This is a genomic window from Shewanella sp. SM21, from assembly GCF_025654335.1.
GTDB lineage: Bacteria > Pseudomonadota > Gammaproteobacteria > Enterobacterales > Shewanellaceae > Shewanella > Shewanella oncorhynchi.
Window position 1 is genome coordinate 57672 of sequence record NZ_JAKKRL010000007.1, and the last position, 57671, is coordinate 115342.

General features: G+C 45.0%; 50 protein-coding genes (1 of these 50 only partly in view). 24 read left to right on the forward strand and 26 right to left on the reverse strand.

What is annotated here, in order from left to right; all coding sequences use genetic code 11:
- The 5 genes from deoD to hinT form a co-directional block, all read right to left on the reverse strand.
- Window positions 1-696, reverse strand: partial view of a purine-nucleoside phosphorylase gene (gene deoD / locus L5L94_RS10705; protein WP_012196924.1) — the 5' portion only. 9 nt of this gene lie to the left of the window's left edge; 696 of the gene's 705 nt are visible here — the first part of the coding sequence; it begins with the start codon at window positions 694-696; its stop codon lies beyond the left edge, outside the window.
- Window positions 697-996: 300 nt separating this feature from the next.
- Window positions 997-1392 carry a YcfL family protein gene (locus tag L5L94_RS10710; RefSeq protein ID WP_263138248.1) on the reverse strand — a complete coding sequence of 132 codons (396 nt, stop codon included), beginning with the start codon at window positions 1390-1392 and terminating at the stop codon, window positions 997-999.
- 169 nt (window positions 1393-1561) lie between these two features.
- The gene (locus tag L5L94_RS10715; protein ID WP_168823948.1) at window positions 1562-2059 is read right to left on the reverse strand and encodes a PaaI family thioesterase; all 498 of its coding nucleotides are present in this window, start codon (window positions 2057-2059) and stop codon (window positions 1562-1564) included.
- Window positions 2046-2573, reverse strand: a complete 528-nt coding sequence (locus L5L94_RS10720; RefSeq protein ID WP_263163108.1) for a PaaI family thioesterase — start codon at window positions 2571-2573, stop codon at window positions 2046-2048. The genes L5L94_RS10715 and L5L94_RS10720 overlap by 14 nt, the downstream gene beginning before the upstream one ends.
- A complete protein-coding gene (gene hinT / locus L5L94_RS10725; RefSeq protein WP_263163110.1) occupies window positions 2570-2926 on the reverse strand; it encodes a purine nucleoside phosphoramidase in 357 nt (118 codons plus the stop codon). Before hinT ends, L5L94_RS10720 begins: the two co-directional genes overlap by 4 nt.
- Window positions 2927-3070: 144 nt before the next feature.
- Here hinT and L5L94_RS10730 point away from each other — a divergent pair, with 144 nt between their 5' ends.
- The gene (locus L5L94_RS10730) at window positions 3071-4837 is read left to right on the forward strand and encodes a M61 family metallopeptidase (protein ID WP_263163111.1); all 1767 of its coding nucleotides are present in this window, start codon (window positions 3071-3073) and stop codon (window positions 4835-4837) included.
- A 117-nt stretch (window positions 4838-4954) separates the two neighbouring features.
- Here the strand turns inward: L5L94_RS10730 and L5L94_RS10735 are convergent, their stop codons facing one another.
- Entirely contained in the window at window positions 4955-5590 is a 636-nt protein-coding gene (locus tag L5L94_RS10735; RefSeq protein ID WP_028760305.1) for a LuxR C-terminal-related transcriptional regulator, read from the reverse strand.
- 297 nt (window positions 5591-5887) lie between these two features.
- On the opposite strand from L5L94_RS10735, the gene L5L94_RS10740 reads away from it, so the two are divergent.
- Complete coding sequence (locus tag L5L94_RS10740) at window positions 5888-6634, forward strand: cytochrome b/b6 domain-containing protein (RefSeq protein ID WP_263163113.1); 747 nt, start codon at window positions 5888-5890, stop codon at window positions 6632-6634.
- A gap of 98 nt (window positions 6635-6732) precedes the next feature.
- Here L5L94_RS10740 and cctA read toward each other — a convergent pair whose 3' ends face one another.
- The 3 genes from cctA to L5L94_RS10755 all read right to left on the reverse strand — a co-directional run bounded on the left by cctA (window position 6733) and on the right by L5L94_RS10755 (window position 9135).
- Window positions 6733-7083: a tetraheme c-type cytochrome CctA gene (gene cctA, locus L5L94_RS10745; protein ID WP_105252823.1), complete on the reverse strand. Its 351-nt coding sequence runs from the start codon at window positions 7081-7083 to the stop codon at window positions 6733-6735.
- Between the two features lie 510 nt (window positions 7084-7593).
- Entirely contained in the window at window positions 7594-8676 is a 1083-nt protein-coding gene (locus L5L94_RS10750; RefSeq protein ID WP_131523891.1) for an AI-2E family transporter, read from the reverse strand.
- A 225-nt stretch (window positions 8677-8901) separates the two neighbouring features.
- Complete coding sequence (locus tag L5L94_RS10755; RefSeq protein ID WP_028760309.1) at window positions 8902-9135, reverse strand: sulfurtransferase TusA family protein; 234 nt, start codon at window positions 9133-9135, stop codon at window positions 8902-8904.
- A gap of 111 nt (window positions 9136-9246) precedes the next feature.
- Between L5L94_RS10755 and L5L94_RS10760 the strand changes: the two genes are divergently transcribed.
- The 4 genes from L5L94_RS10760 to L5L94_RS10775 all read left to right on the forward strand — a co-directional run bounded on the left by L5L94_RS10760 (window position 9247) and on the right by L5L94_RS10775 (window position 13886).
- Window positions 9247-10716 carry a M48 family metalloprotease gene (locus tag L5L94_RS10760; RefSeq protein WP_263163114.1) on the forward strand — a complete coding sequence of 490 codons (1470 nt, stop codon included), beginning with the start codon at window positions 9247-9249 and terminating at the stop codon, window positions 10714-10716.
- Window positions 10717-10844: 128 nt separating this feature from the next.
- A complete protein-coding gene (gene arsC / locus L5L94_RS10765) occupies window positions 10845-11195 on the forward strand; it encodes an arsenate reductase (glutaredoxin) (RefSeq protein ID WP_219250543.1) in 351 nt (116 codons plus the stop codon).
- Window positions 11196-11247: 52 nt separating this feature from the next.
- Window positions 11248-11622 (forward strand): DUF2069 domain-containing protein, encoded by a 375-nt coding sequence (locus L5L94_RS10770; protein ID WP_028760312.1) that lies wholly within the window; start codon window positions 11248-11250, stop codon window positions 11620-11622.
- 302 nt (window positions 11623-11924) lie between these two features.
- The gene (locus L5L94_RS10775) at window positions 11925-13886 is read left to right on the forward strand and encodes a hypothetical protein (protein ID WP_263163116.1); all 1962 of its coding nucleotides are present in this window, start codon (window positions 11925-11927) and stop codon (window positions 13884-13886) included.
- A gap of 118 nt (window positions 13887-14004) precedes the next feature.
- Here L5L94_RS10775 and hda read toward each other — a convergent pair whose 3' ends face one another.
- Together hda and L5L94_RS10785 are read right to left on the reverse strand one after the other, a co-directional pair.
- The gene (gene hda, locus L5L94_RS10780; RefSeq protein WP_168823935.1) at window positions 14005-14715 is read right to left on the reverse strand and encodes a DnaA inactivator Hda; all 711 of its coding nucleotides are present in this window, start codon (window positions 14713-14715) and stop codon (window positions 14005-14007) included.
- 62 nt (window positions 14716-14777) lie between these two features.
- Window positions 14778-15869, reverse strand: a complete 1092-nt coding sequence (locus L5L94_RS10785) for a DUF2066 domain-containing protein (protein ID WP_219250545.1) — start codon at window positions 15867-15869, stop codon at window positions 14778-14780.
- A 215-nt stretch (window positions 15870-16084) separates the two neighbouring features.
- Here L5L94_RS10785 and L5L94_RS10790 point away from each other — a divergent pair, with 215 nt between their 5' ends.
- Complete coding sequence (locus L5L94_RS10790; RefSeq protein WP_028760316.1) at window positions 16085-17335, forward strand: uracil-xanthine permease family protein; 1251 nt, start codon at window positions 16085-16087, stop codon at window positions 17333-17335.
- Between the two features lie 161 nt (window positions 17336-17496).
- Here the strand turns inward: L5L94_RS10790 and grxD are convergent, their stop codons facing one another.
- Entirely contained in the window at window positions 17497-17829 is a 333-nt protein-coding gene (gene grxD / locus L5L94_RS10795) for a Grx4 family monothiol glutaredoxin (RefSeq protein ID WP_011846572.1), read from the reverse strand.
- Between the two features lie 225 nt (window positions 17830-18054).
- Here grxD and sodB point away from each other — a divergent pair, with 225 nt between their 5' ends.
- From sodB to L5L94_RS10815, 4 genes are all read left to right on the forward strand, one after another.
- Window positions 18055-18639, forward strand: a complete 585-nt coding sequence (sodB, locus tag L5L94_RS10800) for a superoxide dismutase [Fe] (RefSeq protein WP_028760317.1) — start codon at window positions 18055-18057, stop codon at window positions 18637-18639.
- 286 nt (window positions 18640-18925) lie between these two features.
- On the forward strand, window positions 18926-20860 hold the full coding sequence (locus L5L94_RS10805) for a PrkA family serine protein kinase (protein WP_131523897.1): 1935 nt from the start codon (window positions 18926-18928) through the stop codon (window positions 20858-20860).
- Window positions 20861-20926: 66 nt separating this feature from the next.
- Entirely contained in the window at window positions 20927-22195 is a 1269-nt protein-coding gene (locus L5L94_RS10810) for a YeaH/YhbH family protein (RefSeq protein WP_263163118.1), read from the forward strand.
- Window positions 22196-22204: 9 nt separating this feature from the next.
- Window positions 22205-23731, forward strand: coding sequence for a SpoVR family protein (locus tag L5L94_RS10815; RefSeq protein WP_113938762.1), 1527 nt, complete (start codon window positions 22205-22207; stop codon window positions 23729-23731).
- Between the two features lie 84 nt (window positions 23732-23815).
- Here L5L94_RS10815 and fadR read toward each other — a convergent pair whose 3' ends face one another.
- The gene (gene fadR / locus L5L94_RS10820) at window positions 23816-24532 is read right to left on the reverse strand and encodes a fatty acid metabolism transcriptional regulator FadR (protein WP_028760321.1); all 717 of its coding nucleotides are present in this window, start codon (window positions 24530-24532) and stop codon (window positions 23816-23818) included.
- A gap of 301 nt (window positions 24533-24833) precedes the next feature.
- Here fadR and nhaB point away from each other — a divergent pair, with 301 nt between their 5' ends.
- The 3 genes from nhaB (at window position 24834) to L5L94_RS10835 (ending at window position 29831) form a co-directional block, all read left to right on the forward strand.
- Complete coding sequence (gene nhaB, locus L5L94_RS10825) at window positions 24834-26435, forward strand: sodium/proton antiporter NhaB (RefSeq protein ID WP_028760322.1); 1602 nt, start codon at window positions 24834-24836, stop codon at window positions 26433-26435.
- A gap of 89 nt (window positions 26436-26524) precedes the next feature.
- Window positions 26525-27052 (forward strand): disulfide bond formation protein DsbB, encoded by a 528-nt coding sequence (gene dsbB / locus L5L94_RS10830; protein WP_263163120.1) that lies wholly within the window; start codon window positions 26525-26527, stop codon window positions 27050-27052.
- A 160-nt stretch (window positions 27053-27212) separates the two neighbouring features.
- The gene (locus L5L94_RS10835; RefSeq protein WP_263163121.1) at window positions 27213-29831 is read left to right on the forward strand and encodes a PAS domain-containing protein; all 2619 of its coding nucleotides are present in this window, start codon (window positions 27213-27215) and stop codon (window positions 29829-29831) included.
- Between the two features lie 23 nt (window positions 29832-29854).
- Here the strand turns inward: L5L94_RS10835 and L5L94_RS10840 are convergent, their stop codons facing one another.
- The 8 genes from L5L94_RS10840 to L5L94_RS10875 all read right to left on the reverse strand — a co-directional run bounded on the left by L5L94_RS10840 (window position 29855) and on the right by L5L94_RS10875 (window position 36747).
- A complete protein-coding gene (locus L5L94_RS10840) occupies window positions 29855-30217 on the reverse strand; it encodes an STAS/SEC14 domain-containing protein (RefSeq protein ID WP_028760325.1) in 363 nt (120 codons plus the stop codon).
- A 423-nt stretch (window positions 30218-30640) separates the two neighbouring features.
- Window positions 30641-30997, reverse strand: a complete 357-nt coding sequence (locus L5L94_RS10845) for a DUF3802 family protein (protein WP_113938764.1) — start codon at window positions 30995-30997, stop codon at window positions 30641-30643.
- A 176-nt stretch (window positions 30998-31173) separates the two neighbouring features.
- Window positions 31174-31749, reverse strand: coding sequence for a YceI family protein (locus tag L5L94_RS10850; RefSeq protein ID WP_028760327.1), 576 nt, complete (start codon window positions 31747-31749; stop codon window positions 31174-31176).
- Window positions 31750-31904: 155 nt separating this feature from the next.
- Window positions 31905-32357, reverse strand: a complete 453-nt coding sequence (locus L5L94_RS10855) for a YaiI/YqxD family protein (protein ID WP_006081277.1) — start codon at window positions 32355-32357, stop codon at window positions 31905-31907.
- A 68-nt stretch (window positions 32358-32425) separates the two neighbouring features.
- Window positions 32426-33064 (reverse strand): pyridoxamine 5'-phosphate oxidase, encoded by a 639-nt coding sequence (gene pdxH / locus L5L94_RS10860; RefSeq protein WP_131523902.1) that lies wholly within the window; start codon window positions 33062-33064, stop codon window positions 32426-32428.
- Between the two features lie 28 nt (window positions 33065-33092).
- Window positions 33093-34034, reverse strand: a complete 942-nt coding sequence (locus tag L5L94_RS10865) for an S-adenosylmethionine decarboxylase proenzyme (protein WP_263163303.1) — start codon at window positions 34032-34034, stop codon at window positions 33093-33095.
- A 159-nt stretch (window positions 34035-34193) separates the two neighbouring features.
- A complete protein-coding gene (speA, locus tag L5L94_RS10870; protein WP_028760330.1) occupies window positions 34194-36107 on the reverse strand; it encodes a biosynthetic arginine decarboxylase in 1914 nt (637 codons plus the stop codon).
- Between the two features lie 487 nt (window positions 36108-36594).
- A complete protein-coding gene (locus tag L5L94_RS10875; protein WP_011846564.1) occupies window positions 36595-36747 on the reverse strand; it encodes a hypothetical protein in 153 nt (50 codons plus the stop codon).
- A gap of 597 nt (window positions 36748-37344) precedes the next feature.
- Between L5L94_RS10875 and L5L94_RS10880 the strand changes: the two genes are divergently transcribed.
- The 5 genes from L5L94_RS10880 to L5L94_RS10900 all read left to right on the forward strand — a co-directional run bounded on the left by L5L94_RS10880 (window position 37345) and on the right by L5L94_RS10900 (window position 41477).
- On the forward strand, window positions 37345-38187 hold the full coding sequence (locus tag L5L94_RS10880) for a S1 RNA-binding domain-containing protein (RefSeq protein ID WP_263163124.1): 843 nt from the start codon (window positions 37345-37347) through the stop codon (window positions 38185-38187).
- A 133-nt stretch (window positions 38188-38320) separates the two neighbouring features.
- On the forward strand, window positions 38321-38977 hold the full coding sequence (locus L5L94_RS10885) for a YceH family protein (protein WP_263163125.1): 657 nt from the start codon (window positions 38321-38323) through the stop codon (window positions 38975-38977).
- Window positions 38978-39138: 161 nt separating this feature from the next.
- A complete protein-coding gene (locus tag L5L94_RS10890; protein WP_263163127.1) occupies window positions 39139-39969 on the forward strand; it encodes an ABC transporter permease subunit in 831 nt (276 codons plus the stop codon).
- Window positions 39966-40880, forward strand: coding sequence for an ABC transporter ATP-binding protein (locus L5L94_RS10895; RefSeq protein WP_263163128.1), 915 nt, complete (start codon window positions 39966-39968; stop codon window positions 40878-40880). Before L5L94_RS10890 ends, L5L94_RS10895 begins: the two co-directional genes overlap by 4 nt.
- 297 nt (window positions 40881-41177) lie before the next feature.
- Complete coding sequence (locus L5L94_RS10900) at window positions 41178-41477, forward strand: HU family DNA-binding protein (protein ID WP_263163305.1); 300 nt, start codon at window positions 41178-41180, stop codon at window positions 41475-41477.
- A gap of 152 nt (window positions 41478-41629) precedes the next feature.
- Here L5L94_RS10900 and bioD read toward each other — a convergent pair whose 3' ends face one another.
- From bioD to bioB, 4 genes are all read right to left on the reverse strand, one after another.
- On the reverse strand, window positions 41630-42370 hold the full coding sequence (bioD, locus tag L5L94_RS10905; protein ID WP_263163129.1) for a dethiobiotin synthase: 741 nt from the start codon (window positions 42368-42370) through the stop codon (window positions 41630-41632).
- 166 nt (window positions 42371-42536) lie between these two features.
- The gene (locus L5L94_RS10910) at window positions 42537-43496 is read right to left on the reverse strand and encodes a methyltransferase domain-containing protein (protein WP_263163130.1); all 960 of its coding nucleotides are present in this window, start codon (window positions 43494-43496) and stop codon (window positions 42537-42539) included.
- Between the two features lie 64 nt (window positions 43497-43560).
- A complete protein-coding gene (locus L5L94_RS10915; RefSeq protein WP_263163132.1) occupies window positions 43561-44793 on the reverse strand; it encodes an aminotransferase class I/II-fold pyridoxal phosphate-dependent enzyme in 1233 nt (410 codons plus the stop codon).
- A 151-nt stretch (window positions 44794-44944) separates the two neighbouring features.
- Window positions 44945-45997 carry a biotin synthase BioB gene (gene bioB / locus L5L94_RS10920; RefSeq protein ID WP_263163134.1) on the reverse strand — a complete coding sequence of 351 codons (1053 nt, stop codon included), beginning with the start codon at window positions 45995-45997 and terminating at the stop codon, window positions 44945-44947.
- Between the two features lie 122 nt (window positions 45998-46119).
- On the opposite strand from bioB, the gene bioA reads away from it, so the two are divergent.
- The gene (gene bioA / locus L5L94_RS10925; RefSeq protein ID WP_263163135.1) at window positions 46120-47475 is read left to right on the forward strand and encodes an adenosylmethionine--8-amino-7-oxononanoate transaminase; all 1356 of its coding nucleotides are present in this window, start codon (window positions 46120-46122) and stop codon (window positions 47473-47475) included.
- 390 nt (window positions 47476-47865) lie between these two features.
- Window positions 47866-49467, forward strand: a complete 1602-nt coding sequence (locus tag L5L94_RS10930) for a methyl-accepting chemotaxis protein (protein WP_173496542.1) — start codon at window positions 47866-47868, stop codon at window positions 49465-49467.
- Between the two features lie 141 nt (window positions 49468-49608).
- On the opposite strand, the gene L5L94_RS10935 is transcribed toward L5L94_RS10930, so the two are convergent.
- A complete protein-coding gene (locus tag L5L94_RS10935; protein ID WP_263163137.1) occupies window positions 49609-53049 on the reverse strand; it encodes a PAS domain-containing hybrid sensor histidine kinase/response regulator in 3441 nt (1146 codons plus the stop codon).
- A 174-nt stretch (window positions 53050-53223) separates the two neighbouring features.
- On the opposite strand from L5L94_RS10935, the gene acs reads away from it, so the two are divergent.
- The 3 genes from acs (at window position 53224) to L5L94_RS10950 (ending at window position 57474) form a co-directional block, all read left to right on the forward strand.
- Complete coding sequence (gene acs / locus L5L94_RS10940) at window positions 53224-55176, forward strand: acetate--CoA ligase (protein ID WP_263163139.1); 1953 nt, start codon at window positions 53224-53226, stop codon at window positions 55174-55176.
- Between the two features lie 222 nt (window positions 55177-55398).
- Window positions 55399-57153 carry a DEAD/DEAH box helicase gene (locus L5L94_RS10945; RefSeq protein ID WP_263163140.1) on the forward strand — a complete coding sequence of 585 codons (1755 nt, stop codon included), beginning with the start codon at window positions 55399-55401 and terminating at the stop codon, window positions 57151-57153.
- 60 nt (window positions 57154-57213) lie between these two features.
- Window positions 57214-57474, forward strand: coding sequence for a GrxA family glutaredoxin (locus L5L94_RS10950; protein ID WP_028760344.1), 261 nt, complete (start codon window positions 57214-57216; stop codon window positions 57472-57474).
- Window positions 57475-57671: the final 197 nt, after the last annotated feature.

A 57671-nucleotide genomic window follows, 5' to 3' on the forward strand; every position in this document is an offset into this window, starting at 1 on the left:
GGCGGTTTCTAACGCGAGCTCGATCATATTATTAAAAGAGAGTTGGCGTTCTTCGGCCGTAGTTTCTTCACCGGTTAAACAATGATCCGATACCGTTAAAATGGCTAATGATTCGATACCTTGTTGGTGTGACAATCCATAAAGCCCCGCCACTTCCATATCAATACCTAATACCCCAAAACGTTCAAGTGCGGGGATCATATCTTCATCGGGATCGTAATAAAGATCACCACTAAAGATATTGCCAACTTTTACACTAATGCCTTTCTCATTCGCTGTTGTATAGGCTTTATGCAATAAAGAAAAGGTCGCAGAAGTTGCCATTTGGTAGCCACTACTACGCTTAGCGTTAGTAGGTGAATCCGTGCCTGCGGCTTGGGCTAAAATGACATCTCGCATTTGTACATGTTTTTGTGTTGCACCTAAACTGCCAATACGAATAATGCGTTTCACGCCAAAATAATTAATCAGCTCATGGCCATAGAGCACCATAGATGAAATACCCATACCATGACCCATAACGGAAATGCGCTGTCCTTGGTAAAAGCCCGTGTAACCAAGCATATTGCGAACATTCGTGACTTCTACGGCATCGGTAAGATAGGTTTCAGCGATATATTTAGCACGGAGTGGATCACCCGGCATAATAACAGTTTCAGCAAAATCAGTAGGTTGAGCATTAATATGAGCAGTCATCTTTCTATCCTCATGTGGTAATATGCTGATAGTAGTGCTCAATCACTGAATGTATTTAGGACTAAAGTCCGGATTTCACCTTGCCGTAAACCTTTTTGCTTAAAAATGGGTAATTTATCGCAACTTTCAATGTCAAAAAGACGAAAGCTAATAACATTTGAGTGACCTTAAGGTCATTGAAAGTTGATGTAAAACGAATAAAAAGGCTTACTCCTTAAAAGAAGTAAGCCATTTTAGAACGGGTTTAATATCAAAAAATCAATTAAACACGGAATAAACTAAACAGAAGCAAACTCAAGCTTAGTTTGAAAAGGTTTCACGCACGTATACATCAAATTTAACCACTTGGGCATTAGGTGCAACAGCGCCGACTTGCAATTGCTGTTTACCGTGTAATTTCACCGATTTCCAGCTGGTCGCTTCATCTTCGATAGTAAAGCCGCTGGCATCGTACCAAGTGAATTTATATTGCACACGCATATCGGACGAGGATTTACTAACAATCAACGCTGTACCCTGCACTAAATCACCGACTCGGCGTGCATCCACACTCTGTACCGCAATATCTCGAGCAAAGCTGGAATTATCGACGCGGGTTTCACCCAGTGAACTCACTGAAATCCCTGCGGTATGTGAGGCACAAGCACCTAAGGTAAGCGCTGCGGCCAGTAATAACCCTGTATAAACTTGTTTCATATATTTCTCCTAGTCACGCCACAAAATACGCAGCTAGCGCATCATTTCCCATTAAACGACAAACTAATCGAACAGTGCTGAACTCATGCTTAATAACATAGGCTAAATAAAGCATTCTCAATCTAAAATAGTGAATCAGTCATGCTTCATCAATCTAAACTTAATCAGATTAATCAATCAAAAAATGTGCCCGTGCCGTAGCAATAAGCTGCTTACGATTGGTTTGCCAACAATCAATATTCACGTTGGCGACTCGTCGACCCTGACGGGTAATACGACACTCAGCAAAACTATCCTTGTGCAGACCTGCACGTAAATAGTCGATTGAAAAATCAACGACTTTAGGCACCTTTGCCGTTTGCATAAATACCATTAACTGCACTATCGCTGACATTTCCATAAAGCCCGCAATCACGCCGCCATGAATAGCGGGCAACACAGGATTACCGATATTGTCGTCTTTAGCGGGCAATTTAAAAATCAGTTCATCACCAAAACGCTCCACCTTCATGCCAATAAATTTGGCATAGGGAACGTGCTCAAGTAAATGGCCAAAATCATTAAGTTCAGTGGCGCGTTTAACTATCCCTTGCACATCAATAGGCGCTTTAACCTGTGCGTTTTGAGTTGTACTGGCTGCATCTAGTATCGAATTATTTGCGCTCATCACTCTCTCCTATCGCAGGCACGGCTTCACCCATTAACGCTTGCCTAAAGGCATCACCGACCATTTCAGGACTTATCCGCATAAAAGAGCCGACGGCATGGGCGATGGGATCGTCAATACTGTCTTGATAAGCAATTGCACGGGTAAAGGCAATATTAGAAGACAACTTGTAGCATTCCGCAAATCCAAACACTGGCTTATGGGGCTTAGCGGGCTTCATGTAGTCCACCCGTAAATCGAGCGTAGGTGATATTTCTAATAATTTGAATTTATGGAAAATTGCGCTCACGACTGCACTGCCACACGCGGTATCCATTAAAGTAGTGATCACCCCACCATGGATAACACCGGTATCGGGATACCCAATTAATTCAGTGCTGTAGGGCAACTCAATCAACACATGGTGCTCACTCGCCTCCAATACGGTTAAACCGAGACGGCGACACTGAGCTAGTTGATCCACAAACCGCTGCGCCATTTGGGTCAGCGGGAAAAAATCCGAATTGACCTTCATTTGTCTTGGCTCAACATGGGCCCCAGAGGCTCCCCGCCCACAAGGTGGAAATGAATGTGATAGACTTCTTGTCCACCGTGTTGATTGCAGTTCATGATCAGTCGGTAGCCATCTTTAGCGATACCCGCTTCCGCCGCCAATTTAGCCGCAACCGTCATCATACGGCCAAGTACCGGCTCATCAGAGGCTTTCATGTCGTTCGCCGTTGGGATCAAATTATTCGGCACAATCAAAATATGCGTTGGCGCCTTAGGGGAAATGTCTCTAAAGGCAGTCACAAGTTCATCTTGATACAGAATATCCGCGGGAATTTCGCGACGAATAATTTTGCTGAAAATAGTTTCTTCGGCCATGGGGCGTCCTCCTTGGGTTAGTTGGCATAGTATACTAGCAATTCAATACTTTGTGTCTGCAGATATTTTGCTTTTCATTTGCCAGTTGCAGGCATTTTTGGCAGCATGGCCACCATTAAAACACTCAGGTTTTGCAGGATAAATATGATCCATTACCAGATAATCCCCGTCGATCCGAAAGCCCATTTATTCGCTGTCACTATGACATTATCACAACCCAAGCCAGTGCAGGTCTTTAGCCTACCCGCTTGGCTGCCAGGCAGTTACATGGTGCGCGACTTTGCCAAAAATATCATTGAACTCAAGGCACAAGATGCACAAGGCCAAACACTTAAGCTCACCCAACTAGATAAGCAAACTTGGTCGGTTGACAATAATAGCAGCGAAATTATTCTGACTTATCAAGTGTATGCTTGGGATCTGTCGGTGCGCACCGCGCATTTGGACATGACCCACGGCTTCTTTAACGGCAGTAGCGTGTTTTTATCTGCCCATGGTTTTGAAGACACTTTACATACCGTCTCTATAGAGCCACCAACAGAGCCAACATTAAGTGACTGGCACCTTGCTACCAGCATGACTCGCACCAGTGGTGACGATTTTGCCTTCGGCCAATTTTCAGCTAAAAGCTATGACGAGCTCATCGATCATCCGGTGGAAATGGGCTTATTCACCTTAGGGAGTTTTGATGCCTGTGGCGTGCGGCATGATATCGTACTCAATGGTCGCCACCGTGCTTGTATGCCAAGGCTCTGCCAAGATTTAAAGGCCATTTGTGAGTATCAGATTAACTTCTTTGGTACACCTGCACCGTTTAAGCGTTATTTGTTTATGACCACAGTATTAGACAATGGCTTTGGCGGTTTAGAGCACAGAGCTTCTACTGCATTAATGTGTTCACGCAAAGACTTACCACTGTCGCTCGATATGCCAATCAATAACGACTATCGCACTTATTTATCCCTGTGCAGCCACGAGTATTTCCACAGCTGGAACGTTAAGCGCATTAAGCCTGAATGCTTTTTACCCTATAAACTTGATGCAGAAACCTATACGCCACAATTATGGGCCTATGAAGGCATCACCTCCTATTACGATGACTTTCTTACCTATCGTGCAGGTCTGGTAGATGAACAAAGCTATTTAGATATGCTGAGTGAGACCTTCACCCGTGTCTATCGCAGCCAGGGACGCTTTAAACAAAGTGTTAAGGACTCAAGCTTTAATGCTTGGACTAAGTTCTACAAGCAGGATGAAAACGCACAAAATGCCATCATCAGTTATTACACTAAAGGGGCTCTGTTTGCGCTGTACTTAGATTTAACCCTGCGCAGCGAAACCCAGGGCAAATACAATCTCGACCATGTTATGCAGATTTTATGGCAGGAATATGCTCTGCAAGATAAAGGCACCACAGATACTTGCCATCAAGCCATCGTTGAACGACTCCTTGGTCGTGATTGCCAAGATCTGTTTGCCTACTTAGATAGTACGGACGATATTCCGTTAGCGGCTTTACTCGCCGAATTTGGGGTCAACTTGAGTCTTCGATCCAGTCAAGGTGCGCAAGATGTGGGCGGCGGGCAAGCGAAAGGTTATGAGATTGCATTCGGCGCGAAAACCCAAGCAGCACCTGTTGGATTAAAAATCGTGACTGTCACCCAAGGCTGCCCTGCACACCTTGCAGGGTTAAGTGCAGGTGATGTGTTAATTGCCGCGGATAACCTACAAGTCACAGGACAATTTGAGGCGCAGCTACAGCAGTATCCGCTGGGTGAATCGTTGGATTTACATTGGTTTAGACGGGATGAATTGATGACGGGTGAATTGATGATAACTGCCGCGCCTAAGGATACTGTCGCCCTATCCATTCGTGACAAAAGCAAAATAGCGGCTTGGCTTGGACGTTAATAGGCTTTCGGCTTAAGACTACTTTTGAGAAATAATAAAAGGGGCTTTAGCCCCTTTTATCTGAGATAAGACTTAACTTAAACGTATATACGTTTGTATATCAATACTGATATCGACTTAAACCACCACATCGTGCAAATAGGTTTGTGCCCACGCAATCGCTTGACCACGGCTAGACACTCCAATTTTACGGAATACTCGGTACAAATGGGTTTTTATCGTGCTTTCACTGACAAATAACTGATTAGCGATATCTAAATTAGTACTTCCCGTCAACAATGCTTGTAATACTTCACGCTCACGGATAGTTAACGGTTCAGTGTCTTCGAACAATCCAAAATCATCATTTACCCCATTAATGAGCTGAATTGGAATGACCCTATGACCTCGTAAAATATTCGAGAGTCCGAGGCTTATCTCAGTTAAACCTGCATCGAGATAAAACACCCCTGCAGTTGTGGCAGCTTGCATTAAGAAACGTGCATCCACTTGTTTAGGGAACTGCAAATAGACAACTCGCACACTCGGTTGCTCACGGGCAAGTAAACGTTGAAATTGATGGGCTTTTTGAAGATCAACAGTCGCTAAATCGATCACGACCATGGAGGCATTATTATCTTTGATTTTCTCACACATCTCATCAGGGCTGACTTGGGTCAACTTAACGAGAAACTCCTGCGGCCAACGTCCTGCGAGCAATTCCATCAATACTTGCGATCGTGACACTACAATCCAATGTAATATTTTGAACATCCTGCTCACTCCCTGTCTGGTTAACGATTATTCACTTTAAGGATCTAAGATCCTCCAAATACGACTTCAACATCCGTTCAATAGACTTCCAAGTCTACCGTGGTCACGATATTAGCATTAGATAAAACAGATTAAAAAGACTTACGTAAAAAATATTTACCGTACGCAAATCAAAAACTTCTAACACTTTCGTTGACTACACTATCAATCAGAAGTCTTAATTGAAACTGAAAAAAGTTACTGAAATTTTAGGATAAAAGCGTAAGATCATACCAACACAAAAAATAAGGAAATTCCATGTCCAGCAGTAACCCCACCGCTTTTGAAATAAAATCCTATCCTGTGTGGGACAAACCGACGCGATTATTTCATTGGATTAATGTCATTCTTGTGCTCGCACTCATCTTAGTCGGTGGCATCATGATGTATCGCACTGAGCTAGGCATATCTGAGTTAACAGGTAAAATTGGCTTGAAAACTTTACACGTGTGCATAGGATATGCGTTCGCAATAAACCTCATCGTCCGCCTTGTGTGGGGTTTTATCGGTAACAAATATGCGCGTTTCAGCCACATGTTTCCTAATGCTAATAGCAAAAGCGAATTAATAGCTTATAAGACTGAATTAGCCGCGGGGAAAAATCCGCAGTATTTAGGTCATAACCCTAAAGGTAAATTTGCCGTGCTGGCCATCATGTTGCTATTAGTGACCATAATGATCACTGGACTTTTGCGTGCAGGTACAGATATTTATTATCCGCCGCTAGGTAGTGCTGTACAAAGTTATCTTGCTGATACCAATGTCGAACCAACAAGCTTAAAACCCTATGATGCAACGGGTGTGAATGCAGAAAAAGCGGATGCACTTAAACCAATGAAAGGATTGGCAGGTCAAGTACACGTCTATACGGTTTATGTGTTGTTACTGCTGATGTTATTACATGTATTCACGGTGATTTATACTGAAGTAAAACGTCAACCAGGGATTATTTCAGCCATGTTCTCCGGCAAGAAGATCATCCAAGGTCAGCCAAAAGACGAGTAATCGGTTAGTAAACGGAAAAAAATAACGCCAGCTATTCGCTGGCGTTATTTATTTAGACATGAAGGTATATACCAACTTTTCTAAACGTATTTTTGAGATTATTTTTTCAGAACAGTTGCTGGGGTACGACCATCATCATGGCAGCTTTCACAGGTAGGTTTTTGACCGACATTCATATCATGTACCGCATGACAATCTGCACAGACTAAATTACCGTCATGTGGCTTATGCACAGCGTCCATTTCAGCATAGGTACCATGACAACTTTGGCACTGTGCAAATTCAAAGGCACCATCCGCAGAAGGTGTACCATCTTTATGACAGCTTTCGCATCCACCCGACTCAGCATGGAAATCAGACAATTTTTGATCTGCAGCAAATGCGGTTGGCGACAGCGCTAACGCTGCAAGACTTGCCCCGAAAAGCGCACTTAATAGTTTTTTGCTCACAATAGTATCCTCCAATGGCGATTGTCAGTGGAAATTCTTGTCAGGGTGACTTCCATCTCTCAACCAAAATAAATAGCACGACTCGATATAACTTAGCTAAGGATGAACGAATAAGCAAACCCAAACTAAGCGACACAACTTTATCAACATACTCAAGGGTAAAATGTGCGCTGCATCATGTAACCACATGCTTATATAAGAGTTTTACATCTACCTAACCTAGAGGCTACATAATGTAAATCCCTAAACTGGCAAGCGACAGAATAAATCCCCCTTAATCTAAAACTAAAAGCTCGATTCATGATGATACTTAAGACAAAGTGATAATAAAAAGGAATGACAATAAGTGAATGGGTACAGAGTACTAGACGAGGATGCTTTAAATTGTAAAGGCACAATATTCAACCAAAACGCCTCTGGCACTTAATTCAAATGCCAAGAGGAATTAGCGATAACGGTTAACTCGCCCACTATAACCAATGATACAAATGGCGGTTAGACAGGTAGGCATCAACTCGCATCAAGTTTATTGTCAGCCTCAAGCTCTGTTTTAGGCCAAGCGTTAATCACGGCTTTGACCAACGATGCCAATGGAATGGCAAAGAATACTCCCCATACACCCCATAAACCGCCAAAGACTAAAACGGCCGCTATGATGATCACCGGATGCAAATCCACCGCATCGGAGAATAAAATAGGCACGAGTAAATTACCGTCGAGCGCCTGAATAATACCGTAACCCAACATTAAATAGCCAAATTCAGAACTAAAGCCCCACTGAAAAAATGCCACTAGGGTGATAGGTAATGTAACTAAGGTTGCACCGACATAAGGGATCAATACCGATAACCCCGTTAACACACCAAGCAACGCCGAATATCGCAGTCCCATCAAGGCAAACAAAATATAAGTTGCGACGCCAACAACCACGATTTCAATCACTTTGCCACGAATGTAATTAAAAATCTGTTGGTGCATTTCAAACCACACTTTACGCGCTAACTGGCGATTTGCGGGAAAAAATCGCTTACTGCCGCTAATCAGTTGATCTTTATCTTTTAAAAAGAAAAACACCAGTAAGGGCACTAAAATCGCGTACACCATCAAGACGAGTAAAGAAGCTGAATAACCGATTAATTGCTTAGCAATATCCAACACATGTTGAGTATCGAGCAGTTTTTTAAGCTCACCAACCATCAGATCTAACTGCTCTGGATTGATAAATCGTGGATATTGATTGATCAGCGTTTGTATTGTCAGCAAGCCTTTATCTATCATGCTAGGCAAGTCGGCAATTAAGCTAACACCTTGACGCCACACACTCGGAATTAAGCCAAATGTCAGTAAAACCACGATTCCCAAAAACAACACAATAACCAAGGACGCACCAGCGGTGCGATTAATCCCCAATTTAAGCATTTGCGCCACAGGCCATTCCAATAGAAATGCCAACACAAGAGCGACCAACAGCGGAGCAAGTAAACCTGCCGCAAAATAAATCACTAGCGCGAGCCCGACAAGAATAGCCATTAAGGTCACAGCTTGTGGATCACTAAAGCGCTCTTGATACCAACGAGAAAAAACAGTAAACATGGATCATTCCAATTGTGATGGTTGGCGAGGCTTCCCAAACGCTCAGGAAAGTTTATTTATCATGATGTTATTCGAGACTTTACTCAGTTAGACTTTCGCTTCTACACGTCAGCTAAATCAAAAAATAAACTGACAAGAGTAAACAACCTAGCCTGAGCGGCACTCTGGCTCAGAATTAGGCGCTTGATGCTAGTCTCAGAGGATTTAAACATAAAAATCCTCAATTTATCCCTGAGATAGATCAACTTTGGTGACCATCAAGGCTAACAGACTTGCATCATTACGCAACTCTTGCACGACATGCCCTTGTTTTTTTAAATATTGGGGAACATCTCGCCGCGAACCAGAGTCTGAGAGTAAGATATGCAACTGCTCACCCTCTCGCATTGGCTTCAATGCAAGCTTCACTTTCACTAAGGGTACTGGACAACGAAAGAGCGTTAAATCAATAAAAATCATAATGAACTTGCTATAGACGAACTTGGGCCATTATCCTAAGTTGCACCTCAAACTACAAGCTAAGTGCAGTATCTGCCTTTAGTTGAGATAATTAGAAATAAAAGGATCCGCTTGCGTAACTTGACTTTTTTGACTCGATTAAAACCTTTTGTTGCAGGCGCATTCTCCTTGATGCTGCTAACCTTCGCCGCCAAAAGTTTTGCTAACAATGACTTACCGGATTTAGGTACGGCCGCAGTTAACACCTTCAGCCTTGAAAAAGAAATGGTTTACGGTGATGCTTATATGCGCATCATTCGCTCATCGGCACCTATGCTAAATGACCCCGTGTTGAGTCAATATCTTACCGAGCTTGGCAATAAACTGGTCGCCCATGCCACAGGCGTAAAAACGCCGTTTTATTTTTTCCTATTACAAAATGATGAAATCAACGCCTTCGCCTTCTTTGGCGGCCATGTTGCCGTACACACAGGCTTATTTCTCAATGCCGACAATGAAAGCGAACTGGCTTCAGTATTAGGCCACGAAGTAACTCACGTTACTCAACGTCACCTTGCCCGATCCCTTGAAGCACAGCAAAAAAGTAATCCTGCAACAATTGCCGGTTTACTCGGCGCCATTTTGTTAACTATTGCAGTACCACAAGCAGGTATGGCGGCGCTTGCGACAACCCAAGCCATGGCGACACAATCGAAAATCAACTACACCCGTTTGCATGAAAAGGAAGCCGATCGCATCGGAATGCAAATTCTAGTGGATGCAGGCTTTAATCCCAATGCTGCGGCGGATTTCTTTGGTAAATTAGCAACTCGTTATCGCTTTACCACAACACCACCACAAATGTTATTAACTCACCCATTACCTGAATCGCGGATCACTGAAGCCCGTAACCGTGCCGAGCAATACCCTAAACGTTATATCCCTGATAATCTTAATTTTCAGCTAGCAAAAGCCCGTATTCAAGTCCGTTTTTCCAGCTATAGCGACGAAGCAGTATTAAGCATGTTTGATCGGCAGCTCAACAAACAGACCTATAGCTTCAAAGAGGCGGCACTTTATGGCAAAGCGCTGGCTTTATATAGATTGAAGAAGTTTAATGAATCAGAAAAAATCGTTGATGAGCTGTTAAAAATCGATGATAACAACCTGTTTTATATAGACACTAAATCTGATTTACTGATCGAACGTAAGGACTATGCAAAAGCGATAACTATGCTCGAAGCCCAGCGTAAAATGAAACCAACGTCTCAAGTGATCAATGCCAACTTAGCCAATATATATATCGAAGCCGATCAAGCCCCCAAAGCAATCCCTTTGCTGGAAGATATGATTTTCCTCGATAAACAAAATGAACTGCCCTATCAATTGTTGACTATGGTGTATAAAAAAACCGGCAATCAAGCATTGGAATATTTTTCCACCGCAGAGCTGATGGCCTTAGGTGCTAATTATAAGGGCGCAATCGATCAACTTAACTTTGCCTACCGTGCATCCGAAAATAATCCATTACAGCTTGCACGTATTGAAGCACGTATTCGCCAGTTTAAAATGGCTGATAAAGAAATGGATGCGCTTAAGTAATAAGTTGTTTTACAAATAGATTAAAGACAATAACCCATTTATGCGCCCCGAACACACTGACGGGGCGCGGTTTTTTCTGTTATTATCCGCGCCATTGTTATTTCAGCCCGTATTGAGCCTCTAGTACTATGACCCAAGTGACGATTTACCATAACCCACGTTGTTCAAAAAGCCGTGAAACCTTAGCTTTACTCGAGCAACAAGGCTGCGACATTACCCTAGTGGAATACTTAAAAAATCCCCCTACGGCTAAAGACATCGGCGACATTCTGGCTAAACTAGGCATCAGTGCTCGCGAATTAATGCGCACCAAGGAAGCAGAATATCAAGCCTTGGGACTTGCAGACTCATCACTAACAGAATTGCAGTTGATTGAGGCTATGGTCAACACTCCTAAACTCATCGAACGGCCAATTGTGCTCACCAATCAAAGCGCAGCCATCGGCCGTCCTCCTGAGAATGTGCTCACTATTCTTTAATCCATGATTTTTAAACCAAAATGGCTTTTATTTTCAACCCTTAGGTAGACTTATGACGTCCAACACCTTATTTATCCTTAGCCGTTTAGGCTACTTTGCGCTAGTGCTGCTATTAGGCGGTTGGTTTGTTGGCCAAGGGATTAGCGGTGAATACACCCTGCTATTTAGTCTCTTATGGATAGTGCCGTTATTACTACCCGCAAAGGGTGTTTTCCAAGGTAATCCATACACTTACGCTTGGGCAAGTTTTATTCTGTGCTTATATATGTTACATGGGCTCACCCTGCTTTATGTCACCAATGACGCCTTCGCTTTTGCCTTAATCGAAGTATTATTGATTGGCGTACTGCTAATCGCTTTCCCATTTTATGCCCGCATACGTGGTCGTGAACTGGGATTAGGCCTGAAGAAAAAATCTAAAGAATAGTCCGTTCAATGTATTTTCAGTGCCGTTTAACCTTGCTGGGTATAGCGGCACTTTTTATATTGCAAGGCCAAACCTTGGCTCAAATATCCCTTATGATCTCAGTCTGAATATCCATTTCAACCTTAGTTTCAACCTCTGTTCCGACGTCAATTCCCATCACGACAAAATTAACACTTATTATACTTACACTGACTTTTTGCAACTAAGTACCCGTGCTATAGTCAGTTTCTCACAGTATAAGCGTCCCATGACGCCACAAAAGTCTAAATAGCACAGCAGAGTTAGCAAGGGAGAATGGTGTAATGGGAATGTCGATACCACTGAAATTTTTCGGATTTATGGCTTGCTCTGGCCTACTTGCGGCATGCGGGGGCGGTGGTGATAGTGATAGTAAACCAGATGATAGTGTAGTCACGCCCCCCTCCACCTCACTAGCACGCTGCACAGATAGCATTTCGCCACTCATTACCACCACGTCATCCTCAATTCGCTTTCAAACCGAGCAAAATTATGTGGCGGGTCAATCTAGTACTATCATTGCCAATATCCTAAATCGTGACAGCCAAGACTTAACCTTCCGTTGGCAGCAAATCGATGGCCCTAACATAGCACTCGTCAGTCAAAACAGCCCGGTATTAGCCCTTGATACTCCCACCACAGGCGGCTACCGTTTTAGCTTGCATGTGACGGGCAGTAATCTAGATGTCTCCGGAGAAATTGGTATTAATGTCGATCCCGCATCGACGGGTATGCTAAACGTCCGTCAAGATCACCAAGTGGTTGAAAGCAATAATGTGAGCTTAAGACTCGGACAACAATCGGAATTAATCGCAGCAAATATCTCTTGGTGTGTAGCATCTGGCCCAGATTTAATGGTCGATGTGAACGATCCGTTTAGACCCTTGTTTACCGCGCCAACGGTCACCCAGGATACAATCACTCGCCTCAAAGTGAATGCCAACGTCAATGGCAATCAGCTTAGCGATGATGTCTTTGTGCTAACAACCTCGGCGCCAGCGATCAGCTCACCATACTTCGATACCCCAGTTGCGCGCACCCATGCCTATCGTCCGGCTTCACCTTACGCCAATGTGCTAGCAAACTGTGTTTACTCCAATCAGCTTAATGATAGCTGCACTATCAATACCTTACCTTTGATAGGTCAAACCTCAAGCGATCTCAATCACGAGACGATTCTAAATCGAGTACTGGTTTCCCACGATTGGATGGGTGATAACTTTGCCGCTTTCTTAGCCCAGATGGACCCTAATAGCGATTTTGCCCGCCTGTTACAATCCGTTACAGCCGTGGTGATTAGCTATGATGTACGCCCTTCTTTCTATTGGGTAGTCACAGGGGCGATTTATCTCGATCCCAATGATTTATGGCTTACGCCAAGCCAACGCGACACTATTAATGAAGCGCCGGATTACCGCAGTAATTTCGGAAATGATCTTAACTTTGTGATGCCTTGGCGTTATGTGAAAGATAACCAATATGCCTCCCTTGGCGTGCCTATCACCGTCAGAGCAAACCGCACATTAGCGCAAATCAATCCCGATCTGGCCTCCTTGTTGTACCACGAGCTCGCCCATGCCAATGACTTTTTTCCACGCAGCGTGCATGCCACACTCACAGGGCCAAGACTGTTAGATGACTACAGCCGCCGCAATGCCAGCAAGAGTCTAATTTCAGATCAAGTCAGTAAAACCTACCCATTAACGAGCACTGAAATGATGGGACTTGCCAATGTTAGTTTCCTCGGCGCAGCGGCGAGTAATGTGCAAAAGACCTATCAAGCATCGGATGTCAGTACTTTCTTTTCTACCGATATCGCCAGCGACTTCTATGCCTATTCCAGTACCCGTGAAGACACGGCCATGTTATTTGAGGAAGCCATGATGAGTCATCGCTATCAAATATTGCGTGATGTCGCCATCACCAATAAACCTGCGATATTAACTGCGGATTCGCTAATTATTGACTGGGGACAAAGGGGACGAATTGCGCAAGACAGTCTAGAAAATCGCGCTGCGTTGGTGATTGATGAAATGCTGCCAGAGCTTAATGGGATCAGTCTGGTCGAAAGCCTACCCGAGCCAATTAATATGGTGCAAGGTCAAAGCTGGCATCAAACATTGGCAATATCGCCTGCGAATACGCAGCTCAAAAGCCAAAGCAATGCAGCTGCAATTAATGCCGAGTCTCGTTTTGAAGCCGAACTTCGCTTAAGTGGTGACCGTCACCAACATCCACAACAATAGCGTTTTAAATTTTAGATAAACAAAAGCCCGTATGTATTCAACATGACGGGCTTTACTCTTTTTGGCTTTAATGCCAGTAGGTTTTGTATCTTCAGAACGAACACAAACCATGCTGTATCTAAAGGTGTAGCATCTCTTTGGCAAACGGAATCGTGAGCTTACGCTGATGCACTAATGAGGCTTTATCTAACTTATCCAATACATCAAACAAGGTCCGCAAATCCCGCGCCATACGGTTCAGTAAAAAACGCCCGACATCTTCCGGTAATTGCAGGCCACGCATAGCGGCGCGGCGTTGCAGTGCGGCAAGTTTTTCATCATCTGCCATGGGTTGCAGTTGGTAATTCAACCCCCATTGCATACGTGAAACAAGATCTGGCAAGAGGAACCCAGCATCCGCAGGAGACGAGCTGCCGCTGACCACTAAGGCGCAATTCTTATTTTCTGCGACGCGATTGTAGAGATCAAAAATCGCCTCTTCCCAAACGGGGTGGCCGGCGATGGCATCGACATCATCGATACAAACCAAATCCAACTGTTCTAGGCCTTCAAGCAATGCGGTCGAAATACTCGCATGTATGCCTAAGGGAATATAAAAGCTGCGACGCTCCACTTCATTAGCGTGCGCGCAAGCAGCGTGCATTAAATGGGTTCGACCCGATTTAACTGGGCCCCACAAATAGATGGCGGCTTCACCATGCCCTTCGGCATTCGCTCTCAATTTTTGAATAAGTTCATCATTACCCGCGGCGGGGTAATAACTATTAAAGGTTTCGTCGTCTGGCAAATGCACAGGTAACGAGAGTTGCAGAGGTGAGTTTAAGGGCACTCGGTCTTCTCAATATTAAATAAAAACAATGCCGTGCTTAACTAAGCACGGCCGATAACATCTTAATGTAAACGCCATTCATACACAGGTTTGCCAGCTTGATTAGAGACAGGGCTAAATTCACCTGCACTCACAGGTGCGACCACAGAAATACGCGGCTCTAAGCTTAATAAGCGTTGTAAATCCGTCTCTGAGCCAAATAAATCTAACGAGAAAGTCACGGTGTTACCTTGAATATGCGTTAACGTGGCATTTTTAATCGCGCTGAGTTGCTTCAAATATTTTTCAACTTCAACTAATTGCGCCATTTTTTGGATATTAACGAAGGTAACACTCGCACCAAGCTGAGTACCAGTATCGGCAATCGCATACTTAGTAAAATAGTATTCACCTAACGCCGCCATCATAGCGGTAATCGCTTGGGCCGAATTTTCAGCAGTACCGTTGTAACTGAATAACGGTGGCGTCAAAGAGTCAATGGTAGCCTTAGTATAAAGATTTAAACGATAACGAACCTGATTCCCGGCGGCATCAATTGCCACTAGCGCCAAAAAGTCAGCTTGATAGCGGCCAGATACACTCGCCACGATGTCGGCAAACATCCCTTTAATATCGTTAGGATTTATACCCATCAACTCATCAAGATCTAAGATAGGCAAGAGTACAGGTATACCGCGGGCATAGGAAAAATCGCTAAAAATCTTACGTTCGGCTAACGCAGATGAGTCACCCAATATCATAGTGTCGCCATCACCAGGCATAGCGACCCAAAATAAGGTCAGCGGGCGTTGAGTTCCCCAAACAGGCAATTGTGCCTGGCGCAGTAACGCCACTATGCGGCGGTGCTCAAAACTCGCGGTCAACAGCAATTGGCCATTTTGCTCGATATAACCATACTGGCTCAGCAAGGTATCAGGATTACTGAGCTGAGATTGGATTAGGCTGTTATCGAGGGATCGCGCCGTCCCAGTGTTCTTGATAATGACTTGCTCAAGTGCACTTTTTAAGGCTTTGTCGCGTTCAGCAACTGCGCGCGAAGACACAGGCACATTGGCCTCATCTAATTTACTCACCTCAACAGCATTGACGCTATTAATCGTGAACAGACAATATAGAAATGCAATTAAGCTCGGCTTCAATAGGAATTTCAGCATCTTTGAGTAGTTGAAGTAGCGTCAGATGAGGCAAATTGTACCATAGTTAGCGCCTTAAGCGAGTCTTGCCAAAATTTAGCCCCATTTCCGAGCCTGCCACAGCACAGAAAACCCAAACAGTGATCAACGTCGGCAAAACAGGCGATTTTCTCCTGCTCAAAATCCAACAAACTGTTATCATTTGGCGGTTTACCCTAAATTAACGAGAATAATAAATGAGACGACTCGCTATCCCCCTACAGGGCGCGCAAATGCTATTTGTGGCCTTCGGTGCCCTAGTACTAATGCCGCTACTTACAGGGCTCGACACCAGTGTGGCATTGTTTACCGCAGGTATCGGTACCCTACTCTTCCAATTGATTACTAAACGCCAAGTGCCTATCTTCCTCGCATCTTCCTTCGCCTTTATTGCCCCCATACTTTATGGCGTGCAGACTTGGGGAATTCCATCCACAATGGGCGGCATTATGGCCGCGGGCGTGGTCTACGTCATGCTCGGCGCCTTGGTTAAAGTGCGCGGTACTGACTTTATTCACAGACTATTGCCCCCAGTCGTAGTGGGACCCGTGATCATTATTATCGGCCTTGGCTTAGCCCCCGTTGCGGTGAATATGGCATTAGGCAAGAGTGGTGATGGTAGCTTGACTTTAGTCGCTACAAATACGGCGTTATTTATTTCGCTCGCATCGCTTGGTACCACTATCGCAGTGGCGATTTTCGCAAAGGGTCTACTCAAAGTGATGCCGATTTTAGCAGGTATTATAGTAGGTTACAGCTTAAGCCTAGCCTTTGGTATTGTTGATTTTGCAGTCGTGACCGCTGCAAGCTGGATTGCTATTCCTAAATTTGTCGCGCCAGAATTAAACTGGTATGCCATCGCATTTATGATCCCAGTGGCAATCGCCCCTGCGGTAGAACACATAGGTGATATTCTGGCGATATCCAACGTCACGGGTAAAGATTTTATGAAAAAACCCGGCCTGCATCGCACGCTAACGGGTGACGGGATTGCCACAATTGCAGCCGCAGCCTTTGGTGGTCCACCGAACACGACTTACTCAGAAGTGACAGGTGCAGTAACCTTAACCCGAAATTTTGATCCTAAGATCATGACTTGGACTGCCATTACCGCCATCACTTTAGCCTTCGTTGGCAAACTAGGTGCGCTGATGCAAACTATCCCCGTCCCAGTGATGGGCGGTATTATGTGTTTGCTATTTGGTTCCATTGCCGCAGTTGGCCTCAACACCCTTATTCGTAATCATGTGGATTTATCTGAGCCACGTAATTTAAGTATTGTCGGTGTTACCTTAGTCTTTGGTATCGGCGGCATGGCATTTGGCATAGGTTCATTCAGTCTGACTGGTATTAGCTTGTGCGGTATTGTCGCTATTACCATGAACTTACTATTACCCGCGACTAAGCCACACAATAAACACCACGAGTCTGATGTGACGCCTCATTAATTACGGCTTGAAGACACGATCAATTTCGAAGTAGGTCGTTGAAAAATGACCACTTTATAAAATTGATCGTTTCTTAAGAAACCACCATAAAAAAGCCGCCGTGATATCAATCACGGCGGCTTTTTTATGAAGCAATATTTTTATGAAGTAAGAATTAACTCTTACTCTTCAGTCTTGATCTTAGCGGCAGCCGCTTTGATCAAAGGTTGTAATTCGCCTTTTTGGAACATGTCCACTACGATATCACACCCACCGATCAACTCGCCTTCAATCCACAATTGTGGAAAAGTCGGCCAGTTAGCAAACTTAGGTAATTCTGCGCGAATGTCTGGATGCTGAAGAATATCCACGAATGCAAACTGCTCGCCGCAGTTAATCATGATCTGAGCTACCTGTGACGAGAAGCCACAGCTTGGTAACTTAGGAGAGCCTTTCATATAAACAATGATAGGGTTTTCCGTGATCTGCTGCTTAATTTTCTCTACTGTTTCCATTTTGATTCCTAAGTAGGATGACGTTGACTCAATGCGACTATTGTACGTCAGCTAGACGCAGAACAAAATCCCACAGTTTGTAAGGTTATGTCGACATTTGATTTTTCGATGGCGTCTATCTAGTCAATTAGCTAAACAATGATTCACATCACAAATTTTATCGGTACAATAGTCCTAAGTGAGCACGTTTAAGAAACGATAACCTAAGACCATGGAGAGATACTAATGGCTTTCGAATTACCCGCATTACCATATGCAAAGAACGCACTAGAACCACACATTTCTCAAGAAACCATAGAATACCACTACGGCAAGCACCACAACACTTATGTTGTGAAGCTAAACGGCTTAATCGAAGGAACTGATTTCGCTGGTAAATCTTTAGAAGATATCATCAAAACTTCTACGGGTGGCGTATTTAACAACGCAGCTCAAGTGTGGAACCACACTTTCTACTGGAACTGCTTAGCCCCTAATGCTGGCGGCGAACCAACAGGCCCAGTTGCTGATGCAATCAATGCCGCTTTCGGTTCATTCGACGCATTCAAAGCGCAATTTACTGATTCAGCAGTAAACAACTTCGGTAGCGCTTGGACATGGTTAGTGAAAAAAGCCGATGGCACTCTTGCTATCGTTAACACTAGCAATGCAGCGACGCCACTGACTGACAGCACAGTAACACCAATCATGACAGTTGACGTGTGGGAACACGCTTACTACATCGATTACCGTAACGTGCGTCCTGACTATCTTGCCCACTTCTGGCAATTAGTTAACTGGGACTTCGTTAACCAAAACTTCGCAGGTTAATTCATTTAACCTAACGTTGTTTACTGCCGAATGAGCAGTGGGTTAATCCCAGTAAAAAGAGCCCTAGTGGCTCTTTTTTTATGCCCCTCGTTTGCCGCCCATCCCTTATCCTACCGATTTATCCTCCGCTAACTACAAGTGCAATAATTGCGTTTGCAACTATTTGTTATTGTTTTTATTTGATATTTTTTTGACACAGATAGTGAGTTTGTGTCTAAGATTAGAGTAGGAGGCTGGCTAGCCAGTTATCCGTTCCATGACATCACTGGCGTTTCAGGGGGTTTATATGGGCATTTTCGAGCATTACCAAAAGCGCTACGAACAAAAACTCGATGAAGAATATTCTTTGCAGGAGTTTCTGGACATCTGCAAGGGAGATCGCAGCGCTTACATGTCAGCATCAGAGCGACTACTGCTTGCAATTGGTGAAGCAGAAGTCATTGATACCGCAAAAAATCCAACACTTAGCCGTATTTTTTCGAATCGACTTATTTCACGCTATCCCGCATTTAAAGATTTCTTCGGCATGGAAGACGCCATAGAGCAAATTGTGGCTTACCTAAAGCACTCGGCTCAAGGATTAGAAGAATCCAAACAAATTCTATACCTACTGGGCCCAGTGGGCGGCGGTAAGTCATCACTCGCCGAAAAACTCAAAGCCCTAATGCAAAAAGTGCCCATTTACATTCTGAGCGCGAATGGAGTCCGCAGCCCAGTCAACGATCACCCCTTCTGCCTGTTTGATGTGGAAGAAGATGGACAGCTGTTAAAAGATGAATTCAACATTCCCAACCGTTATCTGAAAACTATCATGTCGCCTTGGGCGGTAAAACGTCTGCATGAGTTTGGTGGCGATATCTCCAAATTTCGCGTGGTAAAAGTCTTTCCATCCATTCTGGACCAAGTGGCAATAGCGAAAACTGAACCTGGTGATGAAAACAACCAAGATATTTCGTCCCTTGTCGGTAAAGTCGATATTCGGCAACTCGAACATTTCTCCCAAGATGATCCCGATGCTTACGCCTATTCAGGCGCATTGTGCCGTGCAAACCAAGGGGTGATGGAATTCGTCGAGATGTTTAAGGCACCAATTAAAGTGCTGCATCCACTACTGACTGCGACGCAAGAAGGTAACTATAACGGCACAGAAGGCTTATCGGCCTTGCCCTATAGCGGGATTATTCTGGCTCACTCAAACGAGTCCGAGTGGTCAACCTTCAAAAACAACAAAAACAATGAAGCCTTCCTCGACCGTGTTTACATCGTCAAAGTGCCCTACTGTTTACGGGTCTCAGAAGAGCTGCAAATCTATCAAAAACTGCTAATCAACTCTGAGTTATCGAAAGCGCCCTGCGCTCCCGGCACCTTAGAAACCTTAGCGCAATTTAGTGTATTGTCACGCATCAAGCCGCCTGAAAACTCCTCCATCTACTCTAAGATGCGGGTATATGACGGTGAAAGCCTGAAAGATACCGATCCTAAGGCTAAGTCTTACCAAGAATACCGTGATTACGCAGGTGTCGATGAAGGCATGAATGGACTATCCACCCGTTTCGCCTTTAAGATTTTGTCGCGGGTATTTAACTTCGACCATTCAGAGATCGCCGCCAACCCAGTACATTTATTCTATGTCCTCGAACGACAAATTGAACAAGAACAATTCCCCGGCGATACCGCCGAACGTTATCTTGAATTCCTAAAAGGTTATTTGATCCCTAAATATGTGGAGTTTATCGGTAAAGAGATTCAAACCGCTTACTTAGAGTCTTACTCTGAATACGGCCAAAATATCTTCGACCGCTATGTTACCTACGCCGATTTTTGGATCCAAGATCAAGAATACCGCGATCCAGAAACAGGTCAGCTATTCGACCGCGCCGCCCTCAATGCTGAACTTGAAAAGATTGAGAAGCCCGCGGGGATCAGCAATCCTAAAGATTTCCGTAATGAAATCGTTAACTTTGTGCTGCGCGCCCGCGCGAACCATGAGGGTAACAATCCGCTCTGGACCAGCTACGAGAAACTTCGCACAGTGATCGAGAAGAAAATGTTCTCCAACACAGAAGATTTACTGCCTGTTATTTCCTTTAACGCCAAAACGTCGAACGACGATCAACGCAAACACGATGATTTCGTCAATCGCATGATGGAGAAAGGCTATACCAAAAAACAAGTCCGACTCTTGTCTGAGTGGTATTTACGAGTTCGTAAATCTTCTTAAACTTGCGCTAACTAAGTATAGGGCTTTGGTGTTGCCAAAGCCTTCGCTGGGTTTTGGGAGGTGCGTATGGCGAACTTTATCGATAGACGGTTGAATGCGAAAGGAAAAAGCACAGTCAACCGCCAACGCTTTATCAATAGATATAAGCAACAAATTAAAAAAGCCGTCAGCGATGCAGTGACTCGTCGCAGCGTAACGGATGTAGATAAAGGCGAAAAAATCAGTATCCCAACACGGGATATCAGTGAACCTATGTTTCACCAAGGCAAAGGGGGTGTCAGGGATAGAGTGCATCCCGGTAATGACCAATTTACCCGTGGCGATAAAATTGACCGACCACCTGGTGGTTCAGGCGGCGGTTCGGGCAAAGGCGAGGCCTCAAACTCGGGTGAAGGCGACGATGACTTTGTGTTCGAAATCTCTAAAGACGAGTATCTAGAGTTATTGTTTGAGGACTTAGAACTCCCCAATCTACAAAAAAATCGCCTCAATAAACTGGTGGAATACCAAATTTACCGTGCTGGGTTCACCAATGATGGCGTCCCCGCTAACATCAATATTGTCCGTTCATTACGTTCATCCCTTGCACGTCGCATTGCGATGTCGGCCAGTAAAAAGAAACTATTAAAAGAGTTAGAACAAGAACTTGCTGAACTGGAAAATATTCCAGGTACTAAGGCTGAGTTGATTTTGGATTTAAAAGCTCAAATTGAGGAATTAAAACAAAAGATTGCTAGAGTGCCGTTTATCGATACCTTCGATCTGCGCTTTAATAATTATGCGAAACGAGAAATCCCCTCCAGCCAAGCTGTGATGTTCTGTTTAATGGATGTGTCTGGTTCTATGGATCAGGCAACTAAAGATATGGCAAAACGCTTCTATATCTTGCTGTATTTGTTCCTCACTCGTACCTATAAAAATTTAGAAGTGGTTTATATTCGTCACCATACCCAAGCTAAAGAAGTCGATGAACACGAGTTCTTTTACTCCCAAGAAACGGGCGGCACCATAGTGTCCAGTGCATTGAAATTAATGCATGAAATTCAACAAGCCCGCTACCCCGCCGATGAATGGAATATCTATGCGGCCCAAGCATCCGACGGGGATAACTGGGCCGACGATTCACCTACCTGTAGGCAATTGTTAGAACAAAAAATATTGCCACTGGTGCGCTACTACAGCTATATCGAAATCACTAATCGCGCCCATCAAACCCTGTGGCGCGAATATGAATCCCTGCGACAGCATTACGACAACATCGCCGTGCAGCATATACGTCAAGCCGAAGATATTTACCCTGTCTTTAGGGAGCTATTCAAGAAACAAGCGGTTTAAGGGGGCACTATGGGGATAACTAAATCAACACCTTGGACACCACTGAGCGATGGTCCCGACTGGAGCTTCGAGCTACTGCAGGACTACCTCAAGGAAATTGAACGGGTAGCAGCACTGTATAAGCTCAGCACTTACCCAAATCAAATTGAAGTCATCACCGCTGAGCAGATGATGGATGCTTATGCGGGCATTGGTATGCCCATTGGTTACACCCATTGGTCCTTTGGCAAACGTTTTATCGAAACCGAGCAAGGTTACAAACGTGGGCAAATGGGGCTCGCCTATGAAATTGTGATTAACTCTAACCCCTGCATCGCTTACTTAATGGAAGAAAATACCATCACAATGCAGGCGCTGGTGATAGCTCACGCCTGTTTCGGACATAACAGCTTTTTTAAAAACAATTACTTATTTAAGACATGGACAGATGCGAGCTCGATTATTGACTACCTTGTCTTTGCTAAAAACTACATCAGTGACTGCGAGCAAAAATACGGTGTAGAACAAGTCGAAAGCGTCATAGACTCCTGTCATGCGCTAATGAACTATGGTGTAGATCGTTATAAACGTCCCTCTGAAATCTCATTCAGGGAAGAACAAGCAAGACAAAAGGATCGCGAGGCTTACCTTCAAAGCCAAGTAAATGATTTATGGCGCACCATTCCTACCCATCAACATGAGCAGTCTCAATCTAAAAAACGTCGTTTCCCCGCCGAACCGCAGGAAAATATTTTATATTTTATCGAGAAAAACGCTCCTTTGCTTGAACCATGGCAAAGGGAAATAATCCGTATTGTGCGTAAAATGGCGCAATATTTTTATCCACAAAAACAAACTCAAGTCATGAATGAAGGCTGGGCAACCTTCTGGCATTACACTATCTTGAATCACTTATACGACGATGGCGTGGTTACTGACCGCTTCATGATCGAGTTTTTGCAAAGTCATACAGGCGTTGTGGCTCAACCCGATTACAACAGTCGTTATTACAGTGGCATCAACCCATACGCCTTAGGTTTTGCCATGTTCACCGATATTCGGCGTATTTGTGAAAATCCAACCGATGAAGATAAAGCTTGGTTTCCCGACATTGCTGGCAGCGATTGGATTGAAACCTTACACTTTGCGATGCAAAACTTTAAAGATGAAAGTTTTATTAGCCAATATCTCTCACCTAAAGTTATCCGCCAATTTAAATTGTTTGGTATCCATGATGATGAGAAACGCAATTATCTTTCGGTATCCGCGATCCACGATGAACGGGGCTATCAAGATATTCGCCAGTTACTATCACAACAATATAACCTGTCTAATATTGAGCCAAATATCCAAGTACATAATGTGGAAATCAACGGTGATCGATCCTTGACCTTACATTATGTGCCAAATAACGATATTCCCTTAGCCAATAGCCATAAAGAAGTATTAAAGCATTTACATCGATTATGGGGTTTCACTGTCACCTTAGAGCAAAAAAATGCAGATGCGAGTATTAGCGTCTTAGCATCCTGCCCTGAAGCCAATAAACCAGAATAATAAGCACAATAAAAAGGCCGTTTCCAATTGAAACGGCCTTTTTGTTTATTTAGCGCTATCTTAACGCGATATCACTCACAGAGATTAATGATCTTGAGCAATAGAAGCCGGCATATCTTCGCGTAATTGTAACCACATCTTACCGCTATTCATGCCATAGGTACGCATTAGCGCAGAGACATCGAGGTAATTTTTCGCCTGAGCCAACAGTTCTAATTCTTTGTAAAAGTTCAATGCTAATAAACGCGCATCTGAGCTCGTAAAGTAATAACGACCAACTCGACTATACAAACCTTTAAATCCGTTTAATATCAAAACGTAAAGTGGATTTCCAGACGAAAACGCTAAGGTGTGATGCAGTAAGTAGTCAAATTCAGCATAAGATTCAGCCGTATCTTCAAGCTGGTGAATCTTTGCAAGTACCTCCACAGCGGTATCCGGGTTATAACGCAAAGCACCGCGAAAATAGATAGCACTGACGTTCGTTCTAGCTGACAAGAGTTGGTCAACCAATACCGGAAAACCCTCGGGATTCAAATCAGCAATAGTCTCAAGGATGTTTAAACCTGAGGTTTCCCAAAAGTTGTTAACCCGTGTTGGTTTGCCATGCTGAATTTTCAGCCAACCGTCACGCGCCAAGCGCTGAAGCACCTCACGCAGAGTGGTGCGAGTCACACCAATCAATTCTGAAAGCTCACGTTCAGCCGGTAAAATGGACCCTGGAGGAAATTTGTTTTCCCAAATTGATCTCACAATATACTTCTCTGCAAAACTTGCAGGTCCTTTGGCATTGATAATCATCAGCCCACTTATCCAGTTGTTGTGCGTCGTAATGGTCACTGATCATACCAGAGCGGTAAAAAATGGAAACCATTCACTTAAAATCACTGTGTTATCGCCGTGTAAATGTCACAGAATCGTTCAAAAAAACGACCAAGGTCAATACAGGATGGGCCAATTTTGCCGCTTAGCTCCGCTTTTTGAAATGTCGGTATCAGTAACTCATTACATTAGCTTTCTCTTTAGGCTAGACTCATTTAACTAACGCAGGTATTGATAATAATCACGTGCAATTTTTAACATAATTAGAAGAGAGGCTGCCATGCCGGCGACAATGAGTCAGGCGTTTATTGGGAACTTCTTAGGAAATTCTCCTAAGTGGTACAAAACCGCAATACTGTCATTTTTAATTATCAATCCAATACTCTTTTTCTATGTCGACCCCTTTGTGGCTGGTTGGGTATTGGTTCTAGAATTTATTTTTACCTTAGCAATGGCATTAAAATGCTATCCATTACAGCCCGGCGGATTATTGGCAATTGAAGCCGTCGCGATCGGAATGACATCGGCAAGCCAAGTCTTACATGAAATAGAAGCCAACCTCGAAGTATTATTACTCTTGGTATTTATGGTCGCTGGTATATATTTCATGAAGCAATTGCTGCTATTTGGCTTCACGAAAATCATTACTAAAGTGCGCTCTAAAATTTTAGTGTCATTAATGTTTTGTTTGGCTTCAGCCTTTTTATCAGCCTTCTTAGATGCGTTAACAGTTATTGCCGTCATTATCGCGGTCGCTGTGGGTTTCTATTCTATTTACCACAAGGTCGCTTCTGGAAAAGATTTCGGCGCTGATCACGATCATACCTCTGAAGGTAAAAATGATGATGGTGAAGATCAGTTAAACGAAGAAGAACTCAGTGCATTCCGTGGTTTCCTACGTAATCTGTTAATGCATGCGGGTGTAGGTACTGCGCTGGGCGGCGTGTGTACTATGGTGGGTGAACCACAAAACCTTATTATCGCCGCGCAAGCAAATTGGCAATTTGGTGAATTCGCCGTGCGTATGTCACCCGTTACTGTTCCTGTATTAATCTCGGGTATCTTAACTTGTTACTTAGTTGAAAAATTTGGCATTTTTGGTTATGGCGCTAAGTTGCCAACGGCCGTTCATCGGATCTTATGTGAATATGCCGCCCATGAAGATGCGCGCCGTACCAATAAAGACAACATGAAGTTAATCGTCCAAGCCTTAGTGGGTGTCTGGTTGATCGCTGGACTTGCATTGCACTTGGCCTCAGTGGGCCTAATTGGTCTTTCTGTGATTATTTTAACCACAGCCTTTAACGGCGTTACCGATGAGCATGCCCTCGGTAAAGCTTTCGAAGAAGCACTGCCTTTTACCGCGTTATTAGCTGTCTTCTTTGCGGTTGTTGGCGTGATTATCGACCAGCACTTATTCGCACCAGTGATCCAATGGGCACTGAGTTATCAAGGCAATACTCAGTTGGTGATTTTCTATATCGCCAACGGATTACTGTCTATGGTGAGTGATAACGTGTTCGTCGGCACTGTGTATATTAACGAAGTGAAAGCGGCATTGATTAACGGTCAAATCAGCCGTGATCAATTCGACTTGCTGGCCGTTGCGATTAATACTGGAACTAATTTACCTTCGGTTGCCACGCCCAATGGTCAAGCGGCGTTCTTGTTCCTACTAACCTCAGCCCTAGCACCACTTATCCGCTTATCCTATGGCAGAATGGTATGGATGGCATTGCCTTACACTATCGTGCTGTCTATCGTAGGTGTCATGGCGATTCAAACGGGTTTCTTAGAACAAGCCACCCAATATTTCTATGATTCCCAGATAATCATCCATCACAGCGCTAGTGAAGTTTTAGAGCCGATGACTGGACATTAATCTTCTTTATTGACTGAACTTTATTTAATAAGTAGAGTCCAAAAAACGCCCCATGTCTGAGGGCGTTTTTTGTTGATATGGAGCTCACTTTGACTGTAATGACTCGCTTTGCCCATTCCCGTTCATCTTGGTTTATTCTCGCAGGCACAGCCCTTGGGTTAGAAGCAGCCGCCCTGTATTTTCAATATATTATGAAACTGGAACCCTGTGTCATGTGTATTTACCAAAGACTCGCTATTTTTGGTTTATTGGCAGCAGGTCTCATTGGCATGACAGCACCCAAATATCGAATCGTCAGGATCTTAGCTGCCGTGCTCTGGGCCATCAGTGCAACTTGGGGATTAAAACTGGCCTTATCGCTCGTAGATATGCAAGCCAACCCATCCCCTTTTTCAACCTGTTCATTCTTACCTGAATTTCCAGCTTGGATGCCATTACACGAATGGTTCCCTGCCGTTATGATGCCTACTGGCATGTGTACTGATGTACCTTGGGTCTTTATGGGTGTAACGATGCCCGAATGGATGGTAGTGGCTTTCAGTGGCTTCTTAGTCGCTTGGTTACTCTTTATTGTGCCTGTCCTAAGTGGTTCAAATAAACCGTCTCTTTATAAATAACAAGTTTGAGATAAGGCAGGCATAAAACCTGCCTTTTTATTGACGATTGTATTCCACTTATCCCATTCAATCCTCGCAACTTAAACATATGCCAATAGCAAAACAGTGAGAAAGCGCTACACTGGCTCAATGAAAAGTGGTGATTTGGAAACTGGGGATTATGGGAAAAAGTTCGACATCTGAGCCACACACGCCATTAACCCAATGGCAAAACAGTTTGCCATTCAAATTTAGCCTTATTCAGCTCGTCATTGCCGCTATTTTGATTTGTAGTACAGCTTGGGTGATGCTGAGCATTCAACGCCAACAAGTTCTTGATCAGCAAGCCGTGTTAAACCAAAACTATGGCCAGTTGATTATCGCCAAACTGCAAGAGATGACTTCACAGGTTGAAACCGTAGTCGACTCTATTTCCAGTATTGCCAAACTTTACCGCTATGATCATGAGCAACTGGTGAAAACCATTCCCACGTTGCTGAAACTCGATAGTCAACAACGCATCATTTCTGGCGGCGGCGTCTGGCCGGAACCCGGCGCGTTTAATCAGCAAAAATTTCGAGATAGCCTGTTTTGGGCACACAATGTAAACGATGAATTAGTCGCCATTGATTCCTATAACAAAGACACGTTCCCAAGCTACCACACCGAAGAATGGTATCGCCCGACGCGCTATTTTCCTGCAGGTAAAATTTTCTGGTCAAAATCTTATTTCGATCCGACAACCCATGAGTCAATGATCACAGCCTCAGGCGCTATGTGGATGGACCATCAGTTTATTGGTGCCGCCACTGTGGATATCAGTTTAGAAAAGCTCAATGTGCTGTTACGCAATGCTATGATTAATGTCAGAGGCTATGTCATAGCCTTAGATCATCAAAACCAAGTACTCGCCTATCCAGATGCCAATAACGATCTTAAGCATCAAACCAATACCAATCATTCTTTCGTCACCTTCAATCATCTCGCCAGCCAACAGCCAGATTTCAGCCCCGTCGAAGTCGCATTACAGAGTGCAGATAAAGCCTTTATAGAAGCGGCGATTGCCGAGCGCGTTTTTACCCAAGAACAGATGCAGCATCTAACGAGACTAAGTCATCAAAATGAGCGTGACATGTTAGCGGCCATCGTAAATAACAATGCCTTAAATCATTTTACTGCCCCGAGATTACTGACGTCGGTAACTTTGACCCATGATCCAATCCTTAAAACGGCATCCCTCGTTTCGGTATTTCTCATGCCAAATACCTATTGGAAGGTACTTGTCGTCACCCCAATTTCACCGCTGCAAGATACCGCTAAACATTTAATCGAAAAGGTCGGCGTTTATTTAGTCTGTATTCAACTATTAGGCTTAATTCTATTATTCTTACTCCAGCACCGACTATTTATCACCCCCATTATTGAAATCGTCCAAGCCTTAAAACGTAATGATTCCGCCTCTATCGAACTCAAAGCCAATAACAGCCATGACGAAATTGGCTTATTGGCAAAAACATTCCTGTCGCGTACTCGACAGCTTGAAGTGGCAATGGCGAGCTTAGATGCGAGTAATCTGGCACTAGAACAGCAATTGCAGAGCCAAAACCTGTTTCAACTGGAGTTAAAGCGCCATAAAGAACAATTGAGGGCTTTACTTAAATTTTCTCAAAATCTCATCTATATCAAAGATCTTCACGGTAAATATATTCTCGTCAATGACAAATATTGTGAAATCTTAGGTATAGAACGCAGACGCATTATTGGCACCTCTGATTTTGAGATATTTCCCAGCCAATTTGCCCACGAGTATCAACAAAATGATCGACGTGTTCTGCATAATCATGAAGCCATAAACTTCGAAGAAGCTATTCCATCGCCCCTAGGCAATCTTATTTATATCGTGACTAAATTTAAGATCAAAGATGATGACGATACCGTTATTGCAGTCGGTGCTATCGCCTTTGATATCACCTTACAAAAAATTAAAGAGCAAGAACAAGAAAAGTTACTTTTAGGGCAAGTCGAGGCGCTTAATCACCTACAAGAACAAGTTCGCCTCAGTAATCAACATAACCATGAACTCCATCTGCTCCAAGACAAATCAACCCAATTACTTGAGAAGCATCATCAACTCAATCTCAGTCGTGAACAAAGCCAACAGCTAATGCAAAATTTTCTAGCTGAAATGATGACGCAAATTATGCATGAGCAAGATCAGCTACTCGCCAAAGTGTGCCAACTTCAGCCAATAGATAATGCTAACGACCAAAATCAGATTACCGAAATCATGGTGACTCAGGCAGATAAATTGCGACATATTGCCCAGTTATTAACGAATCATCAAAATGACATTCGGCCACTGCATCTCGCACAATTTATGCGCCATCTCTTAGGGTTGCTAAAGGTACAACTAGCTAAAACAAATGTGGAAATAGCGTTAAATTGCGAAGAAAATATCATCATTGATGGCCCTTCTTGGCAATATTTGCAGCTGTTTTATCGTCTAATCACCAACACGTTGAATCATGCATTTAAAGCTCACAATGAACAGCGTGAAATAACCATTAATATCGACAAGTCGAGTGAAGAGTTACACATCAGTATTATCGATAATGGGATAGGTATGACAGAGCCGCAACTCGCACAGTTACGGCAAGAACTAGCGCAAGAACTCTGCCTTGGAACGCTGACCTGTATAAATCTGTGGCTTAAAAATGATCTCAATGGCAGCCTTAGCATCAGTAGCCACTTGAACCAAGGCACACACATTCAATGTCGTTGGCCACTGAGTACAGGTTGAGAACCGCAATAAACAAAGGTGCGTTATTGATCTAACCATGCCTTGGCTTGGCTATGTTCATCGGCGGTAAATACCTTTACCGGACATGGCAGCATGCAGGCTAGCGCATTAACCATAGCATTTGTTTGAGTGGCATTGGCAATCATCACGACCCTTGAAAAATCACTTAAATGAAATAAACCTAATACCGCATCATCCCACAGGGCCCCAACGGATATACCTTCAAATTCAGGGGAAAACTCGTACCAAAGGCGAATGCTGGCGTGGTCTTGCAGCTTGGCTTCTATGGCGGGAACCAAATAGCCTTCAACATCCCCATGGTTAACACGGCCAGATGCGACCACAGCCAATATATCATCGGCATGACCCGAAGAAATCGTTAGCATTGAACACTCCTTATCAATACATGAAGGGAAAAATAGTTAAAGCTCATACACTAAAGATACACAGACAATGACATAAATGCGGGAAAGATGGGCTTTTTATTTTAAGCTAACACCATTTTATACATACACATTAGCAATGCAAATGACGCCAAAAGGAGCGAATCCACAGCGATAACTCGCATAACCCAGCAACAAAACTTAGTCGCAGAACTCGATGAAAAATGGTGACCATACGAAATAACATGAGGTGAAGCAAAGAGCAGATATTTACCTCACACTCAAGGCTACGACTGCTCGAGCTTAACAATAAGAGTAAGGAAACACATGGTACTCAAACGATGGTGATTTACGCTGCTAAAAAATAGTATTAGTCATGACTTACCTAAAATCATGCATTAATAAATAATCTAATTGCTATTCTGACTAAGCACTCACTTGAAGTTTAGCGATTTCTTGATCGAACAAATTCTTAATCAAACTAGAAAACTCAGTAATAAATAAAGTCTGTGCGGGAGTCGCTTTATGGTTGGCAACTGAAGCTAAAATCTCTTCTAAATCATACACAATTGCATCCACTTCACGGATAATCACATTACGTTGCGTAAAAGACAACGATGGATTTTGGCCACACACCATAATGATCTGTGCCGACAATTGCTCTTCAAATAATTCCATCACAGTATCGTCTGAAACTACCTCTGAACTTGGTGTTTCAAATAAGCCAAGATGTTCAGTTAAATACTGGACCAAATGCATGTAACCATCTTTATCTGTGACCATTTTTTACCCTTTAAACTCATTAACTTAATATCTATTGTGATGCTATTAATAGCACATCAGAAAATATCAAAGAAGCCAAAGGCTCGGCTTCTTATCAAGATCTAGCATACGCCACTTATTTAACTCTAGCCTATCTTCGATAACAGACGTATTGATCTATACCAATCTTATTGAAGTTACTGAGTTAAGGTTAGTACAAATGACACAGGAACAGCTTGACTAATACTCGATAAACCCGCAATTTCACGTAATTTATCAATCCCAGCCACAAGATCAAACTCATTGGCATTAACAATTACCGGTTGAAAACTGTTCACTAAAAGTTTGTTATCAGAAACTTTAGTGATAATCACCGAAAAAGCCTTAGTTTGCGATTTGCCGTGTAACGCAATTTTTCCATCAATATCAAAAACTTTACTCTCACCGACGCCAAGATTTTTTAGTATCTTAGGGTCTACTTGTGATGACAGTTTCAGCTCTGGATACAAAGACACTTCAAATAACAAATTTTGCATCCGCTCATCGCGGACATCAATACCCGTTGCCACACCGATTAGTGGAATTGTTAATTCAAATTGACCGTTATCTTTTAGCGTACCTTTGAGTTGTTTAAAGTGATGGACTTCACCTATATCACCTTTCTTTACCGAAATAAAACTGACTCGCGAATCTTGTTCCATCACTTGCCATTGCGCGGCACAGCTAAAACTGGCCATAGCAGATAAGGCGACAATTCCCATCCATTTTTTCATCGTATCCGTCCTTAAAGAGTGAGTTTAAAAGCCATGTCGTAAAGAAATTCGACATCCGCAACAGGCTAAAATCCTGCCCAGTTAAACGTGATCAACATCACCTAACTTAAGCTAAAGATACTCTGTTTATCCATTAGCGACCAGTAAACTATGATTCATACGCGCACTAACCATTTATCTAAGCTATTGGCAAAAGCCTGTTTATCTGCTTGAGAAAACGAATCAGGCCCGCCGGTGTGCACGCCAGAACCGCGCAAATCCTCCATAAAATCGCGCATCGTCAGCTTTTGTTTTATGTTATCGACGGTATAAAGCTCGCCACGGGGATTGAGCGCCAAGGCGCCCTTTTCAATGATTAAAGCCGCTAAGGGAATATCCGCGGTGATCACTAAATGCGTCGGTTCAACATGATCGACAATATATTGATCTGCCACATCAAATCCCGCACCGACTCGAATTTGGCTGATATAGGGAGATGGCGGTACGCGGATCATTTGATTAGCCACCAGCACCAGCGGCAGGGCTTTGCGCTCCGCCGCCCGGAACAGGATTTCTTTGATAGGATTAGGGCATGCATCCGCATCAACCCAAATTTTATAATCACTCAATGTCTTTTAACTCTGTTGTTAGGTTCACGAGCTCAGTTTTATGCCGAGCTATCGAACTATGCACCGTACTAAGGTGCTAAACGATCGATTTCCCACTCTGCATCATGGCGAGAATAAATAAAACGATCATGCAGCCTGTGTTCTCCACCCTGCCAAAATTCGATACTCGAAGGTCTCACTAAGTAACCGCCCCAAAAACTGGGTAAAGGCACATCGCCCTTGGCGAACTTAGCTTTCATTTCAAAGAATTTGCCTTCAAGTACTTGTCTGGCACTGAGTTTACTCGATTGCTGTGATACCCAAGCCGCAATTTGGCTGTCCTTAGGACGGGTCATAAAATATTTAAGTACTTCAGCGGTGGACAGCGCCTGCGCTTCACCGAGCACCGACACTTGCCGCTCTAGAGGATGCCAAGGGAAATGCAAACTGACTTTATTATTAGCAGCAATTTGCTGTGCTTTACGGCTGCCAAGGTTAGTAAAGAATACGAAACCTGTATCATCGAACCGCTTAAGTAATACTATTCGTTGAAAAGGTTGGCCGTGCTCATCTACAGTCGCCACACACATGGCGGTGGGATCGCTAAGCTCCGCATCCCTCGCCTGCGTCATCCACAATTCAAACAAGTCCATCGGGTTTTGCGGTAAGTCAGCACGTCTTAAGCCGCCTTTGGCATACTCGCGGCGGATGTCACTGAGATCTGTCATGGGGTTTCCTTAAGCAAACGTCAAAAATTCACATGAGTTCAGGGATCAGCACTTCAGCCTGAAGCTGCTGATAGTGGCTAAAACCAATGTCATAACCTTGCTCGGTCGTTAATGAACACCGCCCTAAGCATAAATGGGCAGGAAATCCCTGCGTTGAGTCGTCGGTATTAAAGCGGATTGTGTCCCAACTGACAGGAGCAAACAAGGTTAATAGACGCCCCAATAGATCTTGCGGATACTGCGCTAAATCCAGATTCGTTTCAAAGCTCACATAGGAGCTAGCGCACGCATTCTCGCTTTGAGGCGTAATATGCAAAGTAACATAATATTTGCCCCAAATACCGTTCATCGAAAAGCCTGATGGATCAAATAAATGGGCGTCAATCTCAAATTCAGGGAGTAAATCGTTAAGTTCGAGTGCAGTGCAAATCTCATCTTTACTCTGCGAGCCGCCATTAAGATAGTCGGCAAATTCGCCACGAATGTGATACATCAACAGCTCACTAGTTTGATCATCCTTTGGTGCTCGATAATCACTGTCAGAGCAGAAAAAATAGTGATGATGGCTGTCGAGATGGCCTACTCGAAAGGCTTTACCGGTGATACGTTGGCGCAATTTGCCAATATCCTCGGCAAAACTCGTGGTTTGCAGATGAGCTTGGTATTCGTTTTTACGCTGATAACTCACCAATGCCATGGCAGGCACGCCAAGCGCGCCGATAAAGTAACAAGCGGCGTCCACTAAGGTACTGTTACCACAGGTGAGCATGACAAATCTGTCGTGCCATACAAACAAGCTGGATTCACTCAACAAATAGGCATCGCAGTCCGTATTACTTAGCTGCGACAGTATCTCGGCGTGGGCACAGTTAACTAAGGCAGACCAAAAACTCACATCGAGTTCGCGTAAATTCGGCGTAGACGCCGTCACGATAATCTCGAGTTTTTTTTCTGAACCTTCGAAAAACATCAACCCTTTGACCTCATGATCGTCACTCATCCTTTACTTGATCCTAGAACAACGCGATTTTACACGACTAAAACGGCAATAAAAGCGAAAAATCTGTCCTTATAAAAACAAAAATCAGCCGAGGTTACCCAAGGCTGATTTATTTTAACACGCTAGAAATTAAGAAAAATCTTCTAAATAGGTATAGCCTTTCAGCCCTAGTTGCAATTCTTCTAAAATTTGTGCGCGTTCACCTTCGGCGATATGCAGATTCACTAACTCTTCATAAGTGCGCATAAAGGCCACCGCATCTAAGTTAACGTAACGCAATACGTCAGCAACCGTGTCACCCGCCAATACCGATTCGATGTTAGTCACACCATTATCTTCGATGCGAACCACTGCTGAGTTTGTATCACCAAACAGGTTATGCATATCACCCAAGATTTCTTGGTATGCACCCACAAGGAAGAAACCAATCAGGTACGGGCTATCCGCACTCCATGCTGGCACTGGCAGTGTGGTTTCAATCCCTTGACCATCAACGTATTGATCGACAATACCGTCAGAGTCACAGGTGATATCGAGCATGACAGCACGGCGTTCAGGGGCTTTATCTAGGCCCGATAACGGCAATACTGGGAACACTTGGTCAATACCCCAAGCATCCGGTAATGACTGGAATAATGAGAAGTTAACAAAGAACTTATCGGCTAACTTTTCATTGAGTTCATCAATGATAGGTCTGTGATAACGGTTTTTCGCACTCAATAGCCCTTGCACTTCATGACACACGCGCAGGTTAGCTTGCTCAGCCCACGCACGCTCCGCTAAGGTCAATTGACCTAAAGCGAATAGCGAATGCGCTTCTTGTAAGTCACTTTGGCTATCGTGGTAAATCTCAATCAAAGCACGTTGATCGGCGCGGCCGCTGATCTCAGACCATGAATGCCACATGTTATGCAATAACTGTGGTGAATCTTCCGCAGGCGGTTGAATATCTTCAGGCTGATAAGCTTCAGTACCGATAACATCGGTGATAAGCACTGCATGGTGCGCCGTTAAGTAACGACCCGATTCTGAAATAATACGTGGCATTGGTTGCTCGTACTCATTACAGATGTCGGTCAATACGTTAACTATGTTGTTGGCGTATTCGGTCAGGCCATAGTTCATCGAGTTATTACTTTGGCTACGAGTGCCATCGTAATCCACTGCTAAACCACCACCGACGTCAAAGCAGTTAACGCTTGCGCCTAATTCACGTAATTCACAGTAGAAACGACCCGCTTCACTCACACCTTGGCGAATATCACGGATATTAGCGATTTGCGAACCTAAGTGGAAATGCAGCAATTGCAGCGAATCCAGCATATCGTGTTGCTTAAGTTGCTCTACAACCAACAAAATTTGCGCAGCAGATAAACCGAACTTAGATTTTTCACCGCCGCTCGCCTGCCACTTGCCTTTGCCTTGGAACGCTAAACGTGCACGTAGACCTAAACGCGGTGTCACACCCAGACGTTTAGATTCAGCTAACACCATTTTCAGTTCAGACAGTTTTTCTAAAACGATGTAAACCTTGTGGCCTAACTTTTCACCAATCAGTGCTAAACGGATATATTCATTATCTTTATAACCATTACATACAATGACTGAACTGGCTTTTTGCGCCATGGCTAACACAGCCATCAGCTCAGGCTTACTGCCTGCTTCTAAACCCAGTTGTGGTACTTCTTTTGATGCCTGACTCGCCAGGATCTCTTCCACCACAGTTTGCTGTTGGTTTACTTTAATCGGGTAAACCAGCAAATAGTCCGCCTGATACTCGTACTTCTGTATCGCTTGGTCGAATGCTTGGCACAAACTGTTCACTCTGTGGTGCAGGATCTGCGGAAAACGAACTAGTACAGGTAAAGCGACTCCCGCCTTAACCATGTCTTTGGCTAGCTCATTTAAGCCAATCTTGTAATCAGGATTTTTGGGGTCCGGTGACACAGTCACCTCACCTTGATCGCTAATCCCATAAAAACCTTGGCTCCAGTGAGTAACATTGTACCCAGCACGAGCATCATCAATAGACCAATCATTCATTATTATTTAGCCCGTCTATTAAAAAATGGGTTAAACGGTTATGGCTTAATAGCACAACCGCCCGTTCGACAAACCCAGGCAAAGGGACACCTTACCTGACATACACGAAGGTAAATTTTACCTTCTCCTTAATGCCGCAACGTCACGCTAGTGTAAGTGACATTGCTGCGATTTTCATTAATAGCGCAAGAGACAACTCATCTTAGCGCAATACATCGTATCATATTGAAGGGAAAGCTTATTCCCTTACCTCAGTAAAGCTATCTTTACTTGCCTCGCTTGCATTTATCCTCAGGCTAAAGGGCGCAAATACCGCCAAAAAGCCAAATAAGATCCTGAGTCGCATCCTTAAAACATCATGCTAATAAGTAGCTTAAAGACGTTCGAAAGAGGTTAAGACCTTCAGAAACAGATAACACAAGTAGAAAACGAAAACCGATAACACTGAACTAGCGAAAACGCCAAACCAGCTTATCGCTAGGCAAGATTATTTTAACAGGGGACTATTGGCTTCTTCGCGGCCAGAATTGATGCGGATCAACGTGAGATGCTTAAGGCCAGTATCATCGTATGGTACGACAATCGAGCGTTGGCATTGTGACACTTTTAGGCAAAGTGCAAAAAATGGATGCTTGTGCATTAGCTAATAAAAACCCTCTTAACCCCATGTAAATCGATATGTTGTCAATTACACGGTTAATGACTGGTGAACCATAAAACCTTTATTACTCACGTAATATTTGTAATGTCTGCAACGAGCGGAATCGTTGAACGGCGCAATTAAACCGCGCAATGTCACAGAATGCAAGCAAGAATCTCATTTAATCTTTTGCATTAAAATATAATAAACACTTGCTTAACAACCACCCGCCACCCATTGGTTTTAAATAGAGTAATATTAGTTAGTTAACCCATAAACGTCGTACAAGTCTGTTCAATATTTTTTATATCACCTTTGTCACTTTTATTGACATTTACCCCTGCAAATATCCCTGATTTTTGTGTGTCACTCAAGTGATGCACATTTGCCAACATTAAGCAAAGCCAAACAACCAATATCACAGCGCCAAACCCGCCACAAATCAGTGGTTCCTCCGAGACACAATGCGTGATCAAGCCTTCGCTGAGTGACGGCCCACACACGCTAAAATAAAGCTCAAAGACAATAATGCTGCAGTTTCAGCACCGAAGTGTATAATCGCAACCGAATCACATTCCATTATGCACAGAGAGATCCATGGTACAGATAGGTAAAACCTGCAAACTTGAGGTTGTAAAACAAGTCAGCTTTGGCGTGTATTTAAACGCCCACGAATTAGGGCAAGTACTGCTGCCAAACAAAGTCACCCCAAAAGACTGCCAAGTCGGTGATCTGCTTGACGTGTTTCTGTATCTAGATTCTGAAGATATCGTGATTGCTACCACGCGCCGTCCATTGGCACAGTTAGGCGAATTTGCCTATTTAAAAGCCGTTGCAACCGGCCCTTATGGCGCCTTTTTAGACTGGGGCTTAGATAAAGATTTATTACTGCCCTTCGGTGAGCAACATAAGCCTATCGAAGAAGGCCGTTCATACTTGGTCTATGTACACGCTAACCGCGCCGATGAACGCATCATGGCCTCATCAAAAATCGATAAGTTCCTCGATAAGACAGAGCCAGACTACACAGTGGGTGAGCAGGTCGATTTATATATCGGCGGCACCACAGATTTAGGCTACAAAGCCATTATTAATCATGCCCATTGGGGCGTGATTTACGAAAACGAAGTGTTCCAAAAACTGCGTTTCGGCCAAAGACTCAAAGGTTTCATCAAACAAGTGCGCCGAGATGGCAAAATCGATCTTGTGCTGCAACAAGGCAGTAAACAAGAATTAGATAAGCACGCCTACATCATTTTGATCAAACTCAAACAGGCTGGCGGCTTCTTAGCCCTGACCGATAAAACCGATGCTGAAATCATTTACGATCAGCTTGGTATGAGTAAAAAAGCCTTCAAAAAAGCCATAGGTGGCTTGTTTAAGAATGGCCAACTGAGCATAGATAATGATGGTCTGCGTTTAACTGAAACAGCAGAATAATCAACTCTATTCAGGACTTAGCGTTAAAATTGTACAGTTTACCGCCACTAAGACAGAGTTTGACTGACAACTCCTAGGATATTAAGCATGGCTCTGTTATAAACAAAGCCATGCTTTTTTCTTTGGAGCTTATATGGAACTCACGTTACACGAAGCCAGAGTCATCGGATGCCTGCTTGAGAAAGAAATCACCACCCCCGAGCAATATCCACTCTCGCTAAACTCTTTGACCTTAGCCTGCAATCAAAAAACCAGCCGCGAGCCCGTACTCGAACTCAGTGAAACCCAAGTGCAAATCGCCGTTGATTCCCTAAATCGGAAACGTTTGATCAGCGAACAGTCGGGATTCGGCAGCCGCGTTGTTAAATACAAACACAGATTCTGCAATACCGAATTCAGCGAACTTCAACTGTCCCCCGCCGCACTCGCCATCGTCTGTTTGTTACTATTACGCGGCCCACAAACACCGGGAGAACTACGGACCCGCAGCAATCGCCTACACGAATTTAAAGACGTGATCGACGTGGAAGATTGCATCCGTCAATTAATGAGCCGTGAAAAGCCCTTCTTAAAACAATTACCCAGAGAAGCTGGTCGCCGTGAATCCCGTTATGTGGAATTATTCTCTGCCGCCTCATCGCAACTCGAAACTGCGAGCCAAACCGTCGCCCATGTCGCTGTGTCTGTAGACGCAGAGCCGCTTGAATTAGTGAACAGAGTGACAGAGCTTGAACAACAAGTCGCCGAACTGACGCAAAAGCTCGATGAATTAATCGCCTCATTGAGCTAATTAGCGATAGATAATGACTGATAAATACCGATGGATAATAAGTGCTATGTGAGCAACATGGCACTTATAGACCAATCCACTGTCTACCCAAGGGTGAGAAACTTAACCGCGCCAAGCACCATAGCCCCTGAACCTAGCGCAAAAAAGAATAGAGACAGCACATGACCAATAATCCACCCAGCAGTTTCAACAACATATTTATTATCGCCATGTTTGAACTGCGCAAATTTTTATTTAATACCCGCGGGATCATCGCCTTGGTCGCCTTTGGTTTAGTTTGGGGTGTACTTCTGCTTTACCCCATTCAAAGTGCATCGGCCATGTTATTGCAGCCCAATGTAAAAGATATCATCGACAGCTTATTTGGTGCCAATACCCTCAATGTGCTCTTTGAGTGGCCCGTGGCCGAAATGGCAGTGTTTTGGTGTTTTGCGCTGTATTTGTTTCCACTGTTCAGTATTCTTATCGCCGCCGATCAGTTCTCATCGGATAAAACCCGCGGCACGCTGCGCTTCTTAACCATACGCACTAGCCGTGATAGCTTATTGTTCGGGCGTTTTCTCGGCCAAATCCTGATCCAAGGTCTACTGATCCTATTAACGATTATCGCCACTGTCGCCCTTGCGCTCAGCCGCGACAGCCAACTGTTTTTATCTGCGTTAACGTCTGGCGCCTTAGTGGGCCTTAACCTCATCATAGTGATCTTGCCCTACACGGCTGTGATGACTTTATTGTCCCTGTATGCACGCACGGCACGCCAAGCTATGGTGTTTGCCACCATTTTATGGACAGTGATTTCCATCACTATCGTGGTGTTAGCGAATCAATCTAGCCTACTCGCACAACTCCAGTGGGTATTACCCGGTGCTCAACTGTCGGACATGCTCAATACCAATGGACTCAATAGCTTAGTCTATGCCCCAATTCCACTGTTACAAACCGCTGTGGCCCTCTTGCTCGGCAGAATTTATATGCAAAGGAGCTCGCTATGAGTCTGATCCAATGCCAAGGGCTATCGAAGCTTTACGGCAGCAAAAAGGCGCTGAATAATGTGAGTTTCAGTCTTGAAGCGGGTGCCCCCATCGCCCTTGTCGGTCCCAATGGCGCGGGTAAAACCACGCTTTTTAGCCTGTTATGCGGCTATTTATCACCCAGCTCTGGAACCATAACCCTACTCGGTGAAGCCCCCAATAGCCCTAAACTCTTAGGCAAGATTGCCGCTTTACCCCAAGATGCAGTGCTCGATCCCAACTTGACGATTGTCAGCCAGTTAATATTTTTCGCTCGCCTGCAGGGCATGAACGTGGAGCAAGCAAAGCAAGAGGCACTGCGCGTGTTGGCCTTGGTCGATCTAATTGATGTTGCCGAACAAAAACCGCCTAGCCTTAGCCACGGTATGAGTAAACGTGTATCGATTGCGCAGGCGCTGATTGGCTCGCCAGAATTAGTATTATTAGATGAACCGACGGCGGGACTCGACCCTGCCAATGCAAAAAAAGTCCGTGAACTGGTCAAAGCCTTATCACCCACCACGACCTTTATGATCAGCTCGCATAATCTCGATGAGCTCGAAAAGCTGTGCGATCAAGTGTTGTATTTAGATAAAGGCCAACTGAGTCAAGCTGTGTCAATGCATGCGTCGACTGACAGCGATTACCTGACGTTAACCATGCAAAACTGTGACAGCGATGCACTGCAAGCGGAAGTGGCAAAACTGGCGGGAGTGGTGAACATTAGCTCAAAACAAAGCAATGTGTTTATTATCCAGCTAGACGACACAAATACAGAAAAAGCGCACAACAATGATATTGAGATGCGCCTATTCGCCCTCTTCAATCAGCATCAATGGCAATACAAGATGCTGCTGAAAGGTCGCACTCTGGAAGAAACACTCTTTTCATAGGCAAGCGTTAAAAGGGATTTCTCATCACCCAACGGTTGAATAGTGTTCAATCCATAGCCTAAGCGCAATACGCCTTGCGCTTAGGCCTTTTAACTAAGGTTTTAAACTAAGGCAGTCAATTCACCCAATACAATCAGCCCGCCACTCAACCCGACAAACTTGTACTTACTTTAGCAACACACAATCACCAAAAGCTTCACAAGCCTGTCAATAAACCACCAATCAACCGCGCTGAGCTTGCTATGGCTTTCAATCTCGGGACGAGCTTGTTATAACTCCCCTTCGATTGAACCTAAGCTGACTTCAGAGGTTTCTATGAACAAAGCACAACTTATCCAACGTATTGCCGCCGAGCTCAATGCATCGCAAGCGAGCACTAAACCTGTGGTTGAGCAGATACAGCAACAGATCCACGTCGCCTTGAGCGAAGGCGAGAAAATTTTCCTGCCACAATTTGGCACCTTTGAACTCAGATACCATGTCGCTAAAACAGGGCGTAATCCACAAACGGGCAAAGCCATAGAAATCGACGGTTACAATCAGCCCAGTTTTAAAGCCTCAACCGCATTGAAGCAGAAAATCAATAGCGGCGCTTAGCTTTAATGTGCAGGCACTATTTTGCGAGATTTTGCGAACATTAGTCAGCAGCCTTGATAGAAATGAGCCTCAACATAATTTGAGGCTCATTTTTTATCAAAAGAAAAATAACCGTTCCGCTTAGGGGAAAGCCTTAAACAATTAAGTAGTCGCTAAGTATTGCTCTCCTCACCTTGATAAAGTGGCGCAATATCGACATAGTCAGCAGCGTTTTCAGCACTTGGATCCTCGAGAAATGGCACACAACCGAGGAAAGGTGCTGTCATCATCTCTTTAAGGCTCGTCAGATTCTCCTCAAACATACTCATATTCGGGTCGACACGATTAGCAACCCAGCCTGCAATCTTAAGCCCATCGGCCAATATCGCCTCTTGAGTCAGCAATGCATGATTTAAGCAGCCGAGTTTCATGCCAACCACGAGTATCACTGGCAGTTCTAATCTCTGTACGACTTCCGAAAGATACCTGCCATCACCTAAGGGTAAACGCCAGCCTCCCGCGCCCTCAATCAAGCAAAAATCCGCTTGAGCAAATGCCACTAAATCTAAACTTTCAATGATAGCTTCAGGTGCTAAACTCACGCCCACTTGGGCGGCGGCAATGTGCGGTGCAATCGCAGGTTCGAAGGAAAAAGGATTGATGACGGAATAGGCCAGTTTTAGTGAAGATGACGTCATCAGCTGTAACGCATCGGCATTACGCAATCCTTCAGAGGTTTGCGCGCAGCCCGAGGCGATGGGTTTAACACCTAAAGTCAACATAGTGTTAGCTGCAAGAATACTCACAGCAGAGTCAGCATTGGCTATGAGCCCTAAACGATTCACAGCGGTTAATAATGCCGCCGAAACCAAAGTCTTACCGCTATCGGTATCTGTACCTGTTACAAAATACATATTAGATCCTTATCTGTTGCTATGAGTTCTGCTTTGTTAAGCCCACTCTCCATAAGCTAAATGTCCATATAGCTAACGATCTCTATACGTAATGTTAAAAATCCAACGTTTTCTAGATATTAGTGCTAATTGATAATGCCATGACTAAAGGCATAATATGTGAACTTTAAAACCCACGCCGAGCACGTATTTGAACTATCTGGTAGGTTAAAGGCAAACCTTGGGGTAAACGTAGCAATTCAGCTTTGGCCTGCATGGCCTGCCAATCTTGACGACCACGCAGCCGTGGAGTGAATTCTGAAGCACTCACTGTTGAACCTGAAACCCGAGTTTTTGAACTGGCGACATGTACAGAAGCCCCCACACCTTTAATTGAATAGAGTAGTGCCTTAAGAGTGTCAAAATACACTGTCATAGGGACGAGTTGCACTTCAAGTAATTGCCATGTATCGAGTTTAAATGCAGCTTTTAGCACCTTCAGCGTCGAAAAGTCATTCACTCTTAACCCTAATTCAGCTAATTGATTCAAACTACCCTGCGCTACTAGGCTCAAATGACACTCACCGTTCGGCTTAAGTACCCGCGCCATTTCGGCTACCGCAGCAGGAAAATCAGCACACCATTGCAGGGCTAGATTAGAGTAAATAACATCCATGCAGCCATTGGTAAAAGGTAAACACTGCGCATCGGCACATACGCCGAGATAATCGGGATAAGACTGTTTTAGCTTTTGCAGCATGCCAAGGGCAATATCCACGGCAAATACAGTTGTGGATGAATTTTGCGTAGAGAGATCCGCTGGTTGAGACACACTGTGATACCCAGAAAAATCCGTGCCAGGGCCTGCCCCTATGTCTAACAGATAACCTGCTGCCGAAAACTCACTAAGTAAACTGGCAGCGCTCAGGCGTTGTAATTGATTATGATCTTGGTAACTATGGGCCGCTGCGGAAAAACGTTCAGCAATTTGAGTCCCGTGCACATTGGACACAGTCCCCGCGAGAACGCCCCCATAAGAAACGCCCGCATTAAGCTCACTCAACTTAAGATCGCAAGCTATAAACTTGTTTGACTCATGAGCAGGCTCGCTACAGCTTGGATCACTAGACTTTATCAGGCTTGGCATTTTAACTAACACTCAACCATAAAAACTTAACATTCAATAAAATAACGCGATCTATAGGGTACATTTATCTGTACTCATCGGCAGATTCTCGTTCACTGACAAGCGGGATACCAACACGACTGAGCACTTGGGCTAATTGCTCAACACAAGCAGCAATATCTTCAGCGGTATGGGTCGCCGTTAAGGTAATGCGTAATCGCGCCGACCCTACAGGCACCGTCGGCGGGCGAATCGCCCCAACCCAAATGCCCGCGGCTCTTAACGCTTCGGCGACTTGCAGGGTTTGCTGCGCATCGCCAATGATCAACGGCTGAATTGCGGTATCCGAACCTAAAAGGGGCACGGCAGCATCGAGGCATAACTGTTTGAATAGCGAAATATTCTCAAGCAGTTTCAGCTGTAACTCAGGATGTGCAGTGCAGTACCGAGTCGCGGCTAACGCTAATGCGGCATTGGCGGGCGATAAGGCGGTCGAATAAATATATTCGCGGGCATTACTGACCAAAAAGTCGATCAGCGCCTGACTCCCCAAAACCGCTGCGCCTTGGCAACCTAATGCCTTACCAAAGGTCACCACTTGCACATCGATAAGCTTGGCGGCTTTATCTCTTACATCACTATTTTGATAGCCATCAAGCACCGCAAAACCATGGGCATCATCAACAATCAACCAAGTATTTTGTTGACGACAAAGCGCCGATAACTGCACGATCGGCGCACAATCCCCGTCCATGCTAAACACGCTTTCTGTGATTAACGCCGATGCGTGATTTCGAGTCAGAAGCCGCTCAGCGCTCTCAAGCGAATTATGTAAAAAACGTTTTAACTGCGCACCGCTGTCCTGCAAACCATCGATAATTGAGGCATGCACAAGTTTATCGGCAATCACAGTATCTTGCTGATCAAACAAGGTTTTCATTAACGCCGTATTAGCACTAAAGCCCGAGCAGAATAGTAATCCCGCTTCATGCCCCGTTAAGGCGCAGAGTTCACGTTCAAGTGTGACATGCGCATCACTGTACCCTGTCACTAAGGGCGATGCGCCGCTACCCACACCGTAGGTCTGCGCGCCAAGGTGCAGCGCTTCAACCAACTCAGGAACGCGGGATAAGCCTAAATAATCATTACTGCTAAAATTAACATAGGATCGCCCTTCGAACACAAAGCACGGGCTCGAAGTGGGTGCGTTAATATCAAAGCTGTGATCAACACTCAACATTTTACGTTGCCGTAATAAACCTTGCTCACGTAAGGCTTGCTGACGGGCGGCAATTTTCATCTCGAGCAGAGAACTCATCGATTTAGCCTCAAGAATGATTGTCTTAAAAATGCTGCTTGAAAAATGGAGTGCGGCCAATAAAGCTATCGGCCGCAATCAAAATAGGCTGCAGCCAACAAGGTTTACAGGCTATTCGACCTGTTTGTCGGACAACATGCACTCAGTGGTATTACAAAGCAGCCGCGTCATAGAATTGTGCCGATGACTTATCTTGATAGGCCGCCGCTTTTGCTAAAACAGCACTTTCTTCTTCCAGTTTTGCCGCTGCGCCCTGCTCGGGACGTAAGCCTAAACGTCGAAATAGCCCCATATCATCGCTTTCTTCTGGGTTTGGTGTGGTCAGCAATTTACAACCATAGAAAATCGAGTTAGCGCCAGCAAAGAAACACATGGCCTGCAGCTCATCACTCATATTTTCGCGGCCTGCCGATAACCGTACGCGGGAAAGCGGCATTAAGATACGCGCCACGGCGATAGTACGCACAAATTCGAGTGGGTCGAGGTCGTCAAGCTTCTCAAACGGCGTGCCCGCCACTTTAACTAACATATTGATCGGTACTGAATCAGGATGCTGCGGTAAATTAGCCAGCTGTTGTAGTAAGCCTGCGCGATCCGTCGCCTTTTCACCCATGCCGACAATCCCGCCCGAGCACACTTTCATGCCAGAAGCGCGCACATGTGTCAGTGTATCTAAACGATTTTGATAGGTACGTGTCGTGATCACATCGCCGTAATATTCAGGCGAAGTATCTAAATTATGGTTGTAATAATCTAAGCCAGCACTGGCTAAATCGTTCGCTTGATCTTCAGACAGCATACCAAGCGTCATACAGGTTTCCATACCTAAGGCTTTAACTTCTTGCACCATTTGTTTAAGGTACGGCATGTCTTTTTCTTTTGGATTACGCCAAGCAGCGCCCATGCAGAAACGAGAGGCACCCGCGGCTTTAGCACTGCGTGCCTCGGTCAGCACAGTTTCCATTGCCAGCAAACGCTCTTTTTCTAGACCTGTGTCATAGCGAGCACTCTGCGGGCAATATTTACAATCCTCAGGGCAAGCACCGGTTTTAATCGATAATAAACGGCTAATTTGCACTTCATTAGGATCGTATACCTCACGGTGAATACAGTGGGCTTTAAATAATAAGTCATTCATCGGCAGCGCAAATAAGGCTTCGATTTCTTCCCGCTTCCAATCATGACGAACTTGCAACTGCGACATTGAACACCCTTTTTATTCTGTTTTTTATCTTGGCTAGGATAACCTCAGCCCTTAAACTGTCAACGCCAACCAGTGAACCCAGTTTACTAATGGCTACTTTATCACCAAAAAAGTGAGCATTTATGCGCAATTTACTCGATTTTGACTTTGATAGCGCCCATATTTGGCATCCTTACACCTCAATGACCCGATCTCTTCCTGTTTTTGGTGTACACAGCGCCAAAGGCTGCGAGCTTGAACTCATCGATGGCCGCAAGCTGGTCGATGGGACTAGCTCGTGGTGGGCCTGTGTGCACGGTTATGCACATCCCAAGATATTAACCGCGATGGAAAAACAGTTGCATCAACTGAGCCATGTGATGTTTGGCGGTATCACCCATGAACCCGCCATTGAACTGTGTAAAAAACTTATCGCTATGACCTGCGAACCGCTGACAAAGGTCTTTTTGTGCGACTCTGGATCTATCTCAGTCGAAGTGGCAATTAAAATGGCGCTGCAATATTGGCAAGGTCAGAGTTGGCAAGGGCAAAGTGTACATGGAGAAGAGCGACCGCTAAAACAACGCATTCTTACCGTTAAGAAGGGTTACCACGGCGATACCTTTGCCGCGATGAGCGTATGCGATCCCGAAGGCGGCATGCACACTATGTTTGGCGATGCGCTTACGAAACAATCATTTGTGCCCGCGCCACAAACCGCCTTTGGCGAAGCCTTACAAGCCGATGATTTAACCGCAATGCGCGACATATTAAGCATTAATCACCATGATATTGCCGCAGTGATTATAGAGCCGATAATGCAAGGCGCTGGCGGTATGCGTTTCTACAGCGCAGATTATTTAGCGGGTCTTCGTGCCCTATGTGATGAATTTGATGTCCTGCTGATCTTAGATGAAATAGCCACTGGCTTTGGTCGAACAGGTAAGCTTTTTGCCTATGAACACGCCCATATTACCCCTGATATCTTATGTTTAGGCAAAGCGCTGACGGGCGGTTATATCAGCCTAGCGGCAACGCTATGTACCGATAAAGTTGCCCAAGGCATAAGCCAATCTCCCGCAGGCGTGTTTATGCATGGCCCTACTTTTATGGGTAACCCGCTAGCCTGCGCCGCGGCGTGTGCAAGCTTAGACATAATTAACCGTAATGAATGGCAAGCGCAAGTGGCTGCTATCGAACAGCAAATGCGTTTAGAACTTAACGATGCGATTGACTTACCGAGCGTAAAAGACGTGCGAGTGCTCGGCGCAGTGGGCGTGTTAGAGATGCACGAACCCGTCAATACCGCAGAGCTACAGCAACAATTTGTTGATTTAGGCGTCTGGGTGCGTCCCTTCGCCAACCTTATCTATATCATGCCGCCCTATATCATTAGCTCAGCACAATTAAGCCAACTCACCAGTGCGATGAAGCAAGTCGCAGCAGGTATTAGCGCGGTATCAAAAAGTCTTGAGCCGCAGCTTATCAGCCACGGTTGATGCTTTAACACTTGACCATCTTTTAGCTTAACGCTCTTTCAACTCAATAAGCCTTCAACTTACATAGGCTCTCAAATAAACGAACCCCTGCGCACTGTGCGCTAGGGGTTCGAACTGCTTGGCTTATATCAGACTCAGCAGCCCTTCCCTTGTTCGAATCTCGCATTCTCTCGATAGATAAACGCGCTAAGGTTGCAATTGCAATATTGCTCACAATTTCCATTAAAACTCTGTAATTTAGTGCATTTATTTAATCCGCCAACTGGAAATTTTATCAAAGCCAACGATGCTTATATCACTCACTTTACACAACATATCTTTCGCCAAAAACTGACAACAACTTGAGCAGAGGGAATGGCTTAAATCGCTACACAAAGAAAAGGAGATCATATGTTCAAACTCGCTGACATCCCCGTTAATCGAAAACTCGCACTACAGCTCATTATCGCCCTCGCAGGTGCCTTAATTTTACTCACTATTTCCGTCACAGCCCTAAAGCACAACCTGATGGCAGAGCGTGAAGCACGACTTAATGCCGTATTATCCCTCGCCAGCAGCCGTATCCAAGCATTGTCGCAATCGCTACCCCTAGAGCAAGCACAGCAAGCCGCTAAAGACATGTTAAACGACATGCGTTTTGATGGTGATAACTACTTGTTTGTGATTGATGAATCGAGGCACGTTATCGTTCATCCCATCAAAAAAGAACTGGTTGGCCAACAAATGGGTAATCGAGGCGAAGAGAATTATTGGTTCGAAATGGTCGAACTCGGCCGTGATGGCAAACAAGGATTAGTCGAATACCGCTGGACGACGGCGAATGGCAAATCAGCGCAAAAAATCTCACTTGTCATGGGATTTAAACCTTGGGGCTGGATCTTAGGCTCAGGTATGTTACTCCAAGATATCGAAGCCACCATTTGGAATGAATACCTCACCATGGGAGGCATTACATTTGTCATTATTGTGCTTATGGCTTGGCTAGGTTATGCCATTAGCCGCTCTATTACTCAGCCATTGGATGATGTGAATCTGGCTATGCTCGCCATCACAAAAGGTGATTTAACGACTCAGCTAAAAATCTATGGTAAAGATGAACTTGGCATCCTAGCCCACAATATAAACCAAAGCATAGACTCCATTCGTAGCACTTTACTTCAAGCGAGTCATAGCGCTGACAATGTTGCACAGGCCTCGGCTCGGATCGCCTCAACTGCAGAGGAAACCAATCAAGCGGTAAATAATCAGCGGGATCAACTCGCCCAACTTGCCACAGCCATGAATGAAATGAGCGCCACTATCGCCGATGTCGCGAATAATGCGGAGAGCACAGCCAAAGATACCAAAGAAGCCACTTGGGAAGCTGGCCTTGGCGACCAAGATGTTCACGCCAGCGTAGATGGTATTCATGCTCTTGCCAAAGAAGTGGAGCAAGCGACGGATCAAGTGAATATGCTTAAAGAGGAAGTCATGCAGATCAGCGAGGTCACCTCTGTTATCAGCGCGATTTCAGACCAAACCAACTTGCTGGCACTGAATGCGGCAATTGAAGCCGCCCGCGCTGGCGAGCAAGGGCGAGGGTTCGCTGTAGTCGCCGATGAAGTGAGGCAACTCGCAAGTCGCACTAGGCAATCGACCGAAGAAATTCAAAACACGATTTCATTATTGCAACAACGGGCCGTGAGCGCCGCTAAGGCAATGGATGCAAGCCGAGCTTTGGCAGAAAACAGTGTGAGTCAATCGGCAAAAGCGGGGAAGGATTTATCGCTTATCGTTGCTCATATAAAACATGTGAGTGACATGGCAACCCATATCGCCACCGCCGCAGAAGAACAAAGTGTGGTCGCAGAAGACATGAACAGAAACGTGTGCGGGATTAATAACTCAGCGCTCGAAGTCTCTGAATCGGCAACTTATTTGGCTCAAGAAAGTGAAAGTTTGGCCGAATTATCACTGAATTTAAACAATAAACTGGCCGTATTCAAACTCTAGTCATGTATTTAGTTACACCCACAAACCTGTGTCAAACCGTTTAGCCAAGATAAGCCGCATAAAAAATTACGCGATTATCTTGGCATTTCGTTAAACGTGCCGACGTCACAAAACTCATGTTACCGAACACGTATACCAAGCTTATTTTACCAAGCTAGAAATCAAGGCACGTAGCGCGGCAGGTTTTATCATTTTCGCCATATAGTGATAGCCGCGGCGTTGCACATCTTCCACCAGCTCTTTGCGAGTATTGGCGGTAATCAAAATGCCGGGTAAATCTTGTCCATAAAGCGCGCGAATACCGTCCATCGCATCGACGCCATTTTGGCCATCATCTAAATGGTAATCCGCGAGCACAATATCAGGCGCGACGCCTTTCAGTCCTAGTTTAATGCGTGCATCAGATAAATCTTTTGCACAGATAACCTCACACTGCCAGCGGCTTAATAGGCTTTCTAATCCAGCTAAAATGGCCTCTTCGTTGTCGATACACAACACTTTGATACCCGACAATGGCTGCAGCAGCGACGGCAACGCTTTCACTTGTGGTTGACGCACAGTTTCTCCAAGTGGAACACAAATGGAGAAGACCGAGCCGCGCCCTAAATGGGATGAAACCTGAATACCGTGTTCTAACACTTTACTAATGCGATCAGCAATCGCCAGACCTAAGCCCAAGCCGCTAACATTGTTGCTCTTAGGATTATTCAACCGCTTAAATTCTTTGAAAATTTCTTGGGTTTCTTTTTCATCAATACCACAACCCGTGTCTAACACTTGGATTTCAAGGTAATGACCTCGATGACGGCAACCAAATAACACTCTGCCACCGCGAGCATAACGGTAGGCATTGGTTAAAAAGTTTTGCAGGACACGCCGTAACAGCGAAGGATCGGAATTAACGGTCGCACTGCATGGGACCATCTTAAAACGAATTTGGTTATCCGCCGCCATCGCTTCAAATTCAACAGATAAGCCATTGATCAGTTCTGAAATCGCAAAGTCACGGCGATTTACATCCACCATACCTGAGTCGAGTTTAGAAATATCCAATAGGTCGGTGAGCAATTCGCCGGCAATTTTTAGCGAGCTATTCACATGGGATAAGGTGGTTCTGGCCTCACGATCTAGATTGGGATACTGAGATAACGACGCAGTGAACAGTCGCGCAGCATTAAGTGGCTGCATTAAATCATGGCCGACGGCGGCCAAGAAGCGACTCTTAGAAGCGTTGGCAATTTCTTCCTGCGCTTTAGCCTCCAGTAACTCACTGTTTAACATAGCCAATTCATAGGTACGTTCGTTAACACGGCTCTCTAAGGTTTCATTGGCCTCAAGCAGCGCGCGCTCCTGTTCGCGATACTGAGTAATGTCGGTAAAGGTCATCACAAAGCCGCCATCTGGCATAGGATTTCCCTGAATTTTTATCACTTTACCGTCCCTGCGATGGCGCTCAGAAGTGTGCGGCGTGCCATTACGCATATGCTGCACCCGCTGCTCAACCTGCTGTTCTATTTCCCCTTCACCACAATAACCTCGCGCCGCATTAAAGCGGATCACTTCACTGATGGGCATGCCCTGCTGCAAAAATCCATCGGGATATTGATACAGCTCCACATATTTGTAATTCCATGCCACAAGATTGAGATCGTTATCGATAACACTCATGCCTTCATAGGCGTGTTCAATCGCGCCGCGCAACATGTCTTGGCTGAGCATGATTTTCGATGAAGCTTCATCGACCAGACTAAAGACTTCATCCAGCGCTAAATCGCGCCCTTGCAGCACGGAATCCATCACTAGCGCTGCGCTTGAAGCGCCAAGCACCCCCGCCAATAAACGTTCAGTGTGGGAAATCAACTCCGGCGGCGCCGCTTTATGCCAACTATCACTTTTTACTGCATCAATAGAGAAACGGCTAAAACTCTCGTAGGCGCGCGTTGGGCTAACGAAGCGACTCGCCAGTATCAGTAAATCTTGCTGTGAAATCGGACCATTTTTCTTATTAGCGCTGTTTTTCAATTTGCCAGGGCTCACAAATGCACTGGCCTGAATACGCTCGGCCACACCGGCTCTAAACCAAATAGAGCCCAAAATATAACAGGCGATATTGGCAAAAAGAGCCGTCAGCGCATCACGCACATTGGGCGTTATCGCATCTAGCAGGCCTTTTTCGCTCACGACGCCAGACAAAAACGCCGATGAACTTTGCACATCGGTCATGCCCTGCAACATGATGTAGAACCACAGCGAAAAGCCCACACCAAGTCCTAAAAATACCCCAGCACGATTGCCGTGTTTCCAATAGAGTCCACCGACTAAAGCTGGCGCGAGTTGGGCAAACGCACCAAAAGACAACATGCCTAAATGGGACAAGGAATCACTGTCTGATAATGCCAAATAGCTGCCATAGCCTAAGCCCAGAATAATCACGATGGCTAAGCGGCGGGCATTAAGTAACAGGTGCGAGAACTGACTGAAGTTTTTCTCGCGGATATGACCCGTGCGCAGCATCACTGGCACCAGCCATTCATTACTTACCATCACACTGATAGTCACTACAGCAACAATGACCATACCCGTTGCCGCAGATAAGGTGCCCAGCAAAGCAATCACAGCCAACAAGGGTTGATCTAACGCCAGCGGTAAATTAATCACATAGGTATCGGCCGACACGGAGTCTCCGAGGATGAGCTTCCCCGCCAAGGCGAGCGGTCCAACGAATAAACCGAAAAGTGCTAAATAGATGGGAAACAGCCAACGCCCTTTTGACAACACGGACTCATCGGCGCATTCCACCACCATTACATGGAACTGCCTTGGCATACATAAAAAGGCCGCCATTCCGACGAGTAACTCAGGCATTAAAGCTTCAATACGTGGATTGGGATAATTAATTAGTGACTGCGCATTGGCCTGCTGCCAAATATCCCCAAAACCATCGAACACTCCGAAACTGATGACGATGCCGACCAACAAAAATGCGGCAAGTTTCACCAGAGACTCAAAGGCAATCGCAAGCATCATGCCGGGATTATGCTCGGTCGCATCGAGTTTGCGAGTACCAAATAAAATGGCAAATATGGCTAACAGCGAAGTGATCAGTAACGGAATCGTCACGCCATCGAGGGGATCGTCTGCGGGTTGAAACAAATTAAGGCTGAACACCATCGCCTTAAGCTGCAGGGCGATATAGGGCATGATACCAAACAAGGCGATTAAGGTGACTAAGGCGGCTAAAGTTTGAGATTTGCCATAACGGGCGGCAATAAAGTCGGCCACTGAGGTGATATTTTGCGCCTTAGACACTAATACCATCTTGCGTAACATGCCAAAACCTAGAGTAAAAATCAGAATAGGGCCGATAAAAATCGGTAAGAAAGACCAAAAATCCTTAGCCGATTGCCCAACTGTGCCTAAAAAACTCCACGAGGAGCAATAAACCGCTAAGCTCAGACCATAGATAACGACCTGAAGCTTTTTAGTGATCTGAGTAAACCAACGCTCCGCCCCCCAAGCCAATAGGAATAAAAGCGAGACATAACAGACGGCAATAACAGCAACGACTAAGGTTAAATTCATACTTTGCTCTTTTTTCTGATTATTGTGCGATAAAACCTGTCTAAAATCTAGCCGGTTTTTTAATGCAACAGACTAAATATAAAGGAAAATTTAACACTAGACCAAGGTCTAATGGAGTTGCCGCCCCCTTGCATACCATACTCAGTCCACGCAATTTTTCAAAAGGGAAGCCCTATGAGCTCGCAGTCTCTCTACAAAGTCTCCGGCAATATCGCTGCCAATGCACTTGTAAACAACGATAAATATAAAACAATGTACCAAGAGTCGATTATCAATCCTGAAGGTTTCTGGAGAGAACACGGCAAGCGTATTGATTGGATTAAACCTTATACCAAAATTAAAAAAACCTCTTTTGATGACCATAACTTATCGATCAATTGGTTTTACGATGGCACCCTGAATGCTTCTGCCAACTGTTTAGATCGTCATTTAGCCGAACACAGTGATCGCGTGGCGATTATTTGGGAAGGCGACAACGCCAGCGAACAACGCAAAATCACCTACGGTGAATTACATGCAGATGTGTGTAAATTCGCCAACGCACTGCGCAGCCAAGGCGTGCGCCGCGGTGATATAGTCACAATTTACATGCCTATGGTGCCAGAAGCCGCAGTCGCTATGCTTGCCTGTGCCCGTATCGGTGCTGTGCACTCTGTGGTCTTCGGTGGTTTCTCACCGGATTCAATCGCCTCTCGCGTCATTGACGGAAAATCCAAAGTCATCATTACCTCCGATGAAGGTATGCGCGGTGGCCGTGCTATTCCATTGAAGCGCAACATAGATGATGCCTTAAAGCACCCTGATGTCACTACGGTTGAAAAAGTCATCGTACTTAAACGCACGGGTGGCAAAGTAGATTGGGTAGAAAGCCGTGATGTGTGGTGGCATTCACTGATGGAAACCGCATCAGAGCACTGCCAGCCAGAAGAAATGGACGCCGAAGCACCGTTATTCTTGCTTTATACCTCAGGTTCAACCGGTAATCCCAAGGGCGTATTGCACACCACTGGCGGCTACATGGTTTATGCGTCTATGACCCATGAATATGTGTTCGACTACAAAGCGGGTGAAGTGTACTGGTGTACCGCGGATGTGGGTTGGATCACTGGCCACTCTTACATGGTTTACGGCCCGCTCGCCAATGGTGCGACTGTGCTTATCCATGAAGGTGTGCCGAATCATCCAAGCCCTGCCCGTTTAGGCGAAATGATTGACCGCCATAAAGTGAACATTCTATATACAGCGCCAACGTTAATTCGCGCATTGATGGCAGAAGGTAAGCAACACTTCGATAAGTTCGATGGTAGCAGCTTGAGGATCATGGGCTCGGTAGGTGAACCTATCAACCCAGAAGCGTGGCGTTGGTACCATGAGGTCATAGGTCATGAACATTGCCCTATCGTCGATACTTGGTGGCAAACTGAAACGGGCGGCATTTTGATCACCCCACTGCCAGGCGCGACCGATACTAAACCCGGCTCAGCTACCCGCCCGTTCTTTGGCGTTCAACCCGCCTTAGTGGATAACATGGGGAATATTTTAGAAGGTGAGAACGAAGGTAACTTAGTGTTACTCGATTCTTGGCCGGGCCAAATGCGTACTGTGTATGGCGACCACGAACGATTTGTACTGACCTACTTTAAAACCTTCCGTGGCATGTATTTTACCGGTGACGGTGCCCGCCGCGATGAGGATGGTTACTACTGGATCACAGGCCGCGTCGATGACGTGATTAACGTATCCGGCCACAGATTAGGTACAGCAGAGGTTGAAAGTGCGCTGGTATCACACGAACTGGTTGCCGAGGCTGCAGTAGTTGGCTACCCACATGATATTAAAGGCCAAGGTATTTATGCGTATGTCACGCTAACCCGCGGCACTGAAGAAACCGAAGAGCTACGTCAAGAGCTGCGTCAATGGGTCCGTAAAGAAATTGGTGCGCTGGCAACCCCAGATCTCATCCAATGGGCGACGGGCTTACCTAAGACACGTTCAGGCAAGATTATGCGCCGCTTCCTGCGTAAGATTGCCGCTAACGAAGTGACCAACTTAGGGGATGCATCAACCTTGGCCGATCCAGCTGTGATCGAGACCTTGATTGAATCACGCTTAAATCGTACTGAGTAATATCCGAGTTAAGAATAACGTCCACAACACTTAGTCTATGCCCAATAGGCTAAGTGTAACCTGAACCTCCCTTTTTAAACCTCAGGTTAAAAGTGAACCCTGTTGAGAGAGTGCGTGTGATTGCTCCTTTCTCTAGCTTGCCCCTCCAACCAGGGGCATTTTTTTTGCCTGTTATGTTAAGCTTGCAGCCTCACTTTTATTCAGCATAGATTTTTTATCAGCGTGTCAGTCAAACTCAGAGACTATCAACAGCAAGCGGTTAATGCCGCCATCGCCCATTTTAGGCAAAGCCAAGCTTCCGCCGTACTCGTATTACCCACAGGCGCGGGCAAAAGCATAGTGATCGCCGAACTGGCACGCATCGCCAAAGGCAGAGTCTTAGTGCTCACCCATGTGAAAGAATTAGTTGCGCAAAATGCCGAGAAAGTCGGCCTCCTCACAGCACAAGCCAGTATCTATGCGGCGGGACTCAATCAAAAAGCCACCGACGGAAAAACCGTCGTTGCCAGTATTCAATCGGCGGCGCGGGGATTAACGCAGTTCGATCAGCCGTTCTCGTTAGTCATTATTGATGAATGCCACAGAGTCAGCCTAGAAAAAACCAGCCAATATCAGCAAGTACTCAACCATTTACGCACGAAAAATCCCCAATTAAGATTGCTCGGTCTCACCGCCACGCCCTATCGCCTTGGCACTGGCTGGATTTATCAGCAACACTATCACGGCAAAGTAGGGTCTCCCGAACATGCCGTGTTCGAACATTGTGTGTTCGAGCTGCCCATAAGGCCGCTCATTAAGCAAGGTTACCTCACAGCGCCAACCCTGTTTGATGGCCTAAGTGCCCAGTACGACTTCAGCCAACTTAAAGCAAACGAGAATGGCGAATATGCCGAAGCCGAGGTTAACGATTTACTGGGACATTACGGCCGCGCGACCACTGCGATTGTGAAACAACTCATTGAACTGAGCCAACATAGAAAAGGTATTATCATTTTTGCGGCAACGGTACGTCACGCCAATGAGATTTTTAACATACTCAACCAAGCTCACGCTGCGCAGAGCGCCATTATCACGGCACAAACGCACGACAATGAACGTGACGCGACGATTGAACGCTTTAAAGCCCAAGAGCTTAAGTTTTTAGTCAACGTGGCTGTGTTGACGACAGGCTTCGACGCGCCCCATGTGGATTTGATTGCTATTTTGCGCCCTACCGCTTCAGTCAGTCTGTTTCAACAAATGATCGGCCGTGGATTGCGAATCGCTGAAGGCAAAAAAGATTGTCTTATCATCGACTATGCTGCCAATGGTTATGACTTGTATTTTCCCGAGGTCGGCCAAGCTAAACCCAACAGTAAATCGGTACCTGTGCAAGTGCATTGCCCAGTATGCGATTTTGCCAATATATTCTGGGGACTCACAGACGACGATGGCGACATTATCGAACACTTTGGTCGCCGCTGTCAGGGCATAGTCGAACAGCAAGGTAAAAAGCTGCAGTGTAACTTTCGATTTAGATCTAAATCTTGCCCTGATTGCGGCGAAGAGAATGATATCGCGGCGCGCATTTGCCAGCACTGCCAATCGACCCTCATCGATCCCGATAAACGCCTACGCCAAGTGCTCAGCCAGCAGCACCATCATTTATTCCGCTGCCAGCATATGAGCCTCATCGACGATGACGGCAATCTGAAAGTGCAGTACCTTGATATCGACGGTAATGAATTCAATCGCCGCTTTAAATTACAAACGCCGGCCCAGTGGCGAGCCCTATATGCCTTATTCATCTTTCCCCATAGCCGTACACCGGGATTAAAACCGAAAAAGTACACTAAGGTGACAGAGTTAATCAGCGATGCGGATAAATTCCGCATGCCCGATCTCTTGCTGCTGAAGAAACATAAAAAAGGCTGGGATCTGCTCGAAAGCTATTTTGATTATCAAGGTCGCTATCAAACTGAAAATAAACGCGGCTGACATTATCAATTCACTTAGGCCTATGGTATAAAACGACTAAAGTAATCCTAAGGAGCTATTATGTTCGTTGTTATTTTTGGCCGTCCAGGCTGTCCTTATTGCGTTCGTGCTGTGCAATTATCTGAGCAACTCGTTGAAAAACGTGATGACTTTAAGTTCAGATATGTCGATATCCATGCAGAAGGCATCTCTAAAGCAGATTTAGAAAAAACTGTCGGTAAGCCTGTTGAAACAGTACCGCAGATTTTTGTCGATGAGAAGCACATAGGTGGCTGCACAGATTTCGAGCAATATGTTCGTGAAAACAATCTGTTAGATTAAGCGTTATAGATATGTGATCCGCTTAATGCAAAAGGAGACCTAAGGTCTCCTTTTTAGTCTTTAACCTAAGCGGCTTAAATTAGATACTTAGCTGAGAACATTATGCGACAAAAGTAGAAAATGCCAGCATAAATAATATGTTAGAAAAGTATTTTCCGTGGGAAGAATAAGACGAAGGTATTAAATTTGATACTGAG

Bases quoted from the DNA above. Each gene is read 5' to 3' on its own strand.
- L5L94_RS10710 (WP_263138248.1), bottom strand. From the start codon at position 1,392: ATGAAACAAGTTTATACAGGGTTATTACTGGCCGCAGCGCTTACCTTA.
- L5L94_RS10715 (WP_168823948.1), bottom strand. From the start codon at position 2,059: ATGAGCGCAAATAATTCGATACTAGATGCAGCCAGTACAACTCAAAAC.
- L5L94_RS10720 (WP_263163108.1), bottom strand. From the start codon at position 2,573: ATGAAGGTCAATTCGGATTTTTTCCCGCTGACCCAAATGGCGCAGCGG.
- hinT (WP_263163110.1), bottom strand. From the start codon at position 2,926: ATGGCCGAAGAAACTATTTTCAGCAAAATTATTCGTCGCGAAATTCCC.
- L5L94_RS10730 (WP_263163111.1), top strand. From the start codon at position 3,071: ATGATCCATTACCAGATAATCCCCGTCGATCCGAAAGCCCATTTATTC.
- L5L94_RS10735 (WP_028760305.1), bottom strand. From the start codon at position 5,590: ATGTTCAAAATATTACATTGGATTGTAGTGTCACGATCGCAAGTATTG.
- L5L94_RS10740 (WP_263163113.1), top strand. From the start codon at position 5,888: ATGTCCAGCAGTAACCCCACCGCTTTTGAAATAAAATCCTATCCTGTG.
- L5L94_RS10750 (WP_131523891.1), bottom strand. From the start codon at position 8,676: ATGTTTACTGTTTTTTCTCGTTGGTATCAAGAGCGCTTTAGTGATCCA.
- L5L94_RS10755 (WP_028760309.1), bottom strand. From the start codon at position 9,135: ATGATTTTTATTGATTTAACGCTCTTTCGTTGTCCAGTACCCTTAGTG.
- arsC (WP_219250543.1), top strand. From the start codon at position 10,845: ATGACCCAAGTGACGATTTACCATAACCCACGTTGTTCAAAAAGCCGT.
- L5L94_RS10770 (WP_028760312.1), top strand. From the start codon at position 11,248: ATGACGTCCAACACCTTATTTATCCTTAGCCGTTTAGGCTACTTTGCG.
- L5L94_RS10775 (WP_263163116.1), top strand. From the start codon at position 11,925: ATGGGAATGTCGATACCACTGAAATTTTTCGGATTTATGGCTTGCTCT.
- L5L94_RS10785 (WP_219250545.1), bottom strand. From the start codon at position 15,869: ATGCTGAAATTCCTATTGAAGCCGAGCTTAATTGCATTTCTATATTGT.
- L5L94_RS10790 (WP_028760316.1), top strand. From the start codon at position 16,085: ATGAGACGACTCGCTATCCCCCTACAGGGCGCGCAAATGCTATTTGTG.
- grxD (WP_011846572.1), bottom strand. From the start codon at position 17,829: ATGGAAACAGTAGAGAAAATTAAGCAGCAGATCACGGAAAACCCTATC.
- sodB (WP_028760317.1), top strand. From the start codon at position 18,055: ATGGCTTTCGAATTACCCGCATTACCATATGCAAAGAACGCACTAGAA.
- L5L94_RS10805 (WP_131523897.1), top strand. From the start codon at position 18,926: ATGGGCATTTTCGAGCATTACCAAAAGCGCTACGAACAAAAACTCGAT.
- L5L94_RS10810 (WP_263163118.1), top strand. From the start codon at position 20,927: ATGGCGAACTTTATCGATAGACGGTTGAATGCGAAAGGAAAAAGCACA.
- L5L94_RS10815 (WP_113938762.1), top strand. From the start codon at position 22,205: ATGGGGATAACTAAATCAACACCTTGGACACCACTGAGCGATGGTCCC.
- fadR (WP_028760321.1), bottom strand. From the start codon at position 24,532: ATGATTATCAATGCCAAAGGACCTGCAAGTTTTGCAGAGAAGTATATT.
- nhaB (WP_028760322.1), top strand. From the start codon at position 24,834: ATGCCGGCGACAATGAGTCAGGCGTTTATTGGGAACTTCTTAGGAAAT.
- L5L94_RS10835 (WP_263163121.1), top strand. From the start codon at position 27,213: ATGGGAAAAAGTTCGACATCTGAGCCACACACGCCATTAACCCAATGG.
- L5L94_RS10840 (WP_028760325.1), bottom strand. From the start codon at position 30,217: ATGCTAACGATTTCTTCGGGTCATGCCGATGATATATTGGCTGTGGTC.
- L5L94_RS10845 (WP_113938764.1), bottom strand. From the start codon at position 30,997: ATGGTCACAGATAAAGATGGTTACATGCATTTGGTCCAGTATTTAACT.
- L5L94_RS10850 (WP_028760327.1), bottom strand. From the start codon at position 31,749: ATGAAAAAATGGATGGGAATTGTCGCCTTATCTGCTATGGCCAGTTTT.
- pdxH (WP_131523902.1), bottom strand. From the start codon at position 33,064: ATGACAGATCTCAGTGACATCCGCCGCGAGTATGCCAAAGGCGGCTTA.
- L5L94_RS10865 (WP_263163303.1), bottom strand. From the start codon at position 34,034: ATGTTTTTCGAAGGTTCAGAAAAAAAACTCGAGATTATCGTGACGGCG.
- speA (WP_028760330.1), bottom strand. From the start codon at position 36,107: ATGAATGATTGGTCTATTGATGATGCTCGTGCTGGGTACAATGTTACT.
- L5L94_RS10875 (WP_011846564.1), bottom strand. From the start codon at position 36,747: ATGCACAAGCATCCATTTTTTGCACTTTGCCTAAAAGTGTCACAATGC.
- L5L94_RS10880 (WP_263163124.1), top strand. From the start codon at position 37,345: ATGGTACAGATAGGTAAAACCTGCAAACTTGAGGTTGTAAAACAAGTC.
- L5L94_RS10885 (WP_263163125.1), top strand. From the start codon at position 38,321: ATGGAACTCACGTTACACGAAGCCAGAGTCATCGGATGCCTGCTTGAG.
- L5L94_RS10890 (WP_263163127.1), top strand. From the start codon at position 39,139: ATGACCAATAATCCACCCAGCAGTTTCAACAACATATTTATTATCGCC.
- L5L94_RS10895 (WP_263163128.1), top strand. From the start codon at position 39,966: ATGAGTCTGATCCAATGCCAAGGGCTATCGAAGCTTTACGGCAGCAAA.
- bioD (WP_263163129.1), bottom strand. From the start codon at position 42,370: ATGTATTTTGTAACAGGTACAGATACCGATAGCGGTAAGACTTTGGTT.
- L5L94_RS10910 (WP_263163130.1), bottom strand. From the start codon at position 43,496: ATGCCAAGCCTGATAAAGTCTAGTGATCCAAGCTGTAGCGAGCCTGCT.
- L5L94_RS10915 (WP_263163132.1), bottom strand. From the start codon at position 44,793: ATGAGTTCTCTGCTCGAGATGAAAATTGCCGCCCGTCAGCAAGCCTTA.
- bioB (WP_263163134.1), bottom strand. From the start codon at position 45,997: ATGTCGCAGTTGCAAGTTCGTCATGATTGGAAGCGGGAAGAAATCGAA.
- bioA (WP_263163135.1), top strand. From the start codon at position 46,120: ATGCGCAATTTACTCGATTTTGACTTTGATAGCGCCCATATTTGGCAT.
- L5L94_RS10930 (WP_173496542.1), top strand. From the start codon at position 47,866: ATGTTCAAACTCGCTGACATCCCCGTTAATCGAAAACTCGCACTACAG.
- L5L94_RS10935 (WP_263163137.1), bottom strand. From the start codon at position 53,049: ATGAATTTAACCTTAGTCGTTGCTGTTATTGCCGTCTGTTATGTCTCG.
- acs (WP_263163139.1), top strand. From the start codon at position 53,224: ATGAGCTCGCAGTCTCTCTACAAAGTCTCCGGCAATATCGCTGCCAAT.
- L5L94_RS10950 (WP_028760344.1), top strand. From the start codon at position 57,214: ATGTTCGTTGTTATTTTTGGCCGTCCAGGCTGTCCTTATTGCGTTCGT.